The sequence below is a fragment of the Herbivorax alkaliphila genome (assembly GCF_030848475.1).
Taxonomy (GTDB): Bacteria; Bacillota; Clostridia; order Acetivibrionales; family Acetivibrionaceae; genus Herbivorax.
This window is the reverse complement of sequence record NZ_JAVDDS010000020.1, coordinates 1-57,671: the sequence shown is the minus strand read 5'-3', so window position 1 is coordinate 57,671 and position 57,671 is coordinate 1. Positions and strand designations below refer to the sequence as shown.

Genomic DNA, 57,671 nt, shown 5'->3' with positions numbered 1-57,671 from the left:
CATTGTTTATCTCAAAAAAGTTTTCCACAACATTTCCCACACTTTTCTCACAAAACACCTGTTTTGTGCACATAAATCCTGTGGATAATGTGGACAGTTTTGTGAATAACTCATATAGGCTTGTTTTATCTGTGGATAAACCTGTTTGTTTTTTAATTGCCCGTGCCCGCTTTATGTATACTAAATATATTTGATTTTAATATATGTATAAAAATTCTATAAAGGGAAATACCTATGACAACTACCTTTAAAATATTTCATTTCCTCAAATTTTTAATGTACGGATATAATTATATGCTGTTTATTTTTATGTATACCAATGTCACCACTATAATTTTAACTGCATATACTGGAACATAGTTATTTTTTTATAAGTAGGTGATTTTATTGGAACATACTTGTATAGAGAAAATTAATTGTCTGTCTATAGGAATGAAGGCTCCAGATTTTACAGCTGAAACTACTTTTGGAACTTTGGATTTTTCCTGCCTTAAAGGAAAATGGGTGGTTTTCTTTTCTCACCCAGGTGACTTCACTCCAGTGTGCACAACAGAATTTATAGCTTTTTCACAACTTGCTCCCTGTTTTGCTCAAAGAAATGTACAGCTTTTAGGCTTGAGTATTGACAGCAACCCCTCCCATCTTGCATGGGCCTATAACATTTATATTAATACAGGAATTCACATCACATTCCCTATTATCGCTGACAGAGATGGATCAATTTCAAAGCTATACGGAATGATTTTTCCTGAAGTAAGCACTACAGAAACTGTAAGAACTGTGTACATAATTGATGACAAACAAATAATTAGGGCAATTCTTAACTATCCTATGACTAATGGCAGAAACATACCTGAAATATTAAGACTTGTTCACGCTATTCAAACATCTGACGAAGAAAAAGTTGTAACACCTGCTAACTGGTGTCCGTCTCAACCTGTAATAGTACCTCCCCCTAAAACTTATAATGAGCTTTTAGAAAGGTTAAAATGTCAAAAGGATCTTAAATGTATGGATTGGTATTTGTGTTATAAACAATTAGCTCCAAGAGAATGTGAAGAAAATGATAAATTAACTTAAAAAACAAAAGCTACCTTGAATTCAAGGTAGCTTTTACTTTACCTTATTCTTATTTTAATATCTCAAATTTCCTCTCTCTTGAATCTGCTCCACCTGTGAAAACTTCTATAACATCATCATACTCTCTTATTTGAACTTCTCCACCAGTTTTATAGTCTTTAGGAATGTTTTCAGGATTTCTTTTATAATTTATTGCATACATGTACACACCTAATTCTGTCTTTCTGTTTGTATAATTACTTATAATTTCATCAAATAAGACAGCCTCAAACATTTGTATTTCCTCTGCATATTGGATTTCCCCCATTGGATTTCTGGTGAAAACACCTACATCTTCAATAGGCTCTTCATAGGTTATAGTCTCGTCGTAAGGTCTATCAATTTTCTCAATCATTGAATAAAAAAAGCTATGATACTTTTTCAAAGTTCTATTTTTATCAAAAAACGGCCAATTTAAAGTTTCAGAAACTTCAGCTTTATTAGCTTTAAGAATATAATAATCTGCCACCACCATATTCTTGTAAGTATTATCAAGTTTTTCTATTATATTTTCAGTTATATTACTAATTCGTGCAAAATTATATTCATTAAGCTCTGCTTGATTGTTATAATAATAACTCCCCATCTGTTGTATTATATAACTGTATAATAGTGAATAATTATAATTAGTGTTCTTTATTGAAAGAATAGCATCTACAGTTTTCCACAAGTCAATGTACTTATTAGCTGCATCACGACCTTGTCCTTCATTTTGTAAAATCTTTACTTCTACCAATTCAAGTTCAATAAAATTAATTACTGCATCTACAAATGCCTCATTTTCCTGTTGGGAAAATGAGCTGTCTTCAAGCTCTATGCGCGGTCTGGTAGAAATTGCAATATCATTAGATTTTAAAAAGTTTGAAATACTGTTTCGCTCATCATCAGTATCTTCCAAAAACCCAATAGCATATTCATCCAATTCATCTTCTGAAACTTCAACATTTAATGAATGAAACACCTCATTAAATTCCGTTAATAATTCAAATAGCTCTTCACCATTTCTATGATGCTCTTTAGTTATAGTAATAAGCTCCATTTTTTCAACATAATCTTCTTTTGGTGGATAGTTTATAGCAAATATCACAATACCAAAAGTCATTACCAGATATACAACCGCAGATAACACTATCAAAGTTATTTGGGCTGGCAATTTATTTATAAATGAAATCTTCTTGTAGAATATAAACAAAGCAAGAAGAATACCTGAAAAAACCAAAGAAATTCCTAAATAGACAGAAAAGCTTCGACCTAAAATCGAAAAAATAATTCCCCCAACCACTAAACTCACAAAAAAAGCAATCAACACATTAATTCTCATTCTCATTTTAATTCCTCCCAAAATACATCTCTTAAGCTTAAAACCTTCATTCTAAAGTAATAGCTCTGTCAAAAAACTATTTTAAAATAATATCTTAACAACATTATATAATAGATAACTATAAAAATCACTATTTTATTTGTGGAAACTTTACCTTTATATAAAAGGTGAACTCGTTTAGCTAAAACTAGCCGAATTCACCTTTTTATATCTTTTATAACTTGCTGTCTTCAGATGTTATATCCTCTTTTTGACTCACATCAGTTTTTGAATTGTCAGCTATATCTTCATTTTTTACGCCAGTTTTTTCTTTCTTGTGTTCAATTTCAAACTCATTGATTACATTTTTATCAATTTTTGAATTGAAATATATCCATCTGTTTGATTCCAACTCCTTAACGTGAACAACATAAGTATCGCAGAGTAAATCATGACAGGAACGTTTCTTTTTAACAAATGGAATAATCAAATAACCTATATGGCTTCCAAAGAATTGTGAAATTGTTCTTCCTGCCACTTCTCTCACCAAGGCAGTTGTCCAGTCTAAATCTTTTCCACCATCTCGTATAACCATAATTCCACAAATCATTTTTCCAATTGTCTGTCCCCAAAAACGAGTCATAATTGTAAAGTACACAAATCCAATTACACCAACCGTAAAAAAACTAATTTTCATCCAGCCCAAATATTGCTCAGGTAATCCAAAAAGCATAACTATAATTGATATAGCAACAGAACTTAAAACAGATATGGATATAATGTCTAAAATATATGCCCAAAACCTTACCCAAAATCCAGCAGCTCTATAATTATTCATAGATATCCCCCTTTATTGTTCCCATAAATACATTGGCAACGCAGACCTTATATCAAACATCTTCTCAATTTCTTTTACATTATGCAAATTCTTTGAAAAAATTGCATCTGAAATCTTTACACCAAACCCACTTAAAAAACCCAAATCATCATACTTGTATCTTAATACCGAAGGATTCTCCAACTCTGCAATATCAGAAACCTTCTCAATGGCATCATCTAAAGAACCTATTTCATCTATTAAACCAACTTCCTTAGCCTGTCTTGCAGTATAAACCCTTCCATCTGCTATACTCTTAAGAGTAGATTTACCAATGTCCCTGCCTGACATTACCACATCCAAAAATTGTTCATACATTTCATCTACCATAGACTGTACAATTTTAGCCTGTTCATCTGTCATTTCATGAGAAGGCGACAATATAGTTTTATTGTCACCACTGGTAAATATGTTGTCTTTAACTCCTATATTATCTAGCAGTTCTTTATAATTAATACCTCCCATTGCCACTCCAATTGAACCAGTTATAGTATTTCTATTTGCATAAATTTTATCTGCTGGAGCCGAAACATAATATCCCCCTGAAGCAGCTAATTGTTTCATATATACAACAAATGGCTTGTCATTCTCTTCTTTTAGGCTTATTATCTTATTATAAATTTCGTCACTTTCATAAATTCCTCCACCTGGAGAATTTACCTGTAACACAACACCATCAATATTACTGCTGGTAAAGGCATGTTCTAATTGATCTAAAAAAGATTCATGCCTGTATGATTCATCATAAAGAAAAGATGAACCACCGCCCCCTTGTATAATCCCATCAATGTCAAGAAGAGCTATGTTTCCTCTTGTACCTCTACTATAAAGTTCAGTAGACCAATCAGGAAAATCTACACCTGAAATTCCATCATCCGTGGTCATAAAGCTTGACAATAACTGAATAAATAATAGTCCACAAAATACTCCCACTGCTATCCAACGTTTAGTATTCATTCCTTTTCCCCCTTTTTGGACTTTAACTATAAATATTGGTGAAAAAACACAAATATTCAGCCCATCTAGATTAATTTTTGTCATTGTTTCAACACAATAATACATATTGTAGCATATGTTAAACAGAGCTGCAATTACAAAATGAATCAAGGGTGCATAAATTAAATGTTTCTTCCATATTTATATTCACATAAATTAGCAGAGACCCTTTTGGTATATCAAAAGAACCTCTGCTTTTTGTTTATCAATATTTATTGTAAAATTATTTCTAAGACATTCCTTAAGGATTATATAACTTACCCATAAAAAGTATTGTTCCTGTTGTATCATCAGTAATTAAAAATACAAAAGGTCTGTCAGCAATAAAAGAAATTGGCTCTGCCATTGCTGATTCTCTCATTACAACTACAGTAGCTCCTGCTGCTTCGCTTCCCTCTTCATTAACTTCAATAACCGCCTTATGAAGCACTTCATCTATGAAAAGCCCCTCTCTCATTCCTGAAAAATCAGCACCACCTGAAAAAGCCTCTTCCATTCCCATCGAAATCAATGTGTCATTTAAATTCTTTATACCATATTCCATCTTAAATCTTGGAATATTAACAATAACATCTTCTTTTTTAGAAATACTTTCTCTTATGTCTTTCCATTTATCTTTATTTAAATCCTGTATAAATTCATTAATTGAAATATTTTCAGACGGAAGGATACAGTACATTGATGTATTGCCATTTCCATATGGAAGTCTCACTGCCTGATAATCATCTCTTTGACCATATTCTACCTCGCTTTTTTTACTCATCATATCAATCTCTTTTTTAGTGCCAAATCCTGTATTAAATTCTGCATTAAATGTATCATCTTTTTCAAATTGATTTGCCCACTCTCCTTTGAAATATATAGCATTTATAAGATACATTACTATATTAGGATCAATAGGTGGATCTATCATCTTTTTTATTTTGTCATTTGTAGAATCAGCAATCCATCCATTTATCTTATCTGCGGCATCGTCTTTTGAAAAATCCAACTGAGTAATATATGCATTAAAAATATCTTTATTTATTTTTTGAAAATTCTCTTTTATATCTTCCCCTTCTCTTATCCATATGGAATTGTTAATATCAAGATCTATCTTCTTGTCCACATGGTTTAAATATAGCAGTAAATTTTTATAAGTTTCGTTTATATCTTTAATATCTTTTCCATCGTATTTAAGCGCCTCTTTCATGCCTTCTAAAGTAGTAGAACCTGCACCTTGCATAGTCATAGAAAGAGCCGTTGAAATGCTAAGAGGAGAAATAAAAACATTCTCTTCACTATCATCCTCATTAAGTTTTTTAAATATGTCGAAAGCAAAATCAGAATTGCTATCTACAACATCTGTAGTAATTTGATTTTGATCAAAACTCTCATTACTTATAATATCTTCAATCTCGCACCCTGTCACTAAAATACTAAGCATAAAGACACATATCATTACGCATATACCTTTTTTCATAATATCAACTCCTCGCTTAAATTTGTTTTCTTACTTATTTGACGTTAAATTTATAATTTTGTTCCCTTCATTATACAACTAAGTATACTATTTTTAATTTTAAAGTAAGTGTTAAAAACTAACACTATTTTTGTAAGTATGAAAGCTTGTTTTTTACACCTCCCCAGTGTTACTATAGAAGAAATAATTGATTTAAAGGAGCGTAAAAAATGACAAAAAAATTAACTTCTATTTTAGTAACATTTGTAATGTTTATGTCAATTATGAGTTTTTCAGTAATTGCAGAAACTCAAGACATAATTGTTAAGATTGAGGGAGAAACTGTAGACTTCCCTGATGCCGAACCTTTTATAAACGAAGATTCTAGAACACTTTGTCCAGTAAGGTTTATAGCTGAAAATTTAGGAGCTGATGTAAAATGGGATGGTGACGCTAAAACTGTGTCAATCACTAAAGATTCTACTGACATTTTGCTGACAATTGATGAAAGCACTGCTTTAGTTAACGGTACTGAAAAAGAATTTGACACAGCACCACAAATTTTTGAAGACAGAACTTATGTACCACTAAGATTCATCAGTGAAACTTTTAATATGGATGTTGACTGGGATGCTGAAACAAGAACAGTATTAATATCAACACCTTTTGATGATGAATTGACTTTATCAGAACATTTTGACAGATATCTAACTGCAATGAAGAACTATAAAGGTTTTAACGGTTCTATTTTAATTGCAAAGGATGATGAAATACTATTTAATGAAAGCTATGGTTATGCTAACATTGAAGAAGAAACTAAAGTTACATCTGATACAAAATTTGCTATTGGAGATTTAACCAAAACTTTCACTGCAATGGCAATAATGCAGCTTTATGAACAAGAACTTTTAGATTTAGATGACACTATCTCAAAATACATACCTGAAATGGATTATGCTGATAATATTACAATCCAAAAACTTATAACTCACACTTCAGGCATAGTAAATTATACTGATATGATTGGTATGCTGGAAATCGAACCTGAAGATTTAGACAAAGAAACTATTATTGACCTTATTAAAAATTATCCTCCAGTTTTTGACCCAGGTACAAACTGGGACTACAACAATTCAGGGTATGTTTTATTAGGTTGTATTATTGAAGAGATAAGTGAATTAAGCCTTGACGAATATTTCAGTCAAAACATTTTTGAACCTCTAGAAATGAATAATACCGGTAGTTATTATGAAATTGATGATGAATTGAATTTAGCAGAAGGTCATTTAGGATTTTTAGATTTAGAGCTTGTTGAAGACAATACTGCCATTATAAAAAGCACTTATGGTTCCGGCTATCTATATTCAACTGTAGAAGATTTGTATAAGTGGGAAACAGCTCTTAAAACAGATAAGCTTGTTAAAACTGAAACTCTTGATATGATTTTTGATGTACACATAGAAGACAACTTCTTTTCAGGTGGTTTTGGCCTTGGATGGTTTATTTTTACCGAAACAGAATTTGGAGATGTAATATATCACCCTGGAAACATACACGGATTCACTTCTTATATGTCAAGATATGTAGATAAAGATATGACTATTATAGCTACAATAAACAATGACAATTATGATTACGACTCCATAGTTGAAGTTTTACTTAAAATCTTAAATAAAGAACCTTATCAGTTACCACCTGAAATTACTGAAATAGAACTTGACTCTGAAACACTTCAATCCTACACTGGTCTTTATCAGCACATTTCAGAATCTAATATTACTATTACAGAAAGCGAAGATCAGTTGTATGCTCAACTTCCAGGTCAGGTAGAAGTTGAAATATTCCCTATGTCTGAAACTGAGTTTTTCTATAAGGAAATAGAGGCCTATATTACTTTTAAAAAGGATGATTCTGGAGAAATAGTCGGTCTTCAATTTAAACAAGGAGGGGAAGTTATAGATACAGTAAAAGTGTCTAGTGCTCCTAAAGAAAGAGAAATTGTAGAAGTAGCCCCTGAAATTTATGAAGAATATGTTGGAGAATATGAATTTGAATCCGACCTTGTATTAACTATATCAACTGAAGATGATGGAATTTATGCTCAAATGACTGACCATCTGTATTTAGAAATATTCCCTATGTCTGAAACTGAATTTTTCTATGAAGAGTATGAAGCTGAAATTGAATTTATAAAGGATGAAGATGACATTGTAGTTGGTTTAATATTTGAAGAATTTGGACACGAATATGTTTTAGATAAAAAATAATTCTCAAAGTGAGACAAGGGGACGGTTCTCTTGTCTCACTTTTTAATTGCATCTACAATAGGTTGGATGCTTTTTTTATCTGTAAAATCGACTGTTTTACCATAAGTGGCAAGTATGCCTTTTGCATCATTATCCAGTTGCTCTGGTTTTTTAGATTTAATTGAACTAACCAAAAGGAACATTAAAAACCTATCTATCAATCCCATTTTTTTGTAGTTAAGCCCTCCACGTAATATAAAAAACTGTACCCTATCTCTCATTTCAGGCGTAAGGTTTTTATTTTTTTCACCTTCGACTTCATTTTCCTTCCTTAATGTAGCACCCACTGCAACCACAATAATTTTTTTATTTTTTAGCTTATCATAATTTTTCCTAATAAGAGAAAATCCAATGATGCCACCTGCATATAACCCTCCACAAAAAACAATGGTATCATATTCTGAAAGCTTAGATACATTTACTTCTGAAGCTTTAAAAATGTCTGCCTTAACATCTTCTGCAATCCACTTAGCATATTTTTCAGTACTTCCATATTTTGATTTGTATATTACTATTGTTTTAACCATTAAAAAAACCTTCTTTCAATCAAGATAGGGGGACGGTTCTCTTGTCTCATTTTTTTGAGACAAGAGAACCGTCCCCCTGTCTCACTCCCTGTCTCAGTCTTGTTTGAGAATTATTCTTGCTGCCTCTAAAGTAACATTAAGAATATTTTTACATGAATTTATTTTTGTATGATAACCTGATGTCTTTGTCGTATACTGGCGAATAACAATCACCTCTGCCTGCTTATCAATTTGAAATTCCACAATAACTTTTCCCACTTTAGGGATTTTATCAATATATTTTTCAAGTCCATAACCTACTTTAGCAGGAATAACGCAGTAAAAATATGGATAACTAGCTCCCTGTACTACATTTAAATTAATCTGTGCTTGAATCCCATAAAAGTCAGAAGGCATATCATCAAAAGAAATAGTAAAGCGAGTATCAGTAGGCATACTCTTATCCTCTTCATTTCTAGCAAGCATTAATGCAGGCTTAAAATTTTCTCCTTCTTTCTTAACCTTCTGAAAATGTTCTTCCATCTTTTTAACAATATCAATTTTGACACGCAAGTTATCTTGCTTTAAAACTCGTTTGATTCCATTAAACCACAGAGGTAATATTAGAATTATCACATTGGTTATAAAAATTGTCCCCACTTCTTGATAACCTATATATGTTCTCAAAAATCCAGATAAAAAATATACTCCTATACCCACAAGTATTAAGCTAAATATTCCAAGACCATTGCTGATATCTAAGGCATCCATGTTCCATCTTGTTATTCTGTCATCTAGCTTTTCCACTTCATGAATACGATCCATATCTACCCCTGTCCAGTTGCTGTCCACATCAAATGCCTTAAGACGAGCCCGACTATCATAACCCTGTACCAAATTTAGTAAAGTAGCACAAATTAAAAACACCGCTCCAGGCCATGCATTCATCATTATAATCTGAATGGCAAAGCCAACTGACATAAACATCAAATACAAAAGCATTCTAGTGGAATAGGTAATACTCTTTAGTACATAAAAACGTACACTATCTTGCTTTTCCGGAGGCGGAAAACCAGGTAAACGAATCCAGTTATTCATACAGTACTCCTTTCTTTGCATAACTCTAAAGATTTCCATATATCATGGAGTTCACCACAACCATGTACTTTAAAATACAGAGGACACGCCCCCTGACATGCAGCAAAATGTTTGCAACTTTTACACTCTTTGGGAGCAGCTTCTTTTTTTCGTATCCACTTAGACCTTTTATTAAACCACACAGATTTAAAACCTTCTTCAAGGAGATTTCCCATAGGTTCTGGCCAGCTTGAGCAGGGCAATACATTTCCTTTAGGATCAATTGAAAGAAGTCCTTCACAGGCACTACACCCCCTGTTTCCTAATCCTGCTGCCAAAGGGTTAAACAAACATATAGGAGTTGGAGAGTACCACATAAATTTAACCCCTGCTATCGCTGCTTCTCTCTTTAAATCTGCAACCAACTTACCTATCTTACTGTAGCTTACTTTCAATTCTTCATCATTTCCCCTGCCTGCTGGAATGACCAAATTAGCAGAAAACCTATCTGCCCCAATATCTTTACAAAAATAAGGATATTTCATTAAATTATTTTGATTTAAACTGCAGATTGTCATATGTGGATGCACAACTGCACCTGCTTCCTTAAGAGCTTTAAACCCTGCAATGGAACCAGCATGTGCTCCAGAAACCCCAGTAATTCTATCGTGTTCTAAAGAATTTGCAGATTCAATACTTACCTGTGCCGATGAAAGTCCAGAACGCACAAGCTCTTTAGCTTTTCGCAAAGTAATCAACGTTCCATTTGTAATAAGATTAACTCTCATCTTATTTTTTTTAGAAGCATATTTGATAAGCTTAGGAAGTTCCTTGCAAAGAAGAGGCTCTCCCCCTGTAAAGGATACACTGGGCACCTCTGCCTCATAACGAATAATATCCAAAACTTTTTTGAAACCTTCAAAATCAAGGCCGGTCTTTTTATTTTCAGTACAGCCTGCATAACAAAAGCGGCACTTTATATTACAACTATAGGTAAGTGCTACTTCTGATAAAACAGGCATCTTAATATATCCAAGATTAAATTCAACTCTTCTAATTGCTTCTGTGCTGTAATTTTCACAAACTTCATCATTCCACATACGCAAAAAGTCTACAAAAAACCTCTCTAATTGCTTCTCAATTTCCGGTGAATCAGACCTGATTTTAATAAAATCTAAAACTGATCCCCCTTCTAAAACATGAGCAATAACCCTCGCTCCAGTTGTGTTAAGCTTAAAGGCTTCATTTGGCATTCTAATCAAAACATTATCACTAAGGCGCATATAAACATATGGCTTTATTCTATTTAAAAATTCATCAACCCATGATAGCTTATGTTTCTTCACCTAGCACCTCCACTTACGCAAGCCGAATGGCACGCTGAATGACAGGCTGAGTGGCACGCCGAGTGACAGGCTGAGTGACACGCTGAATGACACGCTGAGTGGCATGCATCATGACAGGCTGAATGACATGCAAATGCACCTGTCTTCGAGTCCAACATTGTATTAAATGACAAGTTATCTGGATTTACCGGCATAGATGTCTCATATTTATCAAAATTATTACTATATCTGCGACGATTATATCCTCCATAGTAATAGTACCAATACGGCCAGTTGTTTCCATATCTTCTCCTATGGTAGCCTGTTCTATCTTTTTGAGACTTTTCATCCTCTTCTGCATCTTCACTTCCTCTAGCTTGGGCAATTTTGTCATTGTAATACTTACGAGTAGCTTCCACATCACAATCCCATGTTTTCTCCTTGACATTATCCACTAGCTTTTGTAATATTTCCTCTATTTCCTTTTCACTAAATTCTCCATCTCTTGCCGCTTCATACATCATCATTTCATATTCATTAAGAGCTGATGTGTCTAAATGGCCTATTCTACGTACTCTTAAAGGATCTTTAGAAACCTCTTCAACAAATTCTAATTCTACAAGCTTTGACAAAATTGCCGATAGAATCTTTTTATATGGAATACCAATTAAAAGTGCAGCCTCCACAGCGTTGAGCTGATCCGCAATGGTACCATCTTTACGAAATGAAGCTATTTCAAGCTTTGGTGGCTCCCAGTCATCTCTTGCCCATTGCACCTGATCTAAAGTTGCCTGAGCCTTTACCATAGATCTATGCTTTTTACCAACAGCTAAAATAGTACCTGCAAACAAAATCCCCATAGCAACTAACAATCCACGCCTAGCAGAAGACTTATCTTCAGCATCACTTACATCTTCTGTTCTTCCCTCTTCTCCCCAAGGCTCCTGTTCACCTTTTGTCGAACCTTCATAACCTTCTGTAGGTTTATCATCAATATCAGTAAAGATTTCTTCTGTAATGTACTGTTGAATGCGAAAAGAATATCTTGATTGGAGATTATCCTTATGAAGTTGCACTTGAACCCAAGGAGTTTCATCTATCATTTCAACTCTATAATCGATAAGATATTCTTCATTCATCCATTCCTCTGTTGCAAAATGGTGTTCTAGTAAAAATTCTTCCACTTCTTCTCTTGTACCAGATCTTTCTGAAAACTCTAAGGGATAGTTTATCCTTACAGTATAGTGCTCCATAGACTCATCCCATTCGGTAGGTGCCCAATTAAACACCATTAAATCACGTCCATCCTCAGATGTGGTTTTTTCCAGATAACCTGCCTCAGCCATATCTGCCATAAATTGAAACTTGTATGTGAGATATTCACCTCCAAGTCTTCTTGAATCGGCATTTATAATATCATAATCGCCACCACCAAGATTAATTATATCAATATCGTAAGATATGTTTTCATCAGTTATAACCCATGCACTTTCCATATCAAAAACAGGTGTGATTTTATCAAATCCCCCCATAGTAAATGCCAACATGGTTTTATCCTCTACTAAATTATAGCGTATGGTATAAGACACAAGAGCTTCTCCATCAGGAAACAAAATTACATCAGTTTCCACAAATCCAAGATTTGCAATAGTTGAAGCCTCAATTCCCTCTTTCCCTGGAACAATTAATATAAATAATATTATAAAACATATTAAAGCTTTTTTTATCATAACAGGCCACCTTAAAATTATTTATCTGTCAAATCTACTTATAAGTATAGAGTTTTTTGAATTTCATGTCAATATAAAATGCAGCAGACAAGGGGACGGTTCTCTTGTCTCACTGTATCATTGTTCATACTTAATTCATATTAATGATTTATAATAGAATTATAATGATGAAAGGAGTGGCTCTAAAATTGAAAGTATTAAAATGCTTGAGAAAAATTTTGGTTTTTTACTTAATATATGCACTTATAACAGGTGCTGGTTTTTTCTTAATCCATAGTAACAACGATTTAAAAAAAGAGGATTTTTCTCATTACAATACAGGTCAGGACAGAGTGACTCTTATAGAAGACAGATACAATTCAGGATTAAGCAGAATTAATCTTATTGAAAATTCACAAAAAACTTTAGACATTGCCTATTACACTACACACAGTGGAGATGCAAGACAAATATTTTTTGGAAGTATACTTGAAGCTGCTGACAGAGGAGTTCATGTACGCATTTTATTAGATGGCATTTTCCATAATTTGATAGGCTCTTCAAAAGATATTCAGTACGCACTTGTAAACCACCCTAATATTGAGCTTAAATTTTATGAACCTTTATCTGTTCTAAAACCATGGACGTGGAACAACAGGCTTCATGATAAGCATATTATTGTGGACAATGAATTTGCCATGATAGGTGGTCGTAATATTGGGGATAAGTATTATTTAAAAGACTATAACAGTCCAGTATACGACAGAGATGTCCTGATTATTAACACCGATACTGATAACATCTCTAAAAGTGTTATAAGTGATATGAAAGACTACTTTAATACTCTTTGGAGGCATGAATATTCTAAAAATGCAATTGACAATTTAAAAGACTCTCAAGCAGCAAAAGGTTCAAAAAAAGAAAAATACCTAAAGCAATATATTAATTCATTAAAAGTAGACCATCCAGAATATTTTGTTTTTGATATGGACTGGCATGATTTATCAGTGCCTGCAGATAAAATATCATTTATCCACAATCCTATTACAAGATTAAATAAAGCCCCTTGGGTTCTATCTGAAATTGGAAAACTCATGGCAGAAGCAGAAGAATCAGTTTTTATTCAAAGTCCATATATTATACCTACAAATCAGATGCTAAAACACCTTGACATTGAAGCTATACTTTCTGCTCAAACTACTATATTGACTAATTCATATGCGTCAAGTCCAAATTATTTTGCTATGGCAGGATACAAGAAAAATAGAAAAAACATTGCAAATAACATTGATTACTTATATGAATATCAAGATAACGGATCACTACATGCAAAATCCTATATTATTGATAACAAAATAAGCTTAATTGGAACCTTTAATTTTGATGCTAGAAGTTCTTTTTTAAGCACAGAGAGCATGATTGTAGTGCATAGTGAAGAGTTTTCACAAATTTTAATGTCAGAAATTGATGAACTGACAAAAAAGAGCCTTCAAGTGGCAAAGGACTACTCATATGAGGAAAATCCCTATATCAAACCTCTTGAGGTTAGCAGAACCAAATTGGCAATTATAAATATTTTGTTTGTAATTACTTATTTTTTCGACTTTTTACTGTAACAATACCAAGGGGACTGTCCCCCTGGTTACTTTTCAAAACACTGCAATAATACTATAATATAATTGTAAACAACATACTTAAGATAAGGGGTAAAAATGAAGGGATATACTCACGCTTTAATTGGTCTTGCTGCCGCAAGCAGCTTACCTATAACAAACAATATTACAGGAGCTGAAAAGCTGCTGCCATATGCTTTTGCATTTGCCGGTTCTCTTATATGCGACATAGATACTGGTAAATCAACTATATCTAATACATTTAGTCCAATAAAACTAAAGTATATAAAGACCTTTGTGAATTTCACTTTCGCATTATTAGGAATCATTGGAGCTATGCTCCTTAAGGACAGCGAATACATATACTTGTTTATTTCACTAATAATTTTAGGGGGGCTTAATCTTAATAATATTTCATCAAAAGTTTTTAATATTATGAAAAAGGTTACAATCATATTAATTTCATCTGCATTAATAATTACAGGGTTTTTATACCAAAATACCCCACTAGTGTTATTAGGTCTATACTTAATATCTCTATTGCTTTCAAAACATAGGGGATATTCCCATTCTTTTATGGCTGTAATTTTAGCATTCATCACTTTAAGATATACTTTTGATTTTTATAATGTATCCGACTACTCATTAATTTTCTGTATTGGTATGCTAAGTCACATATTAGGAGATATGTGCACGCAAAAAGGTGTGACTCTTTTATTTCCTCTAAAGAAAAAGTATTCATTCCCTCTAACTTTTAAAACAGGAAGTATAATAGAATCAGTTTTTTGTATTGTTTCAGTTTCAATTATAATAAAATCAACTTTTTTCTCTTAAAATGCCAGATAGAGCTTTGACTCTATTTAGCATTTTAAGAAAATCAGTTAATTTAATAATGTTAGTATGTTCTCATACATACACAAACTTAATATTCTTTGTAATTATACAAACATTTTAATTTCATATTTACCTTTTAGCTCATTTACTTTATCAAAATAAACTTTTTCCTGTTTTTGAGATATTAATTGAGACTTAACCTTATCTTTAGCTTCAGCAAAGGTCATCTCCATTTGTTCTCTTTTTCCTGTTCTCTTTATAATGTGATATCCAAATTGAGTTTTTACTGGCTCTTTTGTAAGTTCTTCTTTATCCAAGGAAAATGCAACTTCTTCAAATTCCGGAACCATTCTACCTTTTGAGAAAAATCCTAAATCTCCACCTTTTTCTTTTGACGGACACATAGAATACTTTTTTGCAGCATCTTCAAACTTCATTCCACTATCCAACTCAGAAAGAACTTTATTTGCATCATCCTCTTCTTTAACAAGAATATGACTGGCTTTAATGGACTCTGGCTGAACAAAATTTTGTTTGTTTGCTTCGTAAAATTCCTGCATCTCATCTTCGCTAGCTGTTACCGCACCTAAAAATTTATTTATAGCATATTGCCTAAGTAAATTTTCCTTTACCCTTTCAACTTCTTTAATAAAGTCAGCATCTTTTTCTAGATCATTTTCTTTTGCCTCTAAATAAAAAAGTTCCTGTTGTGCCAATTGACTTATAAGCCTTTTGATTCCCTCTGGATTGTTAAACTGAGCAGCTATTTTAGGGTCAACATTTCTCAAAACCCCTTCCACATCTCTTTTTGTAATTTCCTTTTCTCCAACTTTAGCAACTATCTGATTATTATTCATACTAAAATATCTCCTTTATAAATTAAGTATGAGGCTATGATAACAAAATATAAACCATATGTCCAATAATGGGGAATATAGGGGTGTATTTAATAAAAGTAGGCTCTATTTTCAATTTTTTCATCTTAGTTCTTGCGATAAAACCATGGTATGTTGTATAATATTTGAGTATTATTTAAGGAGGCATATAAATGAATAAATCAAAAGGTTGGATTGTAACTTCAGCTGCAACAGGTATTAACTTAATTTTAGGACTGCTATATATTTGGAGCATTATGGGTGAAGCTTTAATTGATGAGCTTGATTGGAATAGCACACAGGCCCAGCTACCTTATACTATATCTATTGTTTCTTTTTCCCTTATAATGATTTTTGCTGGTAGGATACAAGATCTTAAGGGTCCACGTTTAAGCTCGATTTTTGGAGGAATTTTACTGGGCGGTGGTTTAATACTATCTGGATTTGTAACAAACCCTTATTTAATGACACTAACCTATGGCTTAATGGGTGGTGCAGGAATAGGTTTTTGTTACGCTGCCACAACTCCTCCTGCTGTTAAATGGTTTCCACTAGAGAAAAAAGGTTTCATATCAGGTATAGTTGTATCAGGAGTTGGCTTTGCTGGAGTATATATCTCACCTCTTACAAACATGCTTATAGACAACTTTGGAGTATCTAATTCTTTTATCATGCTTGGATTTTTTGCACTAATAATTCTTATTACTCTATCTCAGCTTTTAGTAAACCCATCTGAAGCTTATATAGATAAAATTAATAATAAAAGTACCAAAAAGAAATCTATGAAATCTGATTTCAAACAGGAGTTTTCTTGGCAAGAAATGCTCAAAACCTTTGATTTTTACAAACTGTGGATTATGTATACCTTTTCTGCTTCTGCGGGTCTTATGCTAATAGGACATATTACCAGAATAGCAAGCAAACAGGCAGGTTGGGAAGAAGGATTTTATTTTGTAGTTTTATTGGCGATATTTAATACCCTTGGGAGAATTGTTGGAGGTTTGGTTTGTGACAAACTTGGTGCTATAAAAACTATGCTTTTTGTTTTTTCCTTACAGGCTATAAACATTTTTCTTTTTAGTCAGTATACCACACCTTTGTTACTTGCTTTAGGTGTTGCAGTTACTGGTCTTGGTTATGGTGCTCTTTTTTCAATATTCCCGGCAGTTACAGCTCAAAACTATGGAACTAAAAATCTTGGCACAAACTATGGTTTTGTTTTTACTTCATGGGGACTGGCAGGAGTAACAGGACCTCTTTTAGCAGGTAAACTATTTGATTTAACAGACAGCTACAACTATTCTTACCTTGTATCCGGCTTATTTTTAGTAGCAGCCTGTATTTTAACATTTTCTATAAAAAAATCTAAAGATGAGTAGAGTGGTTTAGTAATGGCTAAGCTAAAGCTAAAAATCGAAGATTCAGATAGAGTAAAGTGTTGAATAATAACTTTTTTAAGCTGATTTCCTCACAGGTATTGACATGTAAAAAATACTACCTTTACCCTCTGGATCTTCAAACCACATTTCTCCACCAAACCTGCCTTTTATAGTCGAATAAGATAAAAGAAGACTTAAACCAACTCCTTTTTTACCTTTTGAGGTCACCATAGATTTAAATATTTTATCTTTATACCCCTCAGATATTCCCTCTCCATAATCCCTGATTTTAAATATAACTGAATTCCCATCTGAATAGATATTTATATCAATTGGTGCATCTTCTTTTTCATCATATGCGTCAATTGCATTAAGAATTAGATTTTCAACTATTTGCATTAAATTACTTATATCTCCTGATATTTTTGTTTTAATATTAATATCTGTTTCGATGTTTAAATTACAATTTTTTATTGTAGTGTTGTTATTTTTAATAATTTTAATTCTGTCTAAAACTTCTTCTATTGTAAATTCGCTTGTAATGTTTGAATTCAATAGGACAGTTTGTGATTTAACTTTTGAAATAACTTTTGACATATATGAGTTATATTCTTTTAATTTGTCATTCCACATTCTCATTTCTTTAGATATTTCAATATGATCTTCAACAGTGACTTCAGGATCCGTTATTGATTCACTGTATTCATCTATCATTTCATCCATAGCAGCCTGTATTCCTGATATAGACATAATAGGTGACATTAAATTGTGAGAAATCCCCCCCATTAATTGACCTAATGAAGCTAAACGCTCACTTTCAAGAAGAATTTTTTCCATTTTGTCTCTTTCCAACATTGTAAGTGCACCTTTTAACGTATTGCTTATCTCTCCTCTCAAACCTTCTAAATTAGCCACATCTTCATTAACTATTTCAAAACATACAAAACCAAATTGATCTTCATCAAAAAATAATGGATTTACAAGATAAATAAATCTTCTGTCCTCAGGTAAAAAACAATCCGGTACGATATCTTTTGTATTAAAGTATTTTTTATCTTCTTCTATTTTAATTCTCTCGTTATTGTAAAATGCATATACCAGTTGAGATTTCTCAGGAATACTAAAAGATTTATCCAATAAGGCTGTGCTTTTGTATATAATTGTACCTTCAAAGTATGTAGATACAAAACAACTTCTTATGTTACATTTTTTCGAAACTTCAGTGATGTTATCATATAATTTATCTAGAGAAAATGTTTGTAGCATAACATGAATTCCCACATTGGGAACTAGTTCTATATTTTTATTTACCCTTTCGCAGCTAGTTATTTCATGCTTACATCCACATGATTCCCTTTTTACTAATACTGCAGGGTGTTTTACAATTTTCTCCTTTTCTTTTCCATCAATTTTTTCCAGCAATATTTTAACTGCATTATCGCAAATTTCTTCAATAGGCTGTCTTACAGTGGTCAATGAGGGTTTTGCTAATTTTGCATTGGTTGAGTCATCAAAGCCACATATAACTTTCCTTTTACTAACATCAATTTCTTGGTTTTTAGATACCTCTTCTATAGCTTTTAAAGCAGCTAATGCCATATCATCATTTGAAAAAACTATCGCATCATATTCAATGCCTTTGGCGATTATTTCCTTCATTATTTTGTATCCTTCTTGAGAAGAAAAATCCCCTTCAAAAATTATATTTTCGTCTACTCTTATACTGTTTTCTTCTAAAACTTCCAAATAAGCCTGATACCTTTCTATTGCTTCATAATTACCTCTTGGACCTTTTACAAATGCAATTTTTCTGTATTCATGGTCATTAATTAAATGTCTTATTTGACTCTTCATTCCCATCTTATTATCAACCAATATACTTGTCCCTCTAGCTATAATTTGCCCAATTGATACCATGGGTATGCCTTCAAATCGTTGAAGCAATTTATCTACTTCCTCATAAGACATATAATCCGCTACTGTAGAAGTAAGTATTAATCCCTCAATTCTTCTTTTATCTATGAAACCATACACAATGGTATGCTTTTTAGTAAGATCTGAAGCATAATTTAAACCTCTTCCTTCATAAATGATTAAATTACAATCATTTTTTTCAACAGCCTTTTTTATCATTAGCCAGAAATTACTAGAAAAACTACCGTCCAAGCTATTTATCATAATTCCAATGGTTTTTCGTTTTTTCATAATTTCCTCCTATGTTTATAAAAAAAATCGGAAACATTATTTCAAATTTATCCATCACCTAAATATTTATGTTATATTTTCTTTATCGGAAAATTTGAAGGTTTATTTTATAAATTCAACATTTTATTTTAAATAGCCATCTTTCTATATTTTTATCTTCTTCTAAGACTCCTTCTAAAGCTTTGATGTTTAGCTTTAGCTAAACGAGTTCACTATAAGAAGCATTTATCTGTGCCATTTTTACTATATATTAATTTTATAAAATATTGTATAATATATTTAAACGGTCTCTTTTATATTTCAAACTTTAAAAACTTAATTGGAACTTTTCTAATCTCGCTCGCTAAGTCAATCTATTTAATGTATTTGTTTCTTAATTCTAGAATTTGTACTAATATCTTCACCGATTAATTCATCGCAACCTGACAAATAATATTTATGGAGATGAGTATATGATTAATTCTATTAAGAAGAACTTTTCTGCTTTTTTAGTTTTTGCATTTTTATTTATTAATATAATTTTCAACACTGTTACAGTATATGCAAAAGAACCTGCAAAAACTATAACAAACTATAAAATACTAAATCCCTATGAATCTGTTGAGTGGCATGACTTTAACCAGTATAAAGCCAATTTTCACACTCATACAACTGAAAGTGATGGAGAAAATTCTCCAAAAGAAATGATTGAATATTACTATCGTATAGGTTATGACATTCTGGCAATTACTGACCACGATTTCATCAGTACTTCTTGGGATAGAAATGATAGAAACCCTGACGATTATTTGACTACTGAGCGTTTAAATGAAATTAATATAGGTTTTGGCAGAAATAGTAGAGGCATGAAAAATGTTCCCTTTGCCAATGAACAGTCAATGAACATAAATCACCTTAACACCTTTTGGACAAAGTATAATAATAGTTGCGATGCCACACTAAAAGATAATATTGCTAATTGTGAAAAAACCGGTGGAATATCACATATAAACCACCCAATTAATGATAATGCAAATAAATATATTAACTTGTTTTTAAAATATCCTTCATGTGTTGGAATTGAAATGCTAAATTATAGACACGGAAATATGGATAGCTTTATCAATACCTGGGACACTATTTTGTCAGCCACAATGCCAGAACGCCCTGTTTGGGGTTTTTCTAACGATGACAGTCACTGTTTAGATGAAATAGGATTCAACTTTAATATGATGATTATGCCTGAAAATACAGAAGAAAATATACGTTTTTCAATGGAAAACGGCACATTTTATACTGTAACTTTATATGTACAAAACCGACATAACAAAAGCCCTAATGCTAAAGGTTCTTTCCCCACAATCAAAAACATAGAAGTTGACAGCGAAATGAATTCAATAACTATAACTGGTGAAAACTACCACACCATTCAGTGGATTGCAGATAACAAGGTTATCTCAACAGGTCAAAGTATAAATCTAAACAACCATCAAGATAAGATTAATAATTATGTAAGGGCAAAACTTAAAGGGTCACACGGATTGAGTTACTCTCAGCCTTTTGGCATTATAGAAAAATCCCAAATACTTTTAGGCGATATAAACTCCGATGGAATAGTGGATTTATCTGACTATGTCCTTTTAATAAAACATTTATCCGGCATAAATAAGTATCATTTATCTGGTGAAAAACTTTTAGCTGCTGATGTAACCAACACAGGAAGTTTGGATTTAGAGGATTTGGAATATATGAAAAACTACCTTCTTGATAATTAGCCTTGTTTTAACTCAACTTCTTTTCCATCAAAAACAATGGCAATTTTAATAATATCTTTTTGGGGTATGCCTTTTGATAGTAATTCTTCTTCATACTTCTTTTCCTCAATTTGTTTTAATGCCTTCTCAATTGCAATTTCAATAGTCTCCTTTGCCATTTTATTTACTTTTTTAAATTCAATTATTATAGACTTTTTATCAATTATATTTTTAATTGGAATTAGCATTACATCATATCTACCATATCCACTTTCCCTATTTGACTTAATTTCATAGTTATTATTTAAATGTACAAGCATTCCTAAAACAAAAGCATGGTAAAACATTTCTGGCTCTTTTCCAGTAGGATCAAAATAACTTATGGTTTTTGCTATCAAATCTTTAAACATATAAGTAAATGTCTCTACATCTCCATTTAAAAGAAACTTTATCATCTGCTCTAAATCATAATTACTTGCATTTTCATCAAACCATTTAATTATTGTACTTTGATATATATACAAAACTTCTTTATTCGGTATTTTTAATTCAAATATTCTTCTTGAGTTTATTGTTTCTTCATTTTCCTGCTTTAAATATCCTGAGAATAAAAAGAATGTCCATAAACTCTGACCAGATTTTTCAATTATTTCATATGTTATATTTGGAGTTATTTCTTTTTTAATTGACCGCCCCTTTATTAATAGCTCTAAATCTCTCTTTACTTCATTTGGTGCATTTTTAAAAAGAGTCTTAATAATATCATTACTGCTTGTATTAACCCAATAAGGTTCAAACCTGCCTTTATTTTTTACAAAATAAACCAGACTCCAAGGGTTATAAATTACTGTTTCCCAAAATCTATATCCATTATACCATAGTTTCATTTCCTCTAATTTTTCTTCTAAACCATAGTCTTCGAGAAGTCTTTCGGCTTCATTTTCTGTAAAGCCAAATTTATCACTATAGCTTTCATCAATTATTGTGCATACCTCTAAATTATTCATATCGCTAAATATACTTTCCTTAGATATTCTGAGTATTCCAGTTATAATTCCTTTATGCAAGTTTATATTATCTTTTAAACCTCCACTAAAAAGCCCCTTTGTAAAATTTGTTATCTCTTTTGTATAACCATTAATGTGACCTGCATTTATTGGAGTATCATATTCATCTATTATTACTATTGTTTTTTGTTTGTAATATTTAGCTAAATATCCACTTAGCATATTTATACTATCTTCATATTGAGGACCTAATGCAGTTCCATCTATTATTTCATCATAATATCTTTTTTCACTTTCATCTAAAACCTCTTTTACATATTTTAGCCTTCTGTATTCTTCAGATATTACCCTTTTTAATTTAATAAAAGTGCTTTCCCAATCTAACTCTTTTACATCTTTAAAGGTTAGGTATATTACAGGGTATTTCCCCTGCTCTCTTTTATATTGTTCTCCGCATTTATAAATATACAAATTATCAAATAAATTCATATTGTCTTCTTTACTTTTTTCAAAGAAGTATTTTATCATGCTCATGTTAAGTGTTTTGCCAAACCTCCGAGGTCTTGGCAATAGTGTTATGGCACTTCCTGAATCTATTAATTCTTTTATAAAATTTGTTTTATCTATATAATAATAATCATCTTCTATTATTCTTTTAAAATCACTTACTCCTATAGGAATTTTTTTCATTTATATGTTCCTCCATATATTATCTACTAATTATATTATAAACATATTGCAGCAAAAGCTGCAATACTTCTTAATTCTAATCAAGTTATTGGAGTTTCGCACCCCTAATTGCAATGCTTTAAATAGTTAAGCTTTTTTATCAATGTTCCTGAATATTTTCCAATTTGGATATTTAAGCAGAGTTTTTAGATTCAAACATTTAAATGCTCAAAAAAGGACTCACTTACAATAAGTGAATCCCTTATGTTTGGCGGAGAGAGTGGGATTCGAACCCACGGTACGCGTAAACGTACACTCGATTTCGAGTCGAGCGCCTTCGACCAGCTCAGCCATCTCTCCACTTACTTAAAACATTCTAACATGAACATGTATTAAAATGCAACTACCTATTAGATGTTGGTGTATATGTTACTTACGCAAGTCTTTAAAGAAATCCTTGAGGATGTTTGAGCACTCTTCTCTCAATATTCCGTATGTTACTTCAACTTTGTGATTAAACTGATCTACCTTTAATAAGTCTATAACCGACCCAACTGCTCCAGATTTAGGGTCAAAAGTGCCAATAAAAAGACTTCTAATTCTTGACTGAATTATTGCTCCTGCACACATTGGACAGGGTTCTAATGTAACATACATGTCACAACCATTTAACCTCCAAGTGTCAAGGCTTTTACAAGCTCCCTTTATTGCAGATATCTCAGCATGTTTTGTAGGGTCTTTTTTTATTTCCTTCTCATTGTGCCCCTTAGATATTATCATATCATCTTTTACTATAACAGCACCTATGGGACATTCACCTTTTTCATATGCTTTTTTAGCTTCCTTTAATGCCTCATTCATAAAATAGTGCTGTGTTGCCATTTCATACATCAAATAATTTCCTCCTTTGCTTTAAAAGTTTATTATCCACATAGCAAAGTAGAAATATATTATCAAGGCAACTGAGTCAACTATGGTTGTTATAAGGGGAGCTGCCATTATTGCTGGGTCAAGCTTCAACCTCTTTGCTAAAAGTGGTAAAATACCTCCTAGCATTTTAGCAACAATAACTGTTACTATTAGAGTTAGTGCAACTGTCAAAGCTATTTCTGTCGATTGACCTGATATAAAACGTAACCTTAAAAAATTTACAAATGCAAGAGCTACTCCTACAAGAAGACTTATCCGCGTTTCTTTCCATATTACTTTTAATAAATCCTTAACAGTTACCTCTCCAAGAACAATACTTCTAATTACCAAAGTAGAGGCCTGAGCACCTGCATTTCCCCCTGTGTCCATAAGCAAGGGAATGGATGCAGCAAGGGCAACCACTGCTTCTAATGTTTCTTCATAACCTCTTATTATAGCTTCTGTCATAGTGGCAGAAATCATCAAAACCATAAGCCACAATATTCTCTTTCGTGCAAGTTTAAAAATTCCTGCATTTATATATTCTTCATCGGTAGGCTCTATAGCAGCTAAACGATAAATATCCTCAGTAGCCTCTTCTTCAATTACATCAACTATATCGTCTACAGTTATTATACCTACTAACCTGTGTTCGTTATCGACAACTGGTGCTGCTAGCAAGTCATACTTTTTAAAAATATCTGCTACATTTTCCTGATCATCATGAGTATTTACATGTATCGGTTCACTTTGCATAATATCTCCAACTTTGCTGTCTCCTTTTGCCAAAACCAAATCCTTCAAAGAAATTGTACCTTCTAAATTCCTGCTTGCATCAGTTACATAGCAGGTGTAAATTGTCTCTTTGTCAGGTGCAATTTTTCTTATTCTCTCTATTGCTTCACTTACCAGCATTTCTTTTTTTAAATCGACAAATTCAATTGTCATTAAGCTTCCTGCAGAATATTCAGGATAATTTAAAAACTGATTTATCAATTTTCGCTCCACTTCGCTTGTGTTTTTAAGTATTTTTTTTACTACATTTGCCGGCATTTCTTCTAAAAGATCAACTTTATCATCAAAATATAAATCTTTTAAAATAGCTGAAAGCTCTGACTCATTAACTAAATCAGATAGTTCCAGCTGCCTTTCAACAGAAAGATGAGAAAAAACATCCACTGCTATCTCTTTTGGCAAAAGTCTAAAAACAAGCAGAGACTTTTTGTCATCCAAACTATCTAATAATTCTGCTATATCAACAGGTGGAACATTCTTTAACTCTTCTTTTAAGAGAGAATACTTTTTGTCCTCTATTAATTGTTTTTCTTTTTCAAAGTTCATTAAAACACCTCCTTGACTTTTAAAACCTCAAATTCAAACTTTTAACATCTGATAGACATAAACCCATAATAGTATATTACTCAAAACAATTATTTTTTGAGCACAACTATATTAAATGTTAATACAATAACTTAACCGGGATTATCAATCATATTAGTATTATGCTTTAAATAGAAAACAACCATGCACAAGAAAATCAAGGATATCTAACCAGATTAACATAGAAATAAGTGGTAGAAAAATCCCTTGCTTGACATGATACTTTGCAAAATACTTTCCCTGTGATTGGGCCCAGCATCCATTCCTACCACCTCCATTAATAACGATACAAGATTTCATTTCAAAATCTTTATACTTACATTGTACATATTGTTATTACATAAGACAAGTGTTATATTAAAAAAAATTTAAAAACCCATCTTATATTCTCCTGCTTTTAAAAAGTATCTTTGTTATGTAACTAGTAACCTCATTCCCTAAAAGTGCATATAATAAACTAAAAATTTAGTTGCGTGAAACTTATTTTCACATAGCTAATAAAAATAATTTATTGACGAGGAGGATACGTCTATGAAAAAAATTCTATTATGGATTGTTTTAATCTTTTTCTTAATATCTGCTTTTTTGGGATTTTACATTTATTATTCCAATATCAATAGAGATACTTCCCCACAGCAAAGTAATGAAAACTTGAAAGTTGTAACAACTACAACGATGATTACAGATTTACTTAATATCTTAGGAAAAGATGTTTTAGAAGTGGATGGACTAATGGGAACTGGTGTAGATCCACACCTTTACCAGGCCACCGAAAGTGATGTAAGAAAACTTCAAAATGCAGATATAATTTTTTATAATGGACTTCATTTAGAAGGCAAGATGGCTGACCTGTTTGAGGAAATGTCCAGATTAAACATTCCAACATATGCAGTTACTGATGCTGTCCATGCCTCAAAACTACTTAGTGGTGAAGACGAGTTTGAGGGCAGTTATGACCCTCATATATGGTCTGATGTTCAATTGTGGAAAGAAGTTGTGAAATTTGCAAAAGATAAACTGGTTACTTTAGACCCTTCAAATTCAGAAATTTATATTCAAAATGCTTCAGATTACCTCGAAGAACTCAATAGCCTCCAAGAGTATATAAGCAAAAAGGTTATGGAAATTCCAAAAAATCAAAGAATTTTAATAACGGCTCATGACGCTTTTGCCTATTTTGGTAACGCATACGATTTTAATGTTCTTGGACTTCAGGGCATTAGCACCGAAACAGAGGCAGGTGTTTTAGACGTACAAAACCTAGCTCAATTTATAACTGAAAATAAAGTGCCTGCAATCTTCATAGAAACTTCAGTCCAAACCCGCCACATAGAAGCTCTACAGCAAGCAGTTTTGTCAAGAGACTTTGATGTAGAAATAGGGGGGGAACTGTTTTCAGACTCTATGGGAAATCCTGATAAGCCAGAAGGAACTTATAAAGGTATGATAAGACATAATGTTGATACTATTGTAAACGCACTAAAAAAGTAATTAAAAGAGGTAATAACTATGTATAAAAAAGCATTAGAAGTAAGTTCATTAACAACATCCTATAATGATAAACCTGTATTATGGGATATAAATGTAGCTGTACCGGAAGGAATTATAATGGGAATTATAGGACCTAACGGAGCTGGTAAAAGCACATTTATAAAATCCTTACTGGGTATTGTAAAACCTATAGCCGGAAGTGCCAAAATATACGGAAAACCCTACAAAAAAATCCGCAAAAAAGTTGCCTATGTTCCACAAAGAGAAAGTGTAGACTGGGATTTCCCTACAACAGTGCTTGACGTAGTTACAATGGGACTTTATGGTGATATTGGTTGGATTAAAAGACCTGGAAAAAAAGAAAAACAACTCTCACTAAATGCATTAGAAAAGCTCGGCATGGAAAAATATCACGACAGACAAATAAGTAAATTGTCAGGAGGACAGCAACAACGTACTTTTCTTGCACGAGCTCTAGTACAGGATGCTGACCTTTTCTTGATGGATGAACCCTTCCAAGGTGTGGACGCACTCACTGAAAAAATAATAATAGATTTTATGAAAGAGTTGAAAAACAAAGGAAAAACAATTGTTGCAGTTCACCACAACCTAGAAACAGCCTCAGAGTATTTTGACTGGATTATGATGTTAAACATAAAATGCATCGCAGTTGGCCCCTGCTCTGAAGTGTTTATTGGAGAAAATCTGGCCAAAACCTATAGCTGCCCTAAAACACCTTATCAGAGCTTTATAGTAAGAAAAGATAAATCAACCTGTAAAAGCCCTCTTTTAAAGGGGGAAAGAATATGATTGAAATTTTAATGTCAATATTTAAAGATCATACGTTAAGAACTGTAATACTAGGTTCTGCTATTTTAGGCATTACTTCTGGTATTCTAGGATCATTTGCAATTTTGAGAAAACAAAGTCTTTTAGGAGATGCCATTTCTCATTCTGCCCTTCCTGGCATTGCAATTGCATTTTTACTTACTAAAAGCTCATCTCCACTTGTACTTTTAACAGGAGCTTTAGTAGCTGGCTGGATTTCATCAATATGTATGATGTCTATTGTACGATTTACCAAAATAAAATACGATGGGGCTCTTGCAATAGTATTGTCGGTTTTCTTTGGATTTGGAATGATGATGCTAAGTATTGTTCAAAAAATTCCTGATTCAAGGCAGGCAGGACTTAATAAGTTTTTATTTGGTCAGGCTGCAACACTTCTCAAAGAAGACATTATTACAATGAGCATTTTAGGCGGTACAGCTCTTTTTATAGTTTTTCTTCTCTGGAAAGAATTTAAATTACTAATCTTTAACCCTGATTTTGGAGAAAGTGTTGGCTTTCCAATGAAAAAAATGGACATTTTATTAACATGCCTTATGGTTGTGTCTATAGTTGTTGGACTTCAAACGGTAGGTGTTGTATTAATGAGTGCTATGCTCATTGCACCTGCCGCTGCCAGCAGGCAATGGACTAATCGGCTAGAAGTCATGGCTGTACTTGGAGGTTTTTTTGGAGCAATATCAGGTATAACAGGTGCCTTTATAAGTAGCAGAACTTCTAATATGCCTACTGGTCCAATAATTGTCCTTGTAAGTTTTTCATTGTTTATTCTTTCCTTTCTTTTTGCTCCTAAAAGAGGCATACTAAGTAAGCTCTTTTGTACTTATAAAAACAATTTAAAAATTACCCAAAACATCACTTTAACTTATCTTTATCATTTATGCAGTAAAAGAAAATCTGTGGATTTAGAAGAACTAATGAAAAAAAGTCCATGTGCCTCCTCAAAAAAACTCACCAATATTTTAAAGCAAATGAAAAATATGAATCTATTGCAAGAACATCATAACGGGTGGAAGCTTACACTAAAAGGAATTGAAAAAGCCAAAGAACTTCAGATGGGAGGTAAACTATATGAGTAACCCTCAATTTGAAATACAATTAATAGCTGCTCTTACAGGCCTCACATGCACTTTAGCCGGCTCCTTTCTGGTATTGAGAAAAATGGCCATGATGAGTGATGCCATAAGTCATTCTATTTTAGCAGGTATTGCAATTGCTTTTTTGTATACAAGAAATGTTCATTCACCTCTATTGATAATAGGTGCTGCCGTTACAGGGCTATTGACAGTTGTCTTAGTTGAAATATTAAAAAGTACAAATTTAGTCTATGAAGATTCTGCTATAGGCCTTGTTTTTACTGCACTTTTTAGCATTGGTGTAATTATCATTTCAAAGTTTGCACGTAATGTCCATCTTGATATAGATGCAGTTTTATTAGGTGAAATTGCTTTTGCTCCCTTTAGAAGATTTTATATGGGAAATATTGACTTAGGCCCAAAATCCTTTTATGTAATGGGAGCAATACTGATTATTAACATTTCATTTATCTCACTTTTTTATAAAGAATTAAAAATAGTGACCTTTGATCCATCACTTGCTTTTGCATTGGGAATTAGCCCAGGGATTATTCACTATGGCCTTATGGGAGTTGTTTCTGTAACTGCCATCGGTGCCTTTGACACAGTGGGTTCAATACTTGTAGTAGCTCTTATGGTTGTTCCCCCTCTAACAGCATATCTTTTAACAGATAATTTAAAATTTATGATACTGATAAGTGCTATACTTGGCATATCAGCAGGTATTTTAGGATATCAACTTGCACGAATTCTGGATGTCTCAATCTCTGGTTCCATGGCAACAATTACTGGTATTATGTTTCTCTTTGCCATTATTATTTCCCCCCAAAAGGGAATCATCAAAACTCTACTAAAAAAGTGTAGAATTTTTTAAAAACCCCCATATCTATGGGGGTTTTGGTACGCCCGAGACGATTCGAACGTCCGAATGCAGGTTTAGGAAACCTGTGCCTTATCCACTTGGCCACGGGCGCATATTTATTATTTAATCTTGAAGAAACACATGTTATTTTAACATGTGTAAATAAAAAAATCAAGAGCATAAAAAAATCAAAAACCGCAACTCATTTTAATTGTAGGCATAAATTCAATATGATATAATATATATAGCTTATTTATGTGAATATCCAAACTTTAAACGGAAACTCTAATACCACTTGTTAAATAAAATTCTAGATAAAAACAAAAGCGGAGGCGACTTAATTGAACCTTAAAGAAACGGCTTTAGAAGTAATTTATGCAATTATACCAGTTACTATATTGGTTATAGTTCTACAGTTGACAATAGTTAAAATGCCATCTGAAGTATTTGCTAATTTTATAGCTGGAACAATAATGATTATAGTCGGTTTTTTTCTCTTTCTAACAGGAGTTCGAATCAGTCTTCTTCCAATAGGCGAATACATAGGTTCAGCTCTTGTTAAAAAAGGCAGGCTTTGGATTGTATTGTTTTTTGGCTTTATATTAGGTTTTGTAGTTACTATTGCAGAGCCTTCTGTGCAAATACTTTCCATACAGGTTGACAGCGTAACTGGTGATTCAATAACAAGAAATCTCCTTGTCATAGCTGTATCTTTAGGTGTGGCAATATTTCTTGCTCTAGCACTTTTGCGCATTGTTCTAAATATTCCTTTAGTTTATATGTTAATAGGAGGATATTCACTTGTATTTATATTATCCATGTTTTCATCTCCAGAATTCTTAGCCGTTTCATTTGATGCTGGAGGTGTTACTACAGGTCCAATGACAGTTCCATTTATATTGGCTTTTGGAGTTGGAGTAACATCTATGTTTGGAAACAGAAAGTCTGAGGATAACAGCTTTGGTCTGGTGGCTTTAGCCTCTATCGGCCCAATACTTGCAATATTGATTTTGGGGGTGTACTATTAATGGTAAGCGTATTTTTTGATGGAATATTTGATGTTATAAAAGAAGTTTTTTTAGCACTGCTTCCTTTGCTGGTAATATTCATGCTCTTTCAATTTTATGTACTTAACCTGCCAAAAAAGGAAGTTGTAAAAACCATTTGGGGCATTATATGTGTGTTTTTTGGATTTGTACTTTTTTTACAGGGAGTTGATATAGGATATTTTTCAACAGGCGAATATATAGGCATGAGCCTTATATCTATGGAAAATAACTGGCTTCTAGTTCCAATTGGTTTTGTATTTGGTTTTACCATTGCGTTTGCCGAGCCAGCTTTGAGAATATTAAATACAGAAATAGAAAAAGTAACAGGTGGACATATTAAACAAAATGTCGTGCTGTTTTCAATCTCAATAGGAGTAGCTGTATCAGTTGCACTTTCAATGTTAAGAATATTAACAGGTATTTCCCTGTGGTATTTTATTATACCTGGATATATAATTGCATTTATCATAGCAAAATTTGTAGGTCGTGTTTTTGTCGGAATTGCCTTTGATTCAGGTGGAGTTGTGACAGGTCCTATGATTGTAACACTGCTTTTATCTTTGACGGTAGGTGCTTCAAAAACTCTTGAAGGAAGCAACCCTCTTGTTGAAGGTTTTGGTATGGTGGCATTAGTATCTATGATACCTATTATATCCGTGTTGGTTTTAGGATTTTTATATGAAAGGAAAGTAAATGTAGAATGAATACAAATGAGTTATCCCTTTGTAATAATCACAAGTTAATAGTAACCATTGTTAGAAAAGGAAAAGCTAGCAGTATTGTTGACTTTACAAAAAAACATAGTGCCAAAGGAGGTACAATACTTCTAGGAAAAGGTACTGCAGATAAGAAAAAGTTTTTAAAATTATTTTCTGTTGAGTACGACCCTGCTAAAGAAATAATATTAACTTTGGTAGAAGATGAAAAGGCAGATTATATACTTGACACCATTATAGAAAAAGGCCAACTTAACAAACCAGGTAAGGGCATAGCTTTTGTTATAAATGTAAAAAATGTCTGTGGGATATTTCACCTTTTAAAATTAGGTGAAATGTTAGATTATAAGGAGGAAAATTAATCATGCCATCCAATATTAAATTTGAATTAATTGTAACCATAGTCAATAAAGGTTTTTCTTGTGATGTTGTTGATGCTGCAAAAATGGCTGGTGCTGAAGGAAGCACTATAATACACGGCAGAGGAACAGGAATAAATGAAAATGCCAAACTCATGGGAATTCCTATAGAACCTGAAAAAGAAATTATTCTCACCCTTATTGACAACAAAAAAACCAATAAGGTTTTAAAAAGCATCACCGATGCTGCAGACTTAAATGCTCCTAAAAAAGGTATCGCTTTTGTTCTTGACGTAGAAAAAGTTGCTGGCATTTGCCATTTAGATAAAAAATAGTAAACTCCTTTAATTTTAGCTTATTTTTTTCCTTAATTATAACGATAAAAGAATAAGAGGTCTTTTATTTTATGGAGGGTGCTTATGAGGAAAAAAATATTTGCCACAATTATTTTGTTTTTATGTATCACTGCTACGTCCAGTGCTGATACCTCTTTGGGCTTACGTGCTAGGTCTGCTTCTTTAAACCCTGATACTCAAATCAATCTCAGCTGGAATTCAGTAGCAAATGCATCATATTACAATGTATACAGAAATGGTGTATTGCTTTCAACTATTGATGTGGACATAGAACGAAATTATTTGAATTTTGAGGACACTGAACTTTTGTCTGATACTGAATATACTTATGAAGTTGAAGCAATAAATTCTTCAGGAGAAGTTATAAAGTCCCAAGAAATCACTAAAGAAACCTCGAGCATGCTTGAGCCTTCTATTGTTTTATGGAATTTAGATTTAAATAACAATATAATAGATTTAACATGGATAAATAACTCTCTCTCCACCCAAAGCACCACAATATATAATGAAGAAGGAGAGGAAATGGCACACTTAGACGACAATGGAACTTTTATAAGTTTTTCTGATAATTCCATTTCACCTAACACTACAAGCACGTATACTGTTACATCTTCAGACATTAAAGAAGATCTAGCTTCGTCAGACTTTGAAATAACCCCAATAAAGCTTCCTGAAATTACTGCAAAATTAGATAACGGCAATGTACTAATTTCCTGGGAAAAACACTCTCAAATACAGGACTTTAAATTAGAAAGAGCCAAATATATGGACGAGTCATGGGGAAGTTGGGAAGTTGTAGATAGAGACTTAGAAGAAGACAGCACTTCTCTAAAAGAAACACTTCGTGATGATGGTATATATAGATACAGACTTAAAATAAATACAGAAAACTTTACAGGTGTTAGTAATATTTCTAAACCCATTACCAATATTTTTTCACCTTCAAACCTACAGTGCGTGCCTGTCAGTCCTGGAAGGATAGATCTTAGCTGGACTAATCCTCCTATAGACGATTTTACTATAAGAATACAGCGAAAAGATTCAAGCAGCTCACCTTATCGAACTATAGCCACTGTTGACAGTAATATAACCTCTTATTCTGACACAGACAATATTGAAACAAACAAAACCTACTATTACAGAATTGTTGCCAGAGATGGTAATAGAAATACAAATTCAACACGTGATTATCGTATATTTACAGGTGTACCTGATTCTGCCGACTATCTCACTGTTGATATAACATCACCTACAAGTTTTACTTTGAATTGGCAGGACAACTCAAACAATGAATCAGGCTTCATTGTAGAGAGAAGGACAGACAACGGAAGCTTTGTTGAAATAGCAACTGTACCTGCAAACACTACTTACTACTCAGACAGCAATGTGACTTCCAGTTCTAATTATACATACAGGGTTATTCCATTTAATCCATTTGGCAAAGCCCGCTCCTATACTAATGAGGTAACATCATCCACTTCTCTTTTAATTGAGCCTCCTGCTTCTCTTACTGTAACTCCTGTGTCCTCAAGGCAAATTGACCTTTCATGGACATATGCAGACTATTCAAATCACAGCACTGCCATCGAAAGAAGGAGAGGCAACGATGGAAATTGGCAGGTTATCGATATATTAGATACTGGTTTTAGCAGCTACAGCGACCAAGGACTTCGTCCCGATACAGAATACTTTTACAGAGTAAAAGCAGTAATTGATGAAGATGTGTTTTCGAGACCTTATCCTGGAGATTATCTTGAAAATGAAAAGGGAGTGTATACAAATCTATCAGCACCTAGGAGCTTAAAAGCTTCTTGGTATTCTTCAGGGATAGTAAAACTCGAGTGGATAGGAAATTTATCCTTTGAAAGTGATATTTTGATAGAGAGAAAAGCTGAAAATTCAAATTTTGTGCCAATTAAAACTATAGAGCCAAATGATATAAAATGGTATGACGTTGATGTGGAAAATGATAGAAACTATACATATAGAATTAAATCAGTCAACGCATATAATTCTTCAGATTTCTCAAACGAAGCTTTCCTTGAAGCTTTAACTTTACCTGAACCTGAAAATTTTAAAGTTGTTGTTTCATCAAATTCTGAAGTTGTTATTGAATGGGATTATGAAGATCAAACTGAAGTATCTGGTTTTAAAGTTGAAAAAAAAGTGAATTCAGATGGCAGATGGAATGAAATAGTCTCACTGGGCAACAGCGTAAGAAGCTATACGGTAGAGAATTTAGATTCTGATAAAGTTTACTATTTTAGAATTGCAGCATATGAGTCTTCTATGAATTTAAAGTCATATACTCAGTCTGTCGAGGTGCGTATAAATACAGTTAACCCACCTTCAGACCTAATTGTGACACAAATACCTAATAATCAATATCTTCTTGAATGGAAAGACAACTCAGACAATGAAGATGGTTTTATTATAGAAAGAAGACATGGTAGTAAAGATTTTGTTGACATAGGACGTGTAACAGAAAACACAAAGTCTTTTACAGATTCTAGTCTTGAGTTTAATTCAATATATTATTACAGGGTACGAGCATATAACTTAAATTTACAGTCAACCCCTAGCAATACAGTTTCAGTTAGAACTATACTTAAAAAAACTTTTGATGATTTAAACACTGTTCCTTGGGCTAGAACTGCCGTAAATACCCTTTTAGGCATGGACATAATAAGTGGCAGATCAGAAGATATCTTTGCACCAGATGATAGCATAACTCGTGCAGAATTTATAAGCCTTGTGATAAATGCTTTTGAACTTGATAAAACGCCTATAGGAACTTTTTCAGATGTACGTCCTGAACACTGGTATTATAGAAATGTAATGATTGCTAAAAATATGGGGATTGTCTCTGGCGTGGGAAACAACTATTTTTATCCTAACGAGCCTATAAAAAGAGAAGATATGGCTGTAATACTTGCTAGAACTTTAAGAATTACAGAAAGTCCCCTTCCTCATAGGGATAATTCGATACTTGACAAGTTTTCTGACAGACATTTAATATCCGACTATGCTCTTTCTAGCTTAGCAGTAACACATGGTGCAGGAATAATAAATGGTAAAGGTAATAATATCCTCTCACCAGATGATTTTGCAACCAGAGCAGAAGCCGCTGTGATGCTATACAATGTTTTGTTTAAGCTGTAGTTATTGGTTAAGGTTGTTTTGTCTGGCCAATTTCTTTTTATAATACAACCAAGTGATAGTATTACAGATATATATAATATTTTTGTATTTTTAACATTTCTAGGCTAAGTCTAAAGGTTTTCACTCTTTTCTTTTCACCTATCTGTATAATTTCATATTGGAAAGATCTTTTAAATTAATCCTTGGTAGTTACAGTATAATGAGTTATAATATTTTGTATACAAATACAACCAACAGGAGGATTTTTGCCATGAATTCACTACCAAAAAGAGAAGAAATAGACAAGAAGTATAAATGGAATCTTGAAAATATATATCAAAATGTTGATGTATGGGAAGAGGATTTTAAAAAGATATCAAAAAATATTGAAGGCATAATTGAATATAAAGGAACCTTAAATGAAAGTGCTGATAACCTTTTAGAATGTCTTAAACTAAGGGATAAGCTTATGTCTTCATGCGAAAAACTTTTTGTCTACGCACGAATGAAAAAAGACGAGAATAACGCTGTCTCCTTGTATCAAGGACTTACTGATAGAGCTTTTAATCTTTACACCCAGTGCTATGCTGCCACCTCTTTTATTGTCCCTGAAATAATAACAATAAAGCAAGACACATTAAAAAAATATATTGAATCATCTGGTGAGCTTAAATTATATCAGCACTATTTCAATGAAATTTTAAGGCAAAAGGAACATGTGTTATCGGAAAGAGAAGAAGAACTCCTTGCCCTTTCTTCAGAATTTTCAGGTTCTGCAAGAGAAATCTTTACAATGTTTAATAATGCAGATATAAAATTTCCCTTCATAAAGGATGAAGAGGGAAAAGAAGTAGAACTTACAAAAGGAAGGTATATTAAATTTTTAGAAAGCGAAGACAGGAGAGTTCGAAAAGATGCATTTACTGCTCTTTACGATACATACCAAAAGTATAATAATTCTTTTGCAGCTATGTTGTCTGGCTCTATAAAATCAGATAAATTTTATGCCACAGCAAGTAAGTACAATTCTTCTTTAGAAGCATCTTTAGATGACGACAACATAAATACCAAAGTTTATGACAATCTAATCGAAACAGTGGACAAAAACCTGCACCACCTTCACAGGTACTTAAACCTTAGAAAGAAAGTATTAAAACTTGATGAACTAAATATGTACGACCTCTACGTCCCAATTGTTGAAAAACCCAAAAAGGATATTCCCTATGAAGACGCTCTAAAACAAGTTGAAAATGGACTTAAACCTCTAGGAGAAGAATATTTAAAATATTTAAATGAGGGATTTACAAATGGATGGATAGATGTTTATGAAAATGAAGGCAAAACCAGTGGAGCATATTCCTGGGGAGCATATAAAACCCACCCCTATGTACTTTTAAACTACCAGGGCACAGTAAATGATGTGTTTACTCTAGCCCACGAAATGGGTCATGCACTTCACACTTTCTATACAAACAAAACCCAGCACTATATATACTCAGAATATAAGATTTTTGTAGCAGAAGTGGCTTCTACCGTAAACGAATCTCTTCTCATAAAATACATGCTCAATAACACAAAAGACAGAATGGAAAAGGCATATCTTCTGAATCACTATTTAGAACAGTTTAGAGCTACAGTATTCAGGCAGACTATGTTTGCAGAGTTTGAAAAAATAATTCATATGAAATATAAAAATGGTGAGGCACTTACATCAGAGACTTTAAGCCAGGTATATTTTGACCTTAACAAAAAGTATTTTGAACCGGAAGTAACGGTAAATAAGGACATTAGTATTGAATGGGCAAGAATTCCACATTTTTATTCTAGCTTTTACGTCTATAAATATGCAACTGGCTTTTCATCTGCCACAGCTATTTCAAATATGATTCTAAATGAAGGAAATTCGGCAGTAAAAAGGTATATTGAGTTTTTAAAAGGTGGATGTTCAGATTATCCTCTAGAACTTCTTAAAAAAGCTGGTGTAGATTTATCCACACCAAAACCTATCCAGGACACTTTAGATGCCTTTGGAAGGACAGTTGACGAACTTGAAAATATATTAGTTTAGTTTTTTTAAAAAAAAGACGGTATGAAAAACATACCGTCTTTTTTTGATTTGTATAGAAAATATTATATTTTTTCCAACAAAATGCCCTCAATAATTGTTTAATATATAGGAGGTGAAAAACTTGAATTCAGAAATTGATAAATTAATTATTGGTATAAAAAACGATAAAGATTCTTCACTTGAAAAGTTATACAATAAAATTCACAAATATATTTTTGCATTAGCTTTTTCAATTATTGGAGATAGATCTTTAGCTGAAGACGTAGTACAAGAAACATTTATACGAATAAAAACTAGGTCAAATTCTTACTTAGAAGGAAGCAATGGAAAAGCGTGGATATTTCAAATTGCTCGTAATTTATCTTTAAACATACTAAAAAACAGAAAGTTTGAAGTTAATACGTTTATTGATAATGGCTCAGTAGAAGAATTATCTTTTAAAAATAATTCCTCAAAAAATGAATCTCAAGAATTTGATACATGTTTAGAAAGATTTCTTTTAAAAGAAGCATTTAAAAAACTCAAAAGTAAAGAGCGTCAAATTGTAATTCTTTACGCTGTTTCTGGATTAAAACATAAGGAAATAGCTAATATGCTAAATCTCTCTCAATCAACCGAAAGATGGTACTATATTAGAGCCCTTAGAAAGTTAAAGAAAATTTTATCCTCAAAATAATTATTAAAAAAGGAGTGATTATAATATGGATAAAAAATATACTGAAAAAGAAGTCCTTTCAATGCTCTCAAGAGCAGTTGAAAACATTGAACCTGATAATGTATGGGAAAAAATTAAATTTTCAAAAAAAAGTGGGTTAGAGGATGTTGTATTTTCAAATCCCCTTCAAAAAAAGTTAACCAAGCTATTTACAAAAAAAAGAATTGCATCTATTGTTGCTGCTTTTGTTTTTATGCTTATAGGAATACTTACACTTAATAATATAAATAACTTCCGTCTTTCCCGTATGTCTGCGTGTTCAAGTATAAATATGATTGAATATGGTGATAAACTGTTCTTTGAAAATTTCAAAGATAATAGCAGGCTTTATAAAATGGATTTAGATGGTAGCAACTTAACTAAACTAACTAGTCACAGCGTTTCTAGTTTTATAATTTACGAAGACGTTCTTTATTATACTAATGGATATTTTGATGATAAAGAGGATAGAAAAATTGTTATTTCAGAATTAGATGGTTCTATTAAAAAAGTATTTGAAGATATTGATATCTCTAGAATTTCCTTTGTTTTAGATGAATGGATTTATTACATTACCGACGAAGGTCTTTACCGTATTAATGAAATTGATTCTAATATAGAAAAAATTAATAATCTTTCTGTGCATACATTTTTATCTCATGATAAAAAACTTTATTTTTCCAGTTATACAGAGGATTCAGTAGGTCTTTTCAGTTCTGATCTTGATGGACAAAATGCTAAACAAATATTTAGCCAAAATATACCTGTATTTAAAGTGTATAATAATAAAGTCTTCTTTTCTAATTACAATTATAATTATAACCTAAGAAAAATAAATTTGGGTAATTTAAATGTTAAAAATATTACTTATAACAATACAAATTTATCAACTTCACCATTAGCTTTTGATATTTCAAATAACAAAATGTATTTAATTTACAATGACTCTTTATTTGAAGCAGATATAGATGGAAATAACTTAAGAAAACTAGCTAAAATTGATGCAACGACATTAAGAGTTTTCAATAATAATATTTACCTATACCATCCTTCTCGTAGCGGAAACCTGTATAGATTTAATCTAGAAAAAGAAACTATTGAAAAACTCATGTAATATTTAAATTTATTCTTAATATTTAAAAAGAAACCAGGGGGACTGTCCCCCTGGTTTGTAGTTTTCTGTCACAAAAAAAGTGGTTAGTTTCTGTAAGAAAGAAACTAACCATGTAAAGGGGGTCAAAATGTATTTTGTGAGGTCAGTTATATTATTGACCCAAAACAGGGTTGTTTATTCAAAAAAACTAAAATTTTTTTAAAAAATTTTTATTCTTTCGTACAAACCCTGTTTTTTATTTCTGATATAACATCTTCAATGTGCTTATTCGAACAGTTTATAACAATATCTGCATGTTTTTCATATAAAGGTACTCTCTTATTAAAAACTTCCACAAGTGACATATCCTTTTCTTTTGCAATTCCTCTTGTGGATATATTTTTTATTCTGCTGTCAATTTCATCAAACCTTAATTGCAAATACACCAGTACACTGTCTCTTTTTAAATGATTTAAAGCAGCATTACTGTGAATAACACTTCCACCTGTTGCAATCACATTGTTTTTCACTTCAATGTCTACCACAACCCTTTCCTCAAAGGACAGAAACTTTTTAATTCCCTCTGTATCAATTATATCCTGCAAAAGTTTACCATGCTTTTGCTGTATTAACAAGTCAGTATCTATAAAAGACTTTTTTAATGTCTTTGCCAGTAATATTCCTGTAGTGCTTTTACCTGAACCAGGCATACCTATCAAAACTATATTTTTTTTCTTCATATAATACTCCTAACTTTCATTATAAAAATACAACTTCTACTATATTTACCCTGTAAAAAAATTTATTAACACATGGTAACTAGCAGAAGCTATTCTTATTTTTTTCTTTTCATTTATCTTATTCTAAGACTCCACCTAAAGCCTCGATGTTTAGCTTTAGCTAGACGAGCTCACATTTATGTCTTTTTATTGAGTTTACAGGGCAAGCTTTCATACACTCCCCACAATTAGTGCAAATATCGGGATTTATCTTTGCCAAGGTACCTTCAAATGATATTGCATCAACAGGACAAACCTTTGAACATTTTCTACATCCGATACAGCCTACACTACAATTTTTTCTCACAACAGCTCCCTTATCTAAGCTCTTACATGTAACAGTATATTCATTACATTTTGGAACCATCTCTATTATATTTTTAGGACATGCAACAACACACTTCTCACAGGATTTGCATTTAGATTCAATAATCCTTGCAAGACCGTCAACCATAACTATTGCATCAAATGGACAAGCTCTAACACAATTTCCAAGCCCTACACATCCATAGGTGCAAGCAGGTGGACCACCATATAAATTAGCAGCTGCAACACAATCTTCAACACCTGAATAATCAAATTTCTGTTTACAGTTGTCATATGTCCCTGAACACATAACCCTCGCCGTCTTTGCTACAGTTGAACCTGCCTCTATTCCAAGTATTTCTCCTAATTCCTCTACAAGCTCATCTCCAGCTACAGGGCAACCACTTATATCACATTTACCCTCAACAAGACATTCTGCAAAGGCATCACACCCAGTCTGACCACAGGCTCCACAATTAGCCCCTGGAAGGATTTCTCTTATTTTTGTAACTTTTTCATCAACTTTTACTTCAAAAACTTTTGATGCAACTGAAAGTCCCAATCCAAACAAAAGTCCAAGACCTCCAACTATCGAAGCAGATATAAGCAAATTTGCAACCATACTTTTAACAACCCCTCGTATTTATCATCTATCCTCTATTCTCTAAAACAATCCTTGGAAACCAAAAAATGCTACTGAAACCAAAGCCGCTGCTATAAGTGAAATTGAAAAACCCTTTAGCGATTCAGGAATATCATTTTCTTCAAGCTTCTCCCTCACTCCAGCAAAAAGTACAAGGGCAAGAGTAAAACCTAATCCTGCACCTAATCCAAAGAGCACTGTTGCTCCTAAGCTATACTCTCTTTCTATTCCCATGAGTGCCATACCAAGCACTGCACAGTTAGTAGTTATAAGGGGAAGATATATCCCAAGAGCTTTGTACAATGGTGGAACAAACCTTTTCAATACAATTTCCACAAACTGAACCAATGACGCAATAACAAGTATAAATGCAATGATGTTAAGATATTCAAGAGAATTTGGCTCTAGTAAATAATCAAACACCAACTTTGTTATTGCAGATGCAAATGTCATTACAAAAATTACTGCTCCACCCATACCAAGAGCAGTGTTAATCCTTTTTGATACACCAATAAAGGGACATACTCCCAAAAATTGTGTAAGTACAAAGTTCTCAACCAATACGGCACTTAAAACAATTATAATTATTTCTCTCATCAGCCTTTAACCTCCTTTTCCTTAGAAGCTAGATCACAAGGCATAGGACATGCCGAACATCCCTTATGTTCTACTCTAGATGCAGAAATCTTGTTTATAATTCCAATAACTATTCCAAAAGTTAAAAACCCTCCTGGTGCCAGAATCATTAGTGTAGCAGGATCAAAAAGATTAGCTGTAATTTCAAATCCAAACAATTTACCTTCTCCAAACAGCTCTCTTATAGAACCTATTATAAAAAGTGCCAGAGTAAATCCTAATCCCATACCAACACCGTCAATTATAGATGATCGTAAACTGTTTTTACTTGCAAAGGCTTCAGCACGACCTAGAACAACACAGTTTACAACTATAAGAGGTATAAATATTCCTAACGCATTATCTAATTCTGGAAGATACGCCTTTAACAAAAACTGAATTATCGTCACAAATCCTGCAATAATAGTAATATATGCCGGGATTCTAACTCTACTTGGTATCAATTTTTTGGTAAGAGAAATAACTGTATTAGATCCAATTAAAACTGCTGTAGTTGCAAGACCCATACCTATTCCATTTATTGCAGAAACCGTTACAGCTAAAGCTGGACATGCACCTAGTGCCATTTTAAAAACAGGATTCTCTTTTATTAACCCATTGGTCAAAATCTTTCCAGCTTTCATACTACAACGCCCCCTTACTATTTATAATCTCTTTATTTACATCAATTGCAGCCTGAACTGCGTCCACAACAGCCTCTGACGAAACTGTCGCACCACTTGCAACATCTATCTCTTCATCATTATCAGGAGGGTTTTTTACCGCCATCAAAGGTTGCTCGGGCTTAATTCCTGCAAACTGAATTAAAAAATCTTCTTCTGCAATCTTTGTACCAAGCCCTGGTGTTTCTTGGTTATCAATTATATTTACTCCAGTTATCTTACCATTATTGTCTATTCCAACAGTCATATTAATTGGTCCTCCATAACCTCTTCCTTCAACCATGAAAACTCTTCCAACTACATCTCCATCGCTAATTCCATTATAAACACCTTTTACCATGTCTAATGAACATTCCACGCCATTCAATTCCTCAAAACTATCTACAAATGACATAACCTGTTCTCTTGCTTCCCTTTCCTTTTCTAGCCTTCTCTCTTCAATAATATCCTCTGTAGCCCAATGGGTAAAAGCAAGAGCCAAAGTAACTATAAAACTTATAACACATAAAATTAATCCAGCCTTAATTATATCACGCAACTTTTTTTCCACCTCCAAAACTCTTTGGAACTATATATCTATCAATAAGAGGTACAACTATATTCATAAGAATTATTGCAAAGGAAACTCCTTCAGGGTAGTTTGTATAAAGCCTTATAATTCCTGTAAGAATTCCACAACCTACACCCATTATAATACGACCTTTATTTGTAACAGGACAGGTAGCATAGTCAGTTGCCATATAAAAAGCACCTAATATTAATCCTCCAGCAAGTACATGGTATACAAAATCTCCTGTAAAAGCAGTTGACCCTGCAAAAATCCATGTAAATAGTGCTGTAGTTCCAATAAAGGTCAGTGGAATTTGAAGTCCTATAACTTTTCGTATCAAAAGATATACAACACCTAAAAGTAGAGCCAGTACCGATGTCTCACCGATACATCCTCCTACCTGACCTAAAAACAGCTGTGCATATGAAGGCATTTCTGCAATCGGTGCACCTTGATTTGCAATTTCTAAAGGCGTTGCTGTAGACACTACGTCAACACCTCTTGGATTCACCCAATTTGTCATTTGCTCTGTATAAGAAACAACTAAAATTACTCTTGCAGCTAATGCCGGGTTCATAAAATTTTGACCTAAACCGCCAAACATCTGCTTCACTATAACTATCGCCACAACTCCACCAACTGCTGCTATCCAAATTGGTATAGTTGGCGGAAGATTTAATGCAAGTAAAAGACCTGTTACAACTGCACTAAAATCTGCAATTGTAGACTCTCTTTTCATAACCAGTCTAGTAATGTGCTCTGCCAATACACATGATAAAATGGTAACTAAAATAACTGCAAGTGCACTTGTACCAAAAAAATAAACTCCTGCTATAGCAGCTGGTGAAAGGGCTATTATCACATCTATCATAATTCTTCTTGAATTTGCACTATCTCTTATATGCGGCGAGGAAGATACTACGAATTTATTTTCCATATTACTTTCCTCCTTTCGCAGCTGCCCTAAGCTTTGCTTTCCCAAGTCTAATTGACTGAACTAGATGTATTTTAGACGGGCAAACGTAAGAGCAGCTTCCACACTCAATACAATCATTTGCATGGTACTTATTTAATTCTTCAGTATTTTCCTTTAATGCACTCTTATTTAACCTAAGAGGTAAAAGATTCATAGGACATGTTCTGACACATCTTCCACATCTTATACAAGAAGACTGTAATGGAAGGTTAGCCTCATTATCATTAAATGCAAGCAATGCATTAGTATGCTTTACTACAGAGGTATCCAGTGAAAATTGAGCAATTCCCATCATTGGACCTCCCATTAAAACCTTTTTAGGATGATCTTTAAATCCTCCACAAAAATCAAAAACCTCTTCAAGGGAGGTACCAATTAAAACATCTAAATTAGATGGTTTATTTACCGCTCCCCCATCAATTGTAACTCTTTTTTTAATAAGCGGCATACCTGTCTTTGCATATTCTGCAATAAAAGAAATACTGTTTACATTCATAACAATTACGCCAACATCTAATGGAAGTTTTCCCGGTGGAACTTTTCTTCCAGTAGTGGCGTAAATAAGCATTTTCTCTGCACCCTGCGGGTACCTCGATTTTAACTTTAATACATTTATTCTGTCACTGGTATCTGCCACCTGTGTCATTTCACGAATAGCATCTGGTTTGTTATCTTCAATTCCAATAATAACATTTTCAATATCCATAAGCTCCATAACTGTGTTAATTCCACCAATAACATTCCATGAATTTTCAATTATTTCTCTATAGTCTGAAGTAATGTAAGGTTCACATTCTGCTGCATTAATTATCAAAGTGTCTATCTTTTTATCAGGAGGTACTGAAAGCTTAACATGAGCTGGAAAACCAGCTCCTCCAAGTCCCACAAGTCCTGACTTTCTGATAGCCTTTAAAAAATCTTTCGTATTAGAAATGTTGGGTGGCTCAATGTCTTCGCAAAGTTCCTGTTTGCCGTCAGAATCAATTGCTACCGAATTGACAAACACTCCCCCGGGATACAACATAGGTTTCACACTAGACACAGTTCCAGAAACACTTGAATGAACAGGTGCTGATACAAACTTATCACTGTCACCTATCACCTGCCCCACTTTAACCATGTCACCCTTTGCAACACATGGCTCACATGGAGCTCCTATATGTTGCACCATTGGAATTATAACTTTTTTAGGTACATCCATTTTTACTGTTTCACAATTGACAGTATTTTTCTCATGGGGCACTGCCGCTCCCCCTTTAAAAAACCTCTTAAATAGCATATCCAAAACCCCGCTAATTTTCAAATATAAAAATTAAAGCAATCACTAAGAAAAAATTTGTTATCTTTCATAAAATTTTTTGTCTGCTAAAGAATGCTCTAACCACCTTAAAGGGGTGCTTAGACATCAAAAAAATCCTATACTTTCAAAAATAACTCAAATATAGAATGCTTTAATTTAGCTTATATCAAACCCACCTTATTACAATAATAGCAACACTGTTAAGTGCTTATTAATAATTACTCCTTCTTATTATAATTATTACTTTGCAACAAGTCAAACCCCTATTTTAAAAAAGTTGCTCATCCACAGTTACATGGCTAACAGTTAAAAACCCCCACCACAATTCGCTCAATACCTGAGAGGTCTTTTATCACTCTAACATTAGAATAATTTTTCTTCATCATATTTAAAACTTCTTTTCCTTGGTTTATCCCAACCTCAAAGGCTAAAACTCCCTGTGGCTTTAAAAACTTCCTCCCTTCTTCTATTATAAATTTATAATAATCCAATCCATCCTCTCCTCCATCTAGAGCCTTTAGAGGTTCAAAATCCCTCACCTGCTTTTCTAAGAAATCAAGCTCACCAGAAGCTATATATGGAGGATTTGAAACAATTATATTAAATAAATTGCTTTCACTATCAAATATATTTTTAAGACCTTTAAAAATGTTACCACATACAAAATCCATTTTATTTATAACACCATTTTTTTCTGCATTATATTTCGCCACATCAAGAGATTTTTGTGAAATATCCAAAGCAACCACTCTGCTGTTTTTAATATAATGGGCTAAACATACAGATATACAACCTGAGCCTGTACCAATATCTAACACATCAATTTTTTTACCTTTAGTAAATTTTGCGTACTCAAGTACACTTTCAACTAAAATCTCAGTATCTTGCCTTGGTATTAATACATCTGGAGTAACTTTAAAATCCAATGACATAAATTCCTGATGGCCGGTAATATATTGAAGTGGCGTTCCTTTTGACCTCTTTGAAACAATCTCAATATACTCTTTATATTCTTCATCACTTAATATATAATCATCATGAGCATACAAAAATGTCTTTTTGCATTTTAAGACATGGCATAACATAACCCCGGCTTCAAATGCCGGGGCCTCATTTCCTGATGAACTTAAAAACCTTACTCCCTGTGTAAAAACTTCTTTTAAAAGCATATTAAATCCTTCCCTACCATTTATCAGCTTTTTTATCTTCTACAAGTACATTTTTCATAGCTTCAATAGCAACTTCAATCTGACTTTCATCAGGCTCTTTTGTAGTAAACTTTTGAAATAGCAAGCCCGGTGCATTTACAATACCTAATATCTTTGATTCGCTTCTACCTGCAAATCTTGTTATCTCATAAGATATCCCCGCTACAAGAGGTAAAAACATGATTCTCATAAGAAGGTTTATAATAATTTGATCATGTCTTCCTGTTGCTGAAAAAACCAATATACTAACTATCATAACGGTAAACAAAAATGACGTACCACATCGTGGATGAGCAGTAGGATATTTTTTAATGTTCTCAACAGTCAATTCTTTCTGATTCTCATAACAGTGAATGGTCTTGTGCTCTGAGCCATGATACTGCCATACCCTCTTAATATCTTTAAGTTTAGATGCAAAATAAAGATATGCCAAAAACAAACATATACGAATAAGTCCTTCAAAAACATTATAAATTAAAACTTTAGACCCCTCTTCAAAAGCAAACAATCTGGTAAGCGTCAACTCTGATAAAAAATTCGGCAAAAGCATAAATAAGCCTACCGAAAAGAAAAGAGAGAGAATCACCGAAAAATATATCAATACATCTTGAAGTTTATCTCCAAATACTTTTTCTAAAAACTTATCTATTTTAGACGGCTCTTTATTTTCCTCATCTTCTTCGCTTACATCTTCCTCTATATCCACAAATTCTGCAGAATACATAAGAGCTTTAAATCCTAAAATCATCTGTTTAAAAAGTCCTACTGCACCTCTTATAATTGGAATTTTTGTAAATATGTTTTTCTTAGGTGTCGGTCTTTTTTCAACAATAATTTCTCCATCAGGTTTTCTTATTGCTATTGCTGCGTTCTCAGACCCTATCATCATAAGTCCTTCAATAAGAGCCTGCCCCCCTATACTGGTTTTATGCTTAGGTTTGCACAAACTATTATCTTGATTCATTTTTAAAACCTCGCTAATGTTAATTGTATTTTCAATTAACATTATACTATACTCTTTTTTATTTATCCACAACAATATCAATTCTTCTATTTTTTTGCCTATTTTCAGGTGTATCATTTGGAGCAATAGGTCTAAACTCTCCATTTCCTGTAGCGGTAAGTCTGACAGGATTCATATCGCTCTCGTCTATTAAAAATACAACAACATTAGTAGCTCTCCTAGTGGACAATTCCCAGTTGCTTGGGAAAATAGTAGTGTTTATAGGCAAATTATCAGTATGTCCCTGCACAACCACTTCAGAATCAACACTATTTAAAAGATATCCAACTTCTCTTAGAGTACCTTTTCCTGATTCTTTGATATCAGCCTTTCCAAGGTCAAACAAAATAACCGAGTCTATTCTTAAAATTACCTGATTTTCTTCATCAAGCACCTGAACATATTCATCTAGATTCATTTCAAAAATGTACTCTCTTAACTCTTTGACAAATTCCTCTAGTTTCTCAGACTTTTCTTCTTCAGTCATCTCTTCAGTTGACTCTTCCTGCTCTTCTTCTTCTGAGTCATAAATATTTCCAAGATTACTGGTAATTAAGTCACTTGCCTGTACACTTTCGGTTAAATCAACTACTTCAGTCCCTTTGTTGTGTTCAAACATCTCTCCATCACTGCTGCTTAAAAAAGCAGTCCTCAAAGACTGTGCTACCTCCTCAAACCTTTCCTGATCAATAACAGCCATTGAAAACAGGAGAACAAAAAAGCAAAGTAAAAGCGTCATCATATCACTATAAGTGACCATCCATTCTGGTGTACCTTCAGATTTTTCTTCTTCAATTTCATCTCTTCTTTTACTCATATATCAACCCTCACTCAGCAACTGCGTCTTTGGCTTGATTATCCTTATCATCTTCTGCTTCTTCTTCTGGATCCTTGTCATAGTCCTCTTTTTGTATTGGAGATAAAAATGTCTTCAATTTATGTTCTAAAATTCTTGGGTTTTCTCCTGACTGTATGGACAAAATACCTTCTATAATCATTCTCTTTTCCTGTATTTCCTCTTTACTCTTAATTGCAAGTTTGTTTGCAATAGGATTACATATAAAGTTTGCAAGAAGACTACCATAAAAAGTTGTTATCAACGCTAATGCCATGGCAGGCCCAACAGCAGATGGATCGTCAAGTGACTGCAACAGGTTTATCAATCCTATAAGTGTTCCTATCATTCCCCATGCTGGAAATAAAGTTCCCATGGTTTTAAATATTCCAGACCCTCTACTATGTCTCATTTTCATATTTTCAATTTCTAAGTCCATAGACTCAACTATAACCTCAGGCTCAACTCCATCAACAACCAATTGAAGTGACTGTTTTAAAAAATTGTCATCAATTTCTTCTTGATCTGCTTCAAGAGAAAGCAAACCTTCTCTTCTTGCCTTTAAAGAAAGGTCAACAAGAAGTTTTATTGTGTCCTGAGGTCTTAATTCCTTACCTGTAAAAGCCTTGACAGCAACCTTTATCATCTTACCAATTTCTCCAACACGGTAAGAAATAAGGGTTGAGGCAATACCTCCACCTAACACAACAAAAACACCCGCGATGCTCCAGAAAGTCAATAGACTGCCACCCATGATTATTGTTGCTAAAATACACACTATTCCTATTATTATTCCTATTAAAGTAGCTAAATCCACGGCTTTTCCCCTTCTATCTTTGATAAATTTTGCTTCCTAAAAGACATATCGGAATTTTCCATGATTAAATTTACACTTTTAATCCATTATTTTAAATAAATTTTTTTATCTTTGTAAAAGAAATTTAATATTAGCTTTTCGCTCTTTATGGTAAAATAAGCTTTATTTTTTCCGATTTTTGATATATAATAAGATATGAGGAGAATTATAATTGTTAGACAAATAAAAAGACACAGAAAATTATTCAACGTATAATAAATTAAGCGGTTATAAAGGGGTGGTGTAAACTAAATAATTCAAAAGACGCATTTTATGTAGTCCTATTTAGTTGTTTACGCAAATATCTTATCGTCAAACCAATCTATGCAGTAAGAAATTCAGCAATTCTATTTTTTATTCTATGTTGTATTACAATTACATATTATAGATATAACACGTATAACCTATAACCTATAACAAGTATACTTTTTGGGGAGGAATGGAAATATGAAAAGACTAAGTGTATTAGTTGTATTTTCTATTGTTTGTTTGTTGTGTTTTAACATGTTTATCTTTACAAACAATGTATCAGCTAATCCAGACGACATTACAATTATCATCAATGGTGAAACAATGGAATTTGGAACCGACGCAAATGACCCGTATCCTTACATCAAAGACGGCAGAACTCTAATCCCTTTCAGAAGAATTTTTGAAGAATTGGACATGGACGTAACATGGGATGGTGATACTCGCACTGTATATGCAAAAAATGAAACAACAGAAATGGAACTTGGCATAGGGAAGCAAACTGCAATTGTAAATGATGAAGAACACACCTTAGATGTAGCCCCTGAAATAACTGATGACAGGACATTTGTTCCTTTAAGATTTGTAAGCGAAAGTGTTGGAGCAGATGTAGGCTGGGATCATGACACAAGAGTTGTGACAATATCATTTATGATAACAAGCCCAGTCGGAACAATCCCAGGTATAGATGGACCTACAGATGAAACTTACAGTTTAGGTGAACAGGCATCATATGGAGATAGAGTTTTTACAGTTGACAGTATTAGTGGCCCAGATGAAAATAATGAAGTAATTATAACTGGCACCACTAATTTAAATGTAAGAGGTATGCTTTTAGATGTTTTCTACAGCTCCTCAAGAACTTTAACTGTTACTCCAATATATAATAAGAATGATTCAAACTCATATGATTATTTTGCTTCATATTATAATTATTCAAATCAGAAACCTAAATATATTTTAGTTAAAATGCTTCAGGATGACGGAACATACAAAACAGTCACAAAATACGACTTGTAAACACATTTTTTTGTCACATTATTATAAATAATTAGGGAGGTATGTTGTATGAAAAAAAAATTTTTTAAAAGATTTGCATATTTGCTCGTTATGTTAAGCATTTTGTTTAGTTTTAGCATTTCAATAGGTGCATTAGATGAAGTTATTGATTTTGATTCAGAAGTAATACCTGGAGCTTCTACGCCCCTCGGAGGCTTGACAGATATTACTTATACTCAAGGTGGAGAAATAGGCACTCCTTTTGATCCAAAAAACAAAGATGTTGTTTTTTTAGTAGATTCATCTTATAATATGACAGAGTCTGAAACTGATGGAGGACCTTTTGATCATGTGTTATTTTCAAGAAATACAACTACAGTTGGAGGACCTGAGTTACTAATAGAAGGGAAGTTTTTCAATAGAGATACTGTTACTACTTCTAATAATGAAATAGCAATAACAGATACTTATGAATGTGGACTATGGCAGGACACAAGTGGTAATGAAGATGGAAATCCCCCAATAGATGGTGAGCGGATAACTGGAAAGGATTTAGACAGATTCGAACATTGGTTTCCAGACTCTGAGGATGCCTATGGTGTTCCCCAGATAACGCAGCTACTAGACTCAATTGGCAATAATGCTCGCGAATTACATGAAATCTATGGTGTTACTTATTTTGATGAAAGGGATGAGGACTTCTTAAACACTTTACCAATTGATTTAGAAGAAAATGTTGAGCTAGATTATAAAGAATTTCATGGCGAAGATACCTTTGTAATAGAAGGCGATGGAACATTTATTATAAATTCTGATATGTACTTTCACGGTAACTTGGCAATCAGTACTAGAACTGGAATACGTCAAGCTCCTGAAATTCTAGGTGATGAACAAGATGCTTATATTATGGCAACAGGTAATGTGACACTTCAAGGTCAGGAAATGACTGAAATTGACAATGTTAATTTAATTTCTATGAACAGCGACGTAAAAATTCAGTTAGCCAAAAATCAATTCAAGGGTCTTGCACTGGCACCAAGAGGTAAAATGGAGTTTATTGGTGAGGAAGGTGCTGAATATATTGGTAGTTTTATAGCTGATGAATTATCAATAGGAGGTAACTATAACTTTAGATACCCAGATGAGAATACTCCTAGTGATAGAATTAGGATTAGAACATATACAGAAGCTGCTCCTTTAATAAACCAAAATGTAAACAGACTTATAAATACTGTAGATGAATATACAACAACTACAACCATTCCTTACTCAACTAGGGCAAATTCTGATATAGAAACTGATTTAAATGTTAATTTAGGCGATGGTTTAAGACACTCTTATCACCATTTGTCAGAATCTGCTAGTCCCGACAAATATATAGTTGTCTTCACTGGTAGAGCTCCAAACACCTACACCAACACATCTGCACACAGCGATGAATTTTTACTAACTGGAAATGCTCAAGGTCACCAAATATCTGATGATACTAACAAGGCTATTGACTATGCAAAAGAAGTTGTTGATCATAATGGTTCCGAAGATGTTCAATTGATATTCGTTGATTTAACTGAAGCACTTAGCGGTACAGAGGAAGAAGAAGTTGCAAACTTATACTCTATCGCAAATAACATAGGGGTTTCTGATGACAACTATGTACAACCCTCTACGCTTTCTGAAACTGATTTTAATTTAAATTCATTGAATCTTTCTTCTTTACAAGAAGCTATTGAAGCTCCTATATTTGAATCACTAACTGCAGAAAGTGCTATTTTTGAAGCAGAATTACCATTGAATCTTGTAGTTACACAAGTACAATATGGTTTTGGCAATGATATTGAAGATATTGATTATCAAGAATTCGATATCACTGAAAATGAGGGTGAAGTTTTTAATATTGATGACAATAACACTGTTACATTCAATGTACCTAATTTTTCTACAAACGTTGAACTAATAAAAGAAGATACTTTATTTAAATTATCTAAGTCTATTTATTTAAAACTATTTGTTATTGTACGACCTGATGAACCAGATGAATTTGAAAATATTAATTGGGTCGGTAGTCCACCAATTATGACTGGTATACTCACTCTAGAAGACGAACACGCTAAAATCGATTACCTTTTTAAAGATGACTCTGATAATACCTATAATGCCTCGAAAAAATTTGAAGAGGCAGATATAGAAGTTGAGCATTCGATAGATTTAAACTAAATCTATTAAAAAACCAAGGCTTTAAGCCTTGGTTTTTTAATAATATATCTTTACTCATTATTAAATTAGAGAGGGGTGCTTCCCCCACACTTTTATTATAATTTGCTAGAATGTTTTTTCAGTAACTCCTATCCACATTTTAGGAAAGTTAGTAAAGGAGGATTATAAATGAAAAAACCATTTAAAAATTTATCTAAAATTTATATTTTTATAATTTTACTATTATTTACTTTTGTATCTATATCAAGTGAATCACAAGTAACTGCAAACAATATTTCAATTTCTTATGGGGACATAAATGGCGATGGAAATATAGATAGTACTGATGTTACATTGTTAAAAAGATATCTTCTTGACATTATTAGTGAATTGCCTTATTCAAATGTTGCTGACTTAAATGGGGATAACTCTATAGATAGTACTGATTATACATTACTTAGACGCTATGTACTTCAAATAATGAATGTATTTCCTGTGGAAGGTTTATCCGATGACTCACAATCTTCATCAAATTTAACTAGCTCGGAAGAACTTCTATTAGAATTCATCAATCAAACAAGGTCAGACGCTGGCATTGAGCCTTTTAAGTGTGATATGGACATTGTTGACGTTGCACGAATTAAATCACAAGAGATGATTGATGATTCCTTTTTTTCCTCTACTTCCCCAACATATGGAACAACAAATGAATTACTTAATTATTTTGATATACCTTTTGACCACGCATATGAAACAGTATCAATATCCCCAACTGCAACTTCAGCATTTAATTTCTCAAGTCAAATTGATATATATAATGAAATAATAACTGACCCAAGCTATAATTATGCAGGTGTTGGTATTATTCGTTGCCCAACACGTGGCTTGGTTGTTGTACAAATTTTTATTAGTAGATAATGCATTGATGTAAAAACTGTAATTTGTCAAAATAGTTTGAAAATTTATATCTAACATAAAGTAAGGATTTTTTCATAGTTAATTGAAATATATAAACTACTTGCTTGTTATAAATTCAATTACTATTGAAAAAATCCTTTTATTTTTTATTATAAAAACTCTATATCAAAAAATTTATCTTGCAACATAAAGCTGTACAGCTGCTCTTCCATAGGATGAATTTCTTACAATCCCAACTCCTGTATATTCAAGAGATTCATTATAAATAAGACCAGTATCTTTATCATGAGCACTCCACATATTGGCTACTCTTTCAGGTGATCTTGCTCCAGCCGAATTTACCCCCACAGCTCTATAAGAAATATTATTTTCTCTAACTGCTTTAAAAGGTTCTGTGGGTTCAAAAGAATTATTATCTGACATCTCCTGAGCAAGTATTCGAGCTACATGTGTCAACTCTAAATCAAGAACTAAAGGTTCTAAACCTTCTGAAACTCTCGCCTCATTTACAAGATCAAATAACTCTTGTTCCTCTATGGTTAGACCAGATTCAAGTATAGTCAAAGGCGTAGTCACTTCAATAGACTCACTTTTGTCAGATTCATTCCCCTCTTCATCAAATGCATTTACACTAAAAGTATATGTGTTTTCTGGAACTAGATTACTGATTGTTATTTTTGTATCTGATGTAACAGTTGGAAAACTTGATCTTGAAGAGTACACATTATATCCTTTGACGCTCACATTATCTACTGAAGCATCCCATTTTAAAGTTACCGATGTATCTGTAACTTCAATAGCTTCTAAATTCTCTGGAATAGACGGAGCTTCCGTGTCAATTACTTCAGTAGAATCTTCTTCAACTGGGAAATAATCTATTATATCAAGAAGTCGCCTGCTCAAAAGTGTATAATCAATGCTATCAATTTCACCATCACCATTAACATCTGCTGCTTTCATGCCATCTGCTGAAGGAAAGTCCGATATAATTTCTAACATATATCGTGTAAGTAGTGCCGCATCTGTACTGTCAATATTTCCATCACCATTTAAATCACCATAAATAAATTCTCCACCATCAGTATTTGCCCTTATCTCAATAGGACTTAAACCTATTAAAACTGTAAATACCATGGTTAAAGATAGACATGCAAATAAAAAACTTCTTACTTTTCTCATAATTCTTATTCCCCCTTGTATTTTTTGTGCCTAAAAATATAATCACTTTTTATACTTTATTATAACAACTGACTAAATCAAACAATACTAGTAATACAAAAACAAACTTGAAATAGTTTTTAATATTATGCTCATTTGTTTTGATTTAAAAATTATAAATAAGTAAAAAATATTCAAACAAGGAGCTTAGGAATTGAGCCTACACTCCCTGTTTATATTAGTTATTTATGTATCTTATTAAAAATTATTATTAAGATTAAAAATTCACATTTACAGTATATGTTTCCTTTGTAATTCCATCAGGTGCTGTCACTTCAATTGTTGCAGTCCCCCAAGCGTCAGGTTGCATTATTTCAACTGTTGCATCTGGATGATATGTAACTGCATCAATTTCAGGTGCAGATTCAAAAGGTGCTGTTATTGAGAATTCATACATATCCTCTTTAAATCCTTCAACAACTTCATTGTTTGCAAGAAGGTAGCGAATTCCAGCATCATCTACATCACGTACCTTGATTGGCTCTGTTGCATCATGATTAAAAAGAACTCCAAAAGAATACATAGATCCATCTTCTTTAAAGGCATTTGTTCCAGAAAGCTCAACAAAATTTTCACCAATTGCCTTTACAGGAATGTTACTGCTTATATAAGTTCCGTTTCCTAATTGTCCAGAGCTATTGTTACCCCAACCCCAGATGGTTCCATCTTCTTTTAGTGCAAGAACATGACTTCCATTTGAAGATATTGACTTTACACCATCAAGATCTTTTACTTTAACAGGAACATCACTGTCTTCGTACGTACCGTTTCCTAATTGACCAAAATTATTTCTGCCCCAAGTCCAGACAGTTCCATCATCTTTTAGTGTTACTGCAAAAGATCGATCATAATATGTTTCTATACCTGAAAGGGTTGTCAGCTTTGTCGGAGTGTTAGTTAGTTCACTTCCATGTCCCCAAGCCCAAATAGAGCCGTCATCTCCCAATGCAAAAGTATTAGAACCATAGGCTTTAATCTCTATAATATTTTCCACATCAGGTACTTGAGTTGGAACATTGGTATTTTCATTTGTACCAATACCCAATTGTCCAAAATTATTTTCTCCCCAAGTCCAAACAGTTCCATCTTTTTTTAATACTACACTATGCTGACTACCTGTTTCAATAGCAATAATATCTTCTAAATATGTTACTTCTTCTGGGTTAAGATTATAGCTATCTGTCGAATTTGGTAATTGATTAAGTATATTACTTCCCCAAGCCCAAACAGTTCCATCTTTTTTCAACGCCAAACAAACATTGTTAGTTGTGAATATATCATCAATGTCTGATAATATCTTCTCTTTTTCTTCGTTAGTTTGCCAACTCCAAACGTTGCCCAGTTCATCAAGTTCTAAATAAAATGTTCTATTTGTGTAAAACTCTCGAAAATGTGATGACTTTATAATTTCAGATTCTTCATAATCGACTTTAATTGGTACAGAATTATTGTATAATTCAACATTTCCTAATTGACCACTTCTATTTGATCCCCAAGCCCAAATATCACCATTTTCTAAAATTGCAAGAATATGATTGTAGCTAGTAGAAATAGACCTAACATCAGATAATTCAGTTATTTTTATAGGAATTTCAGATGAAATACCTAACGTAGAATTACTACCCCAAGCTAAAACAGACCCATCTTTTTTTACTGCAAGTGAAAAAGCACTGCCTGCATGAATTAATTTAACATCAGTCAGTCCAGTTACTTCAATTGGAATATTACTATCTTCAGACGTTCCATCACCAAGTTGATTAGATAAATTACTACCCCAAGCTAAAACAGACCCATCTTCCTTTAATACAAGAAAATGCTCTTGCCCTGCACTTACAGATACTGCATTTGATATTTCTGGTACGTTAACCGGTTTTTCATTTCTTTCCATAAGAGGTGCTCCAGGAGGTGCTCCCCATGTCCAAACAGACCCATCTTCTTTTAATGCAATAGTATGATCTCTGCTAGAGGATATTTCTTCAACATCATTAAAATCTGTAAGCTTTACAGGTATATTGCTATTAACAGTGTTGCCAATTCCTAATAGACCGCGGTTATTCCGACCCCAAGCCCAAACAGATCCCTCTTCTGTAATCGCAAAAGACTGATAATCTCCAGCAAAAATATTTTTTACGTTAGATAACCCTTTTATTTGAACAGGAACAGAACTATGCTCATTATTTCCAATTCCTAATTCACCGTTTTCATTCCAGCCCCAAGCCCAAACAGACCCATCTTCTTTTAATGCAAGGACAAAACTATTTCCAGTAGAAATTGATTTGACATTATCTATTCCTACCACTTGGGAAATAGTATGGTTTGCATCTACAACACTGCTTTCTCCCCATGTCCAAACAGTGCCATTTTCCTTTAGTGCAACTGCAAAAGAAGAACCTGTTTCAACTTGCACAAAACCTGTTGGGATAGCCTCCTCCGATAAAGTAGTTACTTCTACATAGTCACTTGCATCTGACTCATTTCCTGCCTCATCAAATGCAGTTACACTGAATAAATACTTTTGATTTGACAACAATTCTGTCAAAGTAGCAGTTGTGTCAGTCGTAGTCTTAACTTTTGTTCCATCAGAATATATATTGTATCCTTCTACTGCTTCATTGTCATTAGAAGAATCCCACTTAAGAGTTGCTGTTGTATCTGTTATTTCTGTCACCTCTACGCTTTGTGGGATAGTAGGTGGTTCTGTATCAATCGGATCAGGTGTTGGAGAAGCGTCCTCAACCGGGAAATGATCTATTATATCAAGAAGTCGCCTGCTTAAAAGTGTATAATCAATACTATCAATTTCACCATCACCATTAAGGTCTGCTGCTTTCATTCCATCTGGTGAAGGAAAGTCCGATATAATTTCTAACATATATCGTGTAAGTAATGCCGCATCTGTACTGTCAATATTTCCATCACCATTTAAATCACCATAAATAAATTCTCCATCATCAGTATTTGCCCTTGTCTCAATAGGACTTACACCCATTAAAACTGTAAATACCATAGATAACGATAGACATGCAAATAAAAAACTTCTTACTTTTCTCATAATTCTTATTCCCCCTTGTATTTTTTATGTTTAATATATAAACATCTCCAAATATTGTACTATATCATTTAATTAAATGCAACATAAAATTACAAATTTAAATTACAAGTTTCTTTATACTGGTTATTGTTTTAATAATTTCTAATTCTATTAATTTTGAAAATCCTTTTAAACCTGAATTTGACTTAGGTGATTTTAGTATAACAGGTATGGATTCATTTTTGTTTATACCTCAATTTAACTCTTGATAGAAGGTATCATTTTTTCCAATAGA

47 protein-coding genes and 2 tRNA genes are annotated in these 57,671 nt (G+C 32.8%); 21 read left to right on the top strand and 28 right to left on the bottom strand.

The genetic code is table 11. The features are described 5' to 3' along the window. Positions 1-387: 387 nt before the first annotated feature. Positions 388-1,080 (top strand): peroxiredoxin, encoded by a 693-nt coding sequence (locus RBH29_RS09195; protein WP_306696513.1) that lies wholly within the window; start codon positions 388-390, stop codon positions 1,078-1,080. Positions 1,081-1,129: 49 nt separating this feature from the next. Here the strand turns inward: RBH29_RS09195 and RBH29_RS09190 are convergent, their stop codons facing one another. The 4 genes from RBH29_RS09190 to RBH29_RS09175 all read right to left on the bottom strand — a co-directional run bounded on the left by RBH29_RS09190 (position 1,130) and on the right by RBH29_RS09175 (position 5,754). Continuing rightward, positions 1,130-2,446, bottom strand: coding sequence for a DUF4149 domain-containing protein (locus RBH29_RS09190; protein WP_306696512.1), 1,317 nt, complete (start codon positions 2,444-2,446; stop codon positions 1,130-1,132). Between the two features lie 208 nt (positions 2,447-2,654). After that, positions 2,655-3,257 (bottom strand): RDD family protein, encoded by a 603-nt coding sequence (locus tag RBH29_RS09185; protein ID WP_306696511.1) that lies wholly within the window; start codon positions 3,255-3,257, stop codon positions 2,655-2,657. A gap of 12 nt (positions 3,258-3,269) precedes the next feature. Further along, positions 3,270-4,253: a signal peptide peptidase SppA gene (sppA, locus tag RBH29_RS09180; RefSeq protein WP_306696510.1), complete on the bottom strand. Its 984-nt coding sequence runs from the start codon at positions 4,251-4,253 to the stop codon at positions 3,270-3,272. Positions 4,254-4,533: 280 nt separating this feature from the next. Further along, on the bottom strand, positions 4,534-5,754 hold the full coding sequence (locus RBH29_RS09175; protein WP_306696509.1) for a serpin family protein: 1,221 nt from the start codon (positions 5,752-5,754) through the stop codon (positions 4,534-4,536). 209 nt (positions 5,755-5,963) lie between these two features. Here RBH29_RS09175 and RBH29_RS09170 point away from each other — a divergent pair, with 209 nt between their 5' ends. Then, the gene (locus tag RBH29_RS09170; RefSeq protein ID WP_306696508.1) at positions 5,964-8,000 is read left to right on the top strand and encodes a serine hydrolase; all 2,037 of its coding nucleotides are present in this window, start codon (positions 5,964-5,966) and stop codon (positions 7,998-8,000) included. Between the two features lie 35 nt (positions 8,001-8,035). On the opposite strand, the gene RBH29_RS09165 is transcribed toward RBH29_RS09170, so the two are convergent. From RBH29_RS09165 to RBH29_RS09150, 4 genes are all read right to left on the bottom strand, one after another. Beyond that, complete coding sequence (locus RBH29_RS09165; RefSeq protein WP_306696507.1) at positions 8,036-8,566, bottom strand: flavodoxin domain-containing protein; 531 nt, start codon at positions 8,564-8,566, stop codon at positions 8,036-8,038. A gap of 93 nt (positions 8,567-8,659) precedes the next feature. Continuing rightward, a complete protein-coding gene (locus RBH29_RS09160) occupies positions 8,660-9,643 on the bottom strand; it encodes a hypothetical protein (RefSeq protein WP_306696506.1) in 984 nt (327 codons plus the stop codon). Then, a complete protein-coding gene (locus tag RBH29_RS09155) occupies positions 9,640-10,968 on the bottom strand; it encodes a radical SAM/SPASM domain-containing protein (protein WP_306696505.1) in 1,329 nt (442 codons plus the stop codon). Before RBH29_RS09155 ends, RBH29_RS09160 begins: the two co-directional genes overlap by 4 nt. Then, complete coding sequence (locus RBH29_RS09150; protein ID WP_306696504.1) at positions 10,965-12,677, bottom strand: hypothetical protein; 1,713 nt, start codon at positions 12,675-12,677, stop codon at positions 10,965-10,967. Before RBH29_RS09150 ends, RBH29_RS09155 begins: the two co-directional genes overlap by 4 nt. 188 nt (positions 12,678-12,865) lie before the next feature. Between RBH29_RS09150 and RBH29_RS09145 the strand changes: the two genes are divergently transcribed. Both RBH29_RS09145 and RBH29_RS17855 read left to right on the top strand, forming a co-directional pair. Beyond that, a complete protein-coding gene (locus tag RBH29_RS09145) occupies positions 12,866-14,272 on the top strand; it encodes a phospholipase D-like domain-containing protein (RefSeq protein ID WP_306696503.1) in 1,407 nt (468 codons plus the stop codon). A gap of 96 nt (positions 14,273-14,368) precedes the next feature. Next, positions 14,369-15,103 (top strand): metal-dependent hydrolase, encoded by a 735-nt coding sequence (locus RBH29_RS17855; RefSeq protein ID WP_373463310.1) that lies wholly within the window; start codon positions 14,369-14,371, stop codon positions 15,101-15,103. Between the two features lie 104 nt (positions 15,104-15,207). Here the strand turns inward: RBH29_RS17855 and RBH29_RS09135 are convergent, their stop codons facing one another. Beyond that, on the bottom strand, positions 15,208-15,960 hold the full coding sequence (locus RBH29_RS09135; RefSeq protein ID WP_306696501.1) for a peptidylprolyl isomerase: 753 nt from the start codon (positions 15,958-15,960) through the stop codon (positions 15,208-15,210). A 191-nt stretch (positions 15,961-16,151) separates the two neighbouring features. Here RBH29_RS09135 and RBH29_RS09130 point away from each other — a divergent pair, with 191 nt between their 5' ends. Next, positions 16,152-17,357, top strand: coding sequence for an L-lactate MFS transporter (locus RBH29_RS09130; protein WP_306696500.1), 1,206 nt, complete (start codon positions 16,152-16,154; stop codon positions 17,355-17,357). Between the two features lie 75 nt (positions 17,358-17,432). Here the strand turns inward: RBH29_RS09130 and RBH29_RS09125 are convergent, their stop codons facing one another. Next, positions 17,433-19,562, bottom strand: coding sequence for a substrate-binding domain-containing protein (locus RBH29_RS09125; RefSeq protein WP_306696499.1), 2,130 nt, complete (start codon positions 19,560-19,562; stop codon positions 17,433-17,435). 452 nt (positions 19,563-20,014) lie between these two features. On the opposite strand from RBH29_RS09125, the gene RBH29_RS09120 reads away from it, so the two are divergent. After that, a complete protein-coding gene (locus RBH29_RS09120; RefSeq protein WP_306696498.1) occupies positions 20,015-21,316 on the top strand; it encodes a dockerin type I domain-containing protein in 1,302 nt (433 codons plus the stop codon). Here RBH29_RS09120 and RBH29_RS09115 read toward each other — a convergent pair. From RBH29_RS09115 to mgtE, 4 genes are all read right to left on the bottom strand, one after another. After that, entirely contained in the window at positions 21,313-22,992 is a 1,680-nt protein-coding gene (locus tag RBH29_RS09115; RefSeq protein WP_306696497.1) for an AAA family ATPase, read from the bottom strand. The genes RBH29_RS09120 and RBH29_RS09115 overlap by 4 nt on opposite strands. A 248-nt stretch (positions 22,993-23,240) precedes the next feature. Next, a tRNA-Ser gene (locus RBH29_RS09110) sits at positions 23,241-23,331 on the bottom strand. Between the two features lie 69 nt (positions 23,332-23,400). Beyond that, complete coding sequence (tadA, locus tag RBH29_RS09105; protein WP_306696520.1) at positions 23,401-23,862, bottom strand: tRNA adenosine(34) deaminase TadA; 462 nt, start codon at positions 23,860-23,862, stop codon at positions 23,401-23,403. Between the two features lie 21 nt (positions 23,863-23,883). After that, positions 23,884-25,221, bottom strand: coding sequence for a magnesium transporter (gene mgtE / locus RBH29_RS09100; RefSeq protein ID WP_306696496.1), 1,338 nt, complete (start codon positions 25,219-25,221; stop codon positions 23,884-23,886). A 570-nt stretch (positions 25,222-25,791) separates the two neighbouring features. On the opposite strand from mgtE, the gene RBH29_RS09095 reads away from it, so the two are divergent. Genes RBH29_RS09095 through RBH29_RS09080 form a run of 4 tightly spaced genes read left to right on the top strand, consistent with a single transcriptional unit; the run spans position 25,792 to position 29,550 of the window. Continuing rightward, the gene (locus tag RBH29_RS09095; RefSeq protein WP_306696495.1) at positions 25,792-26,751 is read left to right on the top strand and encodes a metal ABC transporter solute-binding protein, Zn/Mn family; all 960 of its coding nucleotides are present in this window, start codon (positions 25,792-25,794) and stop codon (positions 26,749-26,751) included. A gap of 18 nt (positions 26,752-26,769) precedes the next feature. Continuing rightward, positions 26,770-27,561: a metal ABC transporter ATP-binding protein gene (locus RBH29_RS09090; RefSeq protein ID WP_306696494.1), complete on the top strand. Its 792-nt coding sequence runs from the start codon at positions 26,770-26,772 to the stop codon at positions 27,559-27,561. Continuing rightward, the gene (locus RBH29_RS09085) at positions 27,558-28,679 is read left to right on the top strand and encodes a metal ABC transporter permease (protein WP_306696493.1); all 1,122 of its coding nucleotides are present in this window, start codon (positions 27,558-27,560) and stop codon (positions 28,677-28,679) included. The genes RBH29_RS09090 and RBH29_RS09085 overlap by 4 nt, the downstream gene beginning before the upstream one ends. Then, on the top strand, positions 28,672-29,550 hold the full coding sequence (locus tag RBH29_RS09080; RefSeq protein ID WP_306696492.1) for a metal ABC transporter permease: 879 nt from the start codon (positions 28,672-28,674) through the stop codon (positions 29,548-29,550). Before RBH29_RS09085 ends, RBH29_RS09080 begins: the two co-directional genes overlap by 8 nt. A 24-nt stretch (positions 29,551-29,574) precedes the next feature. On the opposite strand, the gene RBH29_RS09075 is transcribed toward RBH29_RS09080, so the two are convergent. Continuing rightward, positions 29,575-29,650 (bottom strand) — tRNA-Arg (locus RBH29_RS09075). A 229-nt stretch (positions 29,651-29,879) separates the two neighbouring features. Here RBH29_RS09075 and RBH29_RS09070 point away from each other — a divergent pair. The 8 genes from RBH29_RS09070 (at position 29,880) to RBH29_RS09035 (ending at position 39,035) form a co-directional block, all read left to right on the top strand. Next, on the top strand, positions 29,880-30,566 hold the full coding sequence (locus RBH29_RS09070) for a DUF1538 domain-containing protein (RefSeq protein ID WP_306696491.1): 687 nt from the start codon (positions 29,880-29,882) through the stop codon (positions 30,564-30,566). Then, positions 30,566-31,291: a DUF1538 domain-containing protein gene (locus RBH29_RS09065; RefSeq protein WP_306696490.1), complete on the top strand. Its 726-nt coding sequence runs from the start codon at positions 30,566-30,568 to the stop codon at positions 31,289-31,291. The genes RBH29_RS09070 and RBH29_RS09065 overlap by 1 nt, the downstream gene beginning before the upstream one ends. Beyond that, on the top strand, positions 31,288-31,665 hold the full coding sequence (locus RBH29_RS09060) for a P-II family nitrogen regulator (protein WP_306696489.1): 378 nt from the start codon (positions 31,288-31,290) through the stop codon (positions 31,663-31,665). Before RBH29_RS09065 ends, RBH29_RS09060 begins: the two co-directional genes overlap by 4 nt. 2 nt (positions 31,666-31,667) lie before the next feature. Further along, positions 31,668-31,997 carry a P-II family nitrogen regulator gene (locus RBH29_RS09055; protein WP_306696488.1) on the top strand — a complete coding sequence of 110 codons (330 nt, stop codon included), beginning with the start codon at positions 31,668-31,670 and terminating at the stop codon, positions 31,995-31,997. An 84-nt stretch (positions 31,998-32,081) separates the two neighbouring features. Continuing rightward, on the top strand, positions 32,082-35,180 hold the full coding sequence (locus tag RBH29_RS09050) for a fibronectin type III domain-containing protein (RefSeq protein WP_306696487.1): 3,099 nt from the start codon (positions 32,082-32,084) through the stop codon (positions 35,178-35,180). Positions 35,181-35,430: 250 nt separating this feature from the next. Beyond that, positions 35,431-37,227 carry an oligoendopeptidase F gene (gene pepF, locus RBH29_RS09045; protein ID WP_306696485.1) on the top strand — a complete coding sequence of 599 codons (1,797 nt, stop codon included), beginning with the start codon at positions 35,431-35,433 and terminating at the stop codon, positions 37,225-37,227. A 121-nt stretch (positions 37,228-37,348) separates the two neighbouring features. After that, entirely contained in the window at positions 37,349-37,903 is a 555-nt protein-coding gene (locus RBH29_RS09040; protein ID WP_306696484.1) for an RNA polymerase sigma factor, read from the top strand. Positions 37,904-37,928: 25 nt separating this feature from the next. Next, positions 37,929-39,035, top strand: a complete 1,107-nt coding sequence (locus RBH29_RS09035; protein WP_306696483.1) for a DUF5050 domain-containing protein — start codon at positions 37,929-37,931, stop codon at positions 39,033-39,035. Between the two features lie 209 nt (positions 39,036-39,244). On the opposite strand, the gene RBH29_RS09030 is transcribed toward RBH29_RS09035, so the two are convergent. The 11 genes from RBH29_RS09030 to RBH29_RS08980 form a co-directional block, all read right to left on the bottom strand. Next, positions 39,245-39,754, bottom strand: a complete 510-nt coding sequence (locus RBH29_RS09030) for a shikimate kinase (protein ID WP_306696482.1) — start codon at positions 39,752-39,754, stop codon at positions 39,245-39,247. A gap of 160 nt (positions 39,755-39,914) precedes the next feature. Further along, entirely contained in the window at positions 39,915-40,721 is an 807-nt protein-coding gene (locus RBH29_RS09025; RefSeq protein ID WP_306696481.1) for an RnfABCDGE type electron transport complex subunit B, read from the bottom strand. A 42-nt stretch (positions 40,722-40,763) separates the two neighbouring features. Continuing rightward, the gene (locus RBH29_RS09020; RefSeq protein ID WP_306696480.1) at positions 40,764-41,339 is read right to left on the bottom strand and encodes an electron transport complex protein RnfA; all 576 of its coding nucleotides are present in this window, start codon (positions 41,337-41,339) and stop codon (positions 40,764-40,766) included. Beyond that, positions 41,339-42,001 (bottom strand): electron transport complex subunit RsxE, encoded by a 663-nt coding sequence (gene rsxE, locus RBH29_RS09015; protein WP_306696479.1) that lies wholly within the window; start codon positions 41,999-42,001, stop codon positions 41,339-41,341. The genes RBH29_RS09020 and rsxE overlap by 1 nt, the downstream gene beginning before the upstream one ends. Position 42,002: 1 nt before the next feature. Continuing rightward, a complete protein-coding gene (locus RBH29_RS09010; protein WP_306696478.1) occupies positions 42,003-42,578 on the bottom strand; it encodes an RnfABCDGE type electron transport complex subunit G in 576 nt (191 codons plus the stop codon). Continuing rightward, entirely contained in the window at positions 42,571-43,527 is a 957-nt protein-coding gene (locus tag RBH29_RS09005) for an RnfABCDGE type electron transport complex subunit D (RefSeq protein WP_306696477.1), read from the bottom strand. Before RBH29_RS09005 ends, RBH29_RS09010 begins: the two co-directional genes overlap by 8 nt. 1 nt (position 43,528) lies before the next feature. Further along, positions 43,529-44,845 (bottom strand): electron transport complex subunit RsxC, encoded by a 1,317-nt coding sequence (rsxC, locus tag RBH29_RS09000; protein ID WP_306696476.1) that lies wholly within the window; start codon positions 44,843-44,845, stop codon positions 43,529-43,531. 320 nt (positions 44,846-45,165) lie between these two features. Then, positions 45,166-46,035 (bottom strand): peptide chain release factor N(5)-glutamine methyltransferase, encoded by an 870-nt coding sequence (gene prmC, locus RBH29_RS08995; RefSeq protein WP_306696475.1) that lies wholly within the window; start codon positions 46,033-46,035, stop codon positions 45,166-45,168. 13 nt (positions 46,036-46,048) lie between these two features. Beyond that, positions 46,049-47,155, bottom strand: a complete 1,107-nt coding sequence (locus RBH29_RS08990; RefSeq protein WP_459076771.1) for a DUF1385 domain-containing protein — start codon at positions 47,153-47,155, stop codon at positions 46,049-46,051. Continuing rightward, complete coding sequence (locus RBH29_RS08985) at positions 47,097-47,894, bottom strand: flagellar motor protein MotB (protein WP_306696473.1); 798 nt, start codon at positions 47,892-47,894, stop codon at positions 47,097-47,099. Before RBH29_RS08985 ends, RBH29_RS08990 begins: the two co-directional genes overlap by 59 nt. A 10-nt stretch (positions 47,895-47,904) precedes the next feature. Beyond that, a complete protein-coding gene (locus RBH29_RS08980) occupies positions 47,905-48,729 on the bottom strand; it encodes a motility protein A (protein ID WP_306696471.1) in 825 nt (274 codons plus the stop codon). 486 nt (positions 48,730-49,215) lie between these two features. On the opposite strand from RBH29_RS08980, the gene RBH29_RS08975 reads away from it, so the two are divergent. From RBH29_RS08975 to RBH29_RS08965, 3 genes are all read left to right on the top strand, one after another. Then, positions 49,216-50,037, top strand: a complete 822-nt coding sequence (locus RBH29_RS08975) for a copper amine oxidase N-terminal domain-containing protein (RefSeq protein ID WP_306696469.1) — start codon at positions 49,216-49,218, stop codon at positions 50,035-50,037. Positions 50,038-50,085: 48 nt separating this feature from the next. Then, positions 50,086-52,230, top strand: coding sequence for a hypothetical protein (locus tag RBH29_RS08970; protein ID WP_306696467.1), 2,145 nt, complete (start codon positions 50,086-50,088; stop codon positions 52,228-52,230). A 168-nt stretch (positions 52,231-52,398) separates the two neighbouring features. Next, positions 52,399-53,127, top strand: a complete 729-nt coding sequence (locus tag RBH29_RS08965) for a dockerin type I domain-containing protein (RefSeq protein WP_306696466.1) — start codon at positions 52,399-52,401, stop codon at positions 53,125-53,127. A 174-nt stretch (positions 53,128-53,301) separates the two neighbouring features. Here RBH29_RS08965 and RBH29_RS08960 read toward each other — a convergent pair whose 3' ends face one another. After that, positions 53,302-54,306, bottom strand: a complete 1,005-nt coding sequence (locus RBH29_RS08960) for a dockerin type I domain-containing protein (protein WP_306696465.1) — start codon at positions 54,304-54,306, stop codon at positions 53,302-53,304. 256 nt (positions 54,307-54,562) lie between these two features. Next, positions 54,563-57,397: an RCC1 domain-containing protein gene (locus RBH29_RS08955; RefSeq protein ID WP_306696464.1), complete on the bottom strand. Its 2,835-nt coding sequence runs from the start codon at positions 57,395-57,397 to the stop codon at positions 54,563-54,565. Between the last annotated feature and the right edge of the window lie 274 nt (positions 57,398-57,671).

Coding starts and splice junctions, on each gene's coding strand:
- RBH29_RS09150 (WP_306696504.1), bottom strand. CDS start 12,677: ATGATAAAAAAAGCTTTAATATGTTTTATAATATTATTTATATTAATT.
- RBH29_RS09160 (WP_306696506.1), bottom strand. CDS start 9,643: ATGAATAACTGGATTCGTTTACCTGGTTTTCCGCCTCCGGAAAAGCAA.
- RBH29_RS09050 (WP_306696487.1), top strand. CDS start 32,082: ATGAGGAAAAAAATATTTGCCACAATTATTTTGTTTTTATGTATCACT.
- RBH29_RS09085 (WP_306696493.1), top strand. CDS start 27,558: ATGATTGAAATTTTAATGTCAATATTTAAAGATCATACGTTAAGAACT.
- RBH29_RS08985 (WP_306696473.1), bottom strand. CDS start 47,894: ATGAGTAAAAGAAGAGATGAAATTGAAGAAGAAAAATCTGAAGGTACA.
- rsxC (WP_306696476.1), bottom strand. CDS start 44,845: ATGCTATTTAAGAGGTTTTTTAAAGGGGGAGCGGCAGTGCCCCATGAG.
- RBH29_RS09125 (WP_306696499.1), bottom strand. CDS start 19,562: ATGAAAAAACGAAAAACCATTGGAATTATGATAAATAGCTTGGACGGT.
- RBH29_RS09080 (WP_306696492.1), top strand. CDS start 28,672: ATGAGTAACCCTCAATTTGAAATACAATTAATAGCTGCTCTTACAGGC.
- RBH29_RS08960 (WP_306696465.1), bottom strand. CDS start 54,306: ATGAGAAAAGTAAGAAGTTTTTTATTTGCATGTCTATCTTTAACCATG.
- RBH29_RS09130 (WP_306696500.1), top strand. CDS start 16,152: ATGAATAAATCAAAAGGTTGGATTGTAACTTCAGCTGCAACAGGTATT.
- RBH29_RS08955 (WP_306696464.1), bottom strand. CDS start 57,397: ATGAGAAAAGTAAGAAGTTTTTTATTTGCATGTCTATCGTTATCTATG.
- RBH29_RS09060 (WP_306696489.1), top strand. CDS start 31,288: ATGAATACAAATGAGTTATCCCTTTGTAATAATCACAAGTTAATAGTA.
- RBH29_RS08990 (WP_459076771.1), bottom strand. CDS start 47,155: ATGATACACCTGAAAATAGGCAAAAAAATAGAAGAATTGATATTGTTG.
- RBH29_RS09120 (WP_306696498.1), top strand. CDS start 20,015: ATGATTAATTCTATTAAGAAGAACTTTTCTGCTTTTTTAGTTTTTGCA.
- RBH29_RS09175 (WP_306696509.1), bottom strand. CDS start 5,754: ATGAAAAAAGGTATATGCGTAATGATATGTGTCTTTATGCTTAGTATT.
- RBH29_RS09065 (WP_306696490.1), top strand. CDS start 30,566: ATGGTAAGCGTATTTTTTGATGGAATATTTGATGTTATAAAAGAAGTT.
- RBH29_RS09030 (WP_306696482.1), bottom strand. CDS start 39,754: ATGAAGAAAAAAAATATAGTTTTGATAGGTATGCCTGGTTCAGGTAAA.
- RBH29_RS09190 (WP_306696512.1), bottom strand. CDS start 2,446: ATGAGAATGAGAATTAATGTGTTGATTGCTTTTTTTGTGAGTTTAGTG.
- RBH29_RS09025 (WP_306696481.1), bottom strand. CDS start 40,721: ATGGTTGCAAATTTGCTTATATCTGCTTCGATAGTTGGAGGTCTTGGA.
- rsxE (WP_306696479.1), bottom strand. CDS start 42,001: ATGAAAGCTGGAAAGATTTTGACCAATGGGTTAATAAAAGAGAATCCT.
- RBH29_RS09020 (WP_306696480.1), bottom strand. CDS start 41,339: ATGAGAGAAATAATTATAATTGTTTTAAGTGCCGTATTGGTTGAGAAC.
- RBH29_RS08970 (WP_306696467.1), top strand. CDS start 50,086: ATGAAAAAAAAATTTTTTAAAAGATTTGCATATTTGCTCGTTATGTTA.
- mgtE (WP_306696496.1), bottom strand. CDS start 25,221: ATGAACTTTGAAAAAGAAAAACAATTAATAGAGGACAAAAAGTATTCT.
- RBH29_RS09165 (WP_306696507.1), bottom strand. CDS start 8,566: ATGGTTAAAACAATAGTAATATACAAATCAAAATATGGAAGTACTGAA.
- RBH29_RS09095 (WP_306696495.1), top strand. CDS start 25,792: ATGAAAAAAATTCTATTATGGATTGTTTTAATCTTTTTCTTAATATCT.
- RBH29_RS09005 (WP_306696477.1), bottom strand. CDS start 43,527: ATGGAAAATAAATTCGTAGTATCTTCCTCGCCGCATATAAGAGATAGT.
- RBH29_RS17855 (WP_373463310.1), top strand. CDS start 14,369: ATGAAGGGATATACTCACGCTTTAATTGGTCTTGCTGCCGCAAGCAGC.
- RBH29_RS09090 (WP_306696494.1), top strand. CDS start 26,770: ATGTATAAAAAAGCATTAGAAGTAAGTTCATTAACAACATCCTATAAT.
- RBH29_RS08975 (WP_306696469.1), top strand. CDS start 49,216: ATGAAAAGACTAAGTGTATTAGTTGTATTTTCTATTGTTTGTTTGTTG.
- RBH29_RS09135 (WP_306696501.1), bottom strand. CDS start 15,960: ATGAATAATAATCAGATAGTTGCTAAAGTTGGAGAAAAGGAAATTACA.
- pepF (WP_306696485.1), top strand. CDS start 35,431: ATGAATTCACTACCAAAAAGAGAAGAAATAGACAAGAAGTATAAATGG.
- sppA (WP_306696510.1), bottom strand. CDS start 4,253: ATGAATACTAAACGTTGGATAGCAGTGGGAGTATTTTGTGGACTATTA.
- prmC (WP_306696475.1), bottom strand. CDS start 46,035: ATGCTTTTAAAAGAAGTTTTTACACAGGGAGTAAGGTTTTTAAGTTCA.
- RBH29_RS09170 (WP_306696508.1), top strand. CDS start 5,964: ATGACAAAAAAATTAACTTCTATTTTAGTAACATTTGTAATGTTTATG.
- tadA (WP_306696520.1), bottom strand. CDS start 23,862: ATGTATGAAATGGCAACACAGCACTATTTTATGAATGAGGCATTAAAG.
- RBH29_RS09035 (WP_306696483.1), top strand. CDS start 37,929: ATGGATAAAAAATATACTGAAAAAGAAGTCCTTTCAATGCTCTCAAGA.
- RBH29_RS08965 (WP_306696466.1), top strand. CDS start 52,399: ATGAAAAAACCATTTAAAAATTTATCTAAAATTTATATTTTTATAATT.
- RBH29_RS09115 (WP_306696497.1), bottom strand. CDS start 22,992: ATGAAAAAAATTCCTATAGGAGTAAGTGATTTTAAAAGAATAATAGAA.
- RBH29_RS09055 (WP_306696488.1), top strand. CDS start 31,668: ATGCCATCCAATATTAAATTTGAATTAATTGTAACCATAGTCAATAAA.
- RBH29_RS09185 (WP_306696511.1), bottom strand. CDS start 3,257: ATGAATAATTATAGAGCTGCTGGATTTTGGGTAAGGTTTTGGGCATAT.